At 49.3% G+C, this 57,671-nt stretch carries 56 protein-coding genes and 1 tRNA gene (1 of these 57 running past the window's edge); 46 read left to right on the top strand and 11 right to left on the bottom strand.

Translation table 11 applies throughout. The features are described from left to right. The 8 genes from M4D81_RS22070 to M4D81_RS22035 all read left to right on the top strand — a co-directional run. Positions 1-1,012, top strand: the final stretch of a protein-coding gene (locus M4D81_RS22070) for a DNA polymerase III subunit alpha (protein WP_260068063.1). The gene continues 2,717 nt to the left of window position 1, outside the view; only the last 1,012 of its 3,729 coding nucleotides appear in the window; its start codon lies beyond the left edge, outside the window; the stop codon is at positions 1,010-1,012. Between the two features lie 146 nt (positions 1,013-1,158). Next, positions 1,159-1,653 (top strand): phosphatidylglycerophosphatase A family protein, encoded by a 495-nt coding sequence (locus M4D81_RS22065; protein ID WP_260068062.1) that lies wholly within the window; start codon positions 1,159-1,161, stop codon positions 1,651-1,653. A gap of 156 nt (positions 1,654-1,809) precedes the next feature. Then, on the top strand, positions 1,810-1,998 hold the full coding sequence (locus tag M4D81_RS22060; protein ID WP_006212044.1) for a hypothetical protein: 189 nt from the start codon (positions 1,810-1,812) through the stop codon (positions 1,996-1,998). 92 nt (positions 1,999-2,090) lie between these two features. After that, a complete protein-coding gene (gene accD, locus M4D81_RS22055; protein WP_071218063.1) occupies positions 2,091-2,984 on the top strand; it encodes an acetyl-CoA carboxylase, carboxyltransferase subunit beta in 894 nt (297 codons plus the stop codon). After that, the gene (locus tag M4D81_RS22050; protein ID WP_071218064.1) at positions 2,984-3,967 is read left to right on the top strand and encodes an acetyl-CoA carboxylase carboxyltransferase subunit alpha; all 984 of its coding nucleotides are present in this window, start codon (positions 2,984-2,986) and stop codon (positions 3,965-3,967) included. Before accD ends, M4D81_RS22050 begins: the two co-directional genes overlap by 1 nt. Positions 3,968-4,087: 120 nt before the next feature. Continuing rightward, complete coding sequence (gene pyk / locus M4D81_RS22045; RefSeq protein WP_071218065.1) at positions 4,088-5,515, top strand: pyruvate kinase; 1,428 nt, start codon at positions 4,088-4,090, stop codon at positions 5,513-5,515. Between the two features lie 103 nt (positions 5,516-5,618). Next, positions 5,619-6,128 (top strand): acyl-CoA thioesterase, encoded by a 510-nt coding sequence (locus M4D81_RS22040; protein WP_260068061.1) that lies wholly within the window; start codon positions 5,619-5,621, stop codon positions 6,126-6,128. Positions 6,129-6,132: 4 nt separating this feature from the next. Next, positions 6,133-6,525 carry an FxsA family protein gene (locus M4D81_RS22035; protein WP_071218067.1) on the top strand — a complete coding sequence of 131 codons (393 nt, stop codon included), beginning with the start codon at positions 6,133-6,135 and terminating at the stop codon, positions 6,523-6,525. A gap of 166 nt (positions 6,526-6,691) precedes the next feature. On the opposite strand, the gene ytvI is transcribed toward M4D81_RS22035, so the two are convergent. Beyond that, positions 6,692-7,810, bottom strand: coding sequence for a sporulation integral membrane protein YtvI (ytvI, locus tag M4D81_RS22030; RefSeq protein WP_071218068.1), 1,119 nt, complete (start codon positions 7,808-7,810; stop codon positions 6,692-6,694). Positions 7,811-8,186: 376 nt separating this feature from the next. Here ytvI and citZ point away from each other — a divergent pair, with 376 nt between their 5' ends. The 5 genes from citZ to M4D81_RS22005 all read left to right on the top strand — a co-directional run bounded on the left by citZ (position 8,187) and on the right by M4D81_RS22005 (position 13,422). Next, on the top strand, positions 8,187-9,299 hold the full coding sequence (citZ, locus tag M4D81_RS22025) for a citrate synthase (RefSeq protein WP_260068060.1): 1,113 nt from the start codon (positions 8,187-8,189) through the stop codon (positions 9,297-9,299). 143 nt (positions 9,300-9,442) lie between these two features. Next, entirely contained in the window at positions 9,443-10,735 is a 1,293-nt protein-coding gene (gene icd, locus M4D81_RS22020; RefSeq protein ID WP_260068059.1) for an NADP-dependent isocitrate dehydrogenase, read from the top strand. Between the two features lie 14 nt (positions 10,736-10,749). Next, on the top strand, positions 10,750-11,691 hold the full coding sequence (gene mdh / locus M4D81_RS22015) for a malate dehydrogenase (RefSeq protein WP_071218071.1): 942 nt from the start codon (positions 10,750-10,752) through the stop codon (positions 11,689-11,691). Between the two features lie 152 nt (positions 11,692-11,843). Then, positions 11,844-12,269 carry a hypothetical protein gene (locus M4D81_RS22010; protein WP_009595065.1) on the top strand — a complete coding sequence of 142 codons (426 nt, stop codon included), beginning with the start codon at positions 11,844-11,846 and terminating at the stop codon, positions 12,267-12,269. A gap of 286 nt (positions 12,270-12,555) precedes the next feature. Next, positions 12,556-13,422 (top strand): SDR family oxidoreductase, encoded by an 867-nt coding sequence (locus M4D81_RS22005; RefSeq protein ID WP_113057491.1) that lies wholly within the window; start codon positions 12,556-12,558, stop codon positions 13,420-13,422. A 135-nt stretch (positions 13,423-13,557) separates the two neighbouring features. Here the strand turns inward: M4D81_RS22005 and M4D81_RS22000 are convergent, their stop codons facing one another. Beyond that, complete coding sequence (locus tag M4D81_RS22000; protein ID WP_397376770.1) at positions 13,558-13,932, bottom strand: hypothetical protein; 375 nt, start codon at positions 13,930-13,932, stop codon at positions 13,558-13,560. Between the two features lie 220 nt (positions 13,933-14,152). On the opposite strand from M4D81_RS22000, the gene M4D81_RS21995 reads away from it, so the two are divergent. The 15 genes from M4D81_RS21995 (at position 14,153) to M4D81_RS21925 (ending at position 31,187) form a co-directional block, all read left to right on the top strand. Next, positions 14,153-15,706, top strand: coding sequence for a fumarate hydratase (locus M4D81_RS21995; protein ID WP_260068058.1), 1,554 nt, complete (start codon positions 14,153-14,155; stop codon positions 15,704-15,706). 163 nt (positions 15,707-15,869) lie between these two features. Further along, positions 15,870-16,832, top strand: a complete 963-nt coding sequence (locus tag M4D81_RS21990; RefSeq protein ID WP_260068057.1) for a bile acid:sodium symporter family protein — start codon at positions 15,870-15,872, stop codon at positions 16,830-16,832. A gap of 34 nt (positions 16,833-16,866) precedes the next feature. Continuing rightward, on the top strand, positions 16,867-18,681 hold the full coding sequence (gene pnpS, locus M4D81_RS21985; protein ID WP_260068056.1) for a two-component system histidine kinase PnpS: 1,815 nt from the start codon (positions 16,867-16,869) through the stop codon (positions 18,679-18,681). A 70-nt stretch (positions 18,682-18,751) separates the two neighbouring features. Then, positions 18,752-19,483: a response regulator transcription factor gene (locus M4D81_RS21980; RefSeq protein ID WP_071218077.1), complete on the top strand. Its 732-nt coding sequence runs from the start codon at positions 18,752-18,754 to the stop codon at positions 19,481-19,483. Positions 19,484-19,658: 175 nt separating this feature from the next. Next, the gene (locus M4D81_RS21975; protein WP_260068055.1) at positions 19,659-20,849 is read left to right on the top strand and encodes a methyl-accepting chemotaxis protein; all 1,191 of its coding nucleotides are present in this window, start codon (positions 19,659-19,661) and stop codon (positions 20,847-20,849) included. A 128-nt stretch (positions 20,850-20,977) separates the two neighbouring features. After that, complete coding sequence (locus M4D81_RS21970) at positions 20,978-21,982, top strand: PstS family phosphate ABC transporter substrate-binding protein (protein ID WP_071218079.1); 1,005 nt, start codon at positions 20,978-20,980, stop codon at positions 21,980-21,982. Between the two features lie 59 nt (positions 21,983-22,041). Beyond that, positions 22,042-22,974, top strand: coding sequence for a phosphate ABC transporter permease subunit PstC (gene pstC, locus M4D81_RS21965; protein ID WP_071218080.1), 933 nt, complete (start codon positions 22,042-22,044; stop codon positions 22,972-22,974). Further along, entirely contained in the window at positions 22,975-23,850 is an 876-nt protein-coding gene (pstA, locus tag M4D81_RS21960; RefSeq protein ID WP_071218081.1) for a phosphate ABC transporter permease PstA, read from the top strand. A gap of 49 nt (positions 23,851-23,899) precedes the next feature. After that, positions 23,900-24,655, top strand: coding sequence for a phosphate ABC transporter ATP-binding protein PstB (gene pstB / locus M4D81_RS21955; RefSeq protein ID WP_009594645.1), 756 nt, complete (start codon positions 23,900-23,902; stop codon positions 24,653-24,655). 53 nt (positions 24,656-24,708) lie between these two features. After that, positions 24,709-25,368: a phosphate signaling complex protein PhoU gene (gene phoU, locus M4D81_RS21950; RefSeq protein WP_260068054.1), complete on the top strand. Its 660-nt coding sequence runs from the start codon at positions 24,709-24,711 to the stop codon at positions 25,366-25,368. Positions 25,369-25,512: 144 nt separating this feature from the next. Continuing rightward, positions 25,513-28,173, top strand: coding sequence for a DNA polymerase I (gene polA, locus M4D81_RS21945; protein ID WP_260068053.1), 2,661 nt, complete (start codon positions 25,513-25,515; stop codon positions 28,171-28,173). A gap of 145 nt (positions 28,174-28,318) precedes the next feature. Then, positions 28,319-29,152, top strand: coding sequence for a DNA-formamidopyrimidine glycosylase (gene mutM, locus M4D81_RS21940; RefSeq protein WP_216530476.1), 834 nt, complete (start codon positions 28,319-28,321; stop codon positions 29,150-29,152). Between the two features lie 122 nt (positions 29,153-29,274). After that, entirely contained in the window at positions 29,275-30,015 is a 741-nt protein-coding gene (locus M4D81_RS21935) for an MntP/YtaF family protein (RefSeq protein ID WP_260068052.1), read from the top strand. Between the two features lie 9 nt (positions 30,016-30,024). Then, on the top strand, positions 30,025-30,624 hold the full coding sequence (coaE, locus tag M4D81_RS21930; RefSeq protein WP_260068051.1) for a dephospho-CoA kinase: 600 nt from the start codon (positions 30,025-30,027) through the stop codon (positions 30,622-30,624). Beyond that, positions 30,621-31,187, top strand: coding sequence for a lytic transglycosylase domain-containing protein (locus tag M4D81_RS21925; protein WP_071218087.1), 567 nt, complete (start codon positions 30,621-30,623; stop codon positions 31,185-31,187). Before coaE ends, M4D81_RS21925 begins: the two co-directional genes overlap by 4 nt. A 68-nt stretch (positions 31,188-31,255) precedes the next feature. Here M4D81_RS21925 and M4D81_RS21920 read toward each other — a convergent pair whose 3' ends face one another. Next, entirely contained in the window at positions 31,256-31,483 is a 228-nt protein-coding gene (locus M4D81_RS21920) for an alpha/beta-type small acid-soluble spore protein (RefSeq protein ID WP_053492022.1), read from the bottom strand. 148 nt (positions 31,484-31,631) lie between these two features. On the opposite strand from M4D81_RS21920, the gene nrdR reads away from it, so the two are divergent. Both nrdR and M4D81_RS21910 read left to right on the top strand, forming a co-directional pair. Continuing rightward, a complete protein-coding gene (nrdR, locus tag M4D81_RS21915; protein ID WP_071218088.1) occupies positions 31,632-32,105 on the top strand; it encodes a transcriptional regulator NrdR in 474 nt (157 codons plus the stop codon). A 176-nt stretch (positions 32,106-32,281) separates the two neighbouring features. Beyond that, positions 32,282-32,354: transfer RNA gene (locus M4D81_RS21910), tRNA-Ala, on the top strand. Positions 32,355-32,565: 211 nt separating this feature from the next. On the opposite strand, the gene M4D81_RS21905 is transcribed toward M4D81_RS21910, so the two are convergent. Both M4D81_RS21905 and M4D81_RS21900 read right to left on the bottom strand, forming a co-directional pair. Next, positions 32,566-33,747, bottom strand: a complete 1,182-nt coding sequence (locus M4D81_RS21905; RefSeq protein WP_260068050.1) for a YhgE/Pip domain-containing protein — start codon at positions 33,745-33,747, stop codon at positions 32,566-32,568. Positions 33,748-34,005: 258 nt separating this feature from the next. Next, positions 34,006-34,785, bottom strand: a complete 780-nt coding sequence (locus M4D81_RS21900; protein WP_260068049.1) for a nuclear transport factor 2 family protein — start codon at positions 34,783-34,785, stop codon at positions 34,006-34,008. Positions 34,786-34,980: 195 nt separating this feature from the next. On the opposite strand from M4D81_RS21900, the gene M4D81_RS21895 reads away from it, so the two are divergent. The 4 genes from M4D81_RS21895 (at position 34,981) to M4D81_RS21880 (ending at position 38,509) form a co-directional block, all read left to right on the top strand. Then, positions 34,981-35,586, top strand: coding sequence for a TetR/AcrR family transcriptional regulator (locus M4D81_RS21895; protein ID WP_260068048.1), 606 nt, complete (start codon positions 34,981-34,983; stop codon positions 35,584-35,586). 117 nt (positions 35,587-35,703) lie between these two features. Further along, a complete protein-coding gene (locus tag M4D81_RS21890) occupies positions 35,704-35,985 on the top strand; it encodes an ArsR/SmtB family transcription factor (RefSeq protein WP_071218110.1) in 282 nt (93 codons plus the stop codon). 152 nt (positions 35,986-36,137) lie between these two features. Then, positions 36,138-37,205 (top strand): Atu2307/SP_0267 family LLM class monooxygenase, encoded by a 1,068-nt coding sequence (locus M4D81_RS21885; protein ID WP_260068047.1) that lies wholly within the window; start codon positions 36,138-36,140, stop codon positions 37,203-37,205. Positions 37,206-37,333: 128 nt separating this feature from the next. Beyond that, positions 37,334-38,509: an MFS transporter gene (locus tag M4D81_RS21880; protein WP_260068046.1), complete on the top strand. Its 1,176-nt coding sequence runs from the start codon at positions 37,334-37,336 to the stop codon at positions 38,507-38,509. Positions 38,510-38,721: 212 nt separating this feature from the next. On the opposite strand, the gene M4D81_RS21875 is transcribed toward M4D81_RS21880, so the two are convergent. Further along, positions 38,722-40,218, bottom strand: a complete 1,497-nt coding sequence (locus tag M4D81_RS21875; protein WP_260068045.1) for a monooxygenase — start codon at positions 40,216-40,218, stop codon at positions 38,722-38,724. Positions 40,219-40,242: 24 nt separating this feature from the next. Then, on the bottom strand, positions 40,243-40,644 hold the full coding sequence (locus M4D81_RS21870) for a RidA family protein (protein WP_260068044.1): 402 nt from the start codon (positions 40,642-40,644) through the stop codon (positions 40,243-40,245). 234 nt (positions 40,645-40,878) lie between these two features. On the opposite strand from M4D81_RS21870, the gene M4D81_RS21865 reads away from it, so the two are divergent. Next, positions 40,879-41,121 carry a MarR family transcriptional regulator gene (locus M4D81_RS21865; RefSeq protein WP_260068043.1) on the top strand — a complete coding sequence of 81 codons (243 nt, stop codon included), beginning with the start codon at positions 40,879-40,881 and terminating at the stop codon, positions 41,119-41,121. Between the two features lie 112 nt (positions 41,122-41,233). On the opposite strand, the gene M4D81_RS21860 is transcribed toward M4D81_RS21865, so the two are convergent. Together M4D81_RS21860 and M4D81_RS21855 are read right to left on the bottom strand one after the other, a co-directional pair. Then, positions 41,234-41,455: an SDR family NAD(P)-dependent oxidoreductase gene (locus M4D81_RS21860; protein ID WP_311200692.1), complete on the bottom strand. Its 222-nt coding sequence runs from the start codon at positions 41,453-41,455 to the stop codon at positions 41,234-41,236. 41 nt (positions 41,456-41,496) lie between these two features. Next, the gene (locus M4D81_RS21855) at positions 41,497-41,799 is read right to left on the bottom strand and encodes a Dabb family protein (protein ID WP_260068042.1); all 303 of its coding nucleotides are present in this window, start codon (positions 41,797-41,799) and stop codon (positions 41,497-41,499) included. Positions 41,800-42,140: 341 nt separating this feature from the next. On the opposite strand from M4D81_RS21855, the gene M4D81_RS21850 reads away from it, so the two are divergent. Further along, on the top strand, positions 42,141-43,019 hold the full coding sequence (locus M4D81_RS21850) for a helix-turn-helix transcriptional regulator (protein ID WP_260068041.1): 879 nt from the start codon (positions 42,141-42,143) through the stop codon (positions 43,017-43,019). Positions 43,020-43,803: 784 nt separating this feature from the next. Then, positions 43,804-45,534 (top strand): biosynthetic-type acetolactate synthase large subunit, encoded by a 1,731-nt coding sequence (gene ilvB / locus M4D81_RS21845; RefSeq protein ID WP_260068040.1) that lies wholly within the window; start codon positions 43,804-43,806, stop codon positions 45,532-45,534. Positions 45,535-45,779: 245 nt separating this feature from the next. On the opposite strand, the gene M4D81_RS21840 is transcribed toward ilvB, so the two are convergent. Next, positions 45,780-46,418: a TetR/AcrR family transcriptional regulator gene (locus M4D81_RS21840; protein WP_260068039.1), complete on the bottom strand. Its 639-nt coding sequence runs from the start codon at positions 46,416-46,418 to the stop codon at positions 45,780-45,782. Positions 46,419-46,600: 182 nt separating this feature from the next. On the opposite strand from M4D81_RS21840, the gene M4D81_RS21835 reads away from it, so the two are divergent. The 6 genes from M4D81_RS21835 to M4D81_RS21810 all read left to right on the top strand — a co-directional run bounded on the left by M4D81_RS21835 (position 46,601) and on the right by M4D81_RS21810 (position 54,283). Then, positions 46,601-47,359 carry an SDR family oxidoreductase gene (locus M4D81_RS21835; protein WP_260068038.1) on the top strand — a complete coding sequence of 253 codons (759 nt, stop codon included), beginning with the start codon at positions 46,601-46,603 and terminating at the stop codon, positions 47,357-47,359. 177 nt (positions 47,360-47,536) lie between these two features. After that, positions 47,537-48,487 (top strand): NADP-dependent oxidoreductase, encoded by a 951-nt coding sequence (locus tag M4D81_RS21830; RefSeq protein WP_260068037.1) that lies wholly within the window; start codon positions 47,537-47,539, stop codon positions 48,485-48,487. Between the two features lie 45 nt (positions 48,488-48,532). Further along, positions 48,533-49,411, top strand: a complete 879-nt coding sequence (locus M4D81_RS21825; RefSeq protein ID WP_260068036.1) for an SDR family NAD(P)-dependent oxidoreductase — start codon at positions 48,533-48,535, stop codon at positions 49,409-49,411. A gap of 557 nt (positions 49,412-49,968) precedes the next feature. Then, positions 49,969-51,195, top strand: coding sequence for a copper amine oxidase N-terminal domain-containing protein (locus tag M4D81_RS21820; RefSeq protein ID WP_260068035.1), 1,227 nt, complete (start codon positions 49,969-49,971; stop codon positions 51,193-51,195). 338 nt (positions 51,196-51,533) lie between these two features. Then, positions 51,534-53,795: a M20/M25/M40 family metallo-hydrolase gene (locus M4D81_RS21815; protein ID WP_260068034.1), complete on the top strand. Its 2,262-nt coding sequence runs from the start codon at positions 51,534-51,536 to the stop codon at positions 53,793-53,795. Between the two features lie 59 nt (positions 53,796-53,854). Next, positions 53,855-54,283 (top strand): protein-tyrosine phosphatase family protein, encoded by a 429-nt coding sequence (locus M4D81_RS21810; RefSeq protein ID WP_260068033.1) that lies wholly within the window; start codon positions 53,855-53,857, stop codon positions 54,281-54,283. A gap of 9 nt (positions 54,284-54,292) precedes the next feature. On the opposite strand, the gene M4D81_RS21805 is transcribed toward M4D81_RS21810, so the two are convergent. Beyond that, positions 54,293-55,153 (bottom strand): AraC family transcriptional regulator, encoded by an 861-nt coding sequence (locus tag M4D81_RS21805; RefSeq protein ID WP_260068032.1) that lies wholly within the window; start codon positions 55,151-55,153, stop codon positions 54,293-54,295. A 153-nt stretch (positions 55,154-55,306) separates the two neighbouring features. Here M4D81_RS21805 and M4D81_RS21800 point away from each other — a divergent pair, with 153 nt between their 5' ends. From M4D81_RS21800 to M4D81_RS21790, 3 genes are all read left to right on the top strand, one after another. Beyond that, a complete protein-coding gene (locus M4D81_RS21800; RefSeq protein WP_260068031.1) occupies positions 55,307-56,137 on the top strand; it encodes an amidohydrolase family protein in 831 nt (276 codons plus the stop codon). A gap of 89 nt (positions 56,138-56,226) precedes the next feature. Then, positions 56,227-57,192, top strand: coding sequence for an aldo/keto reductase (locus M4D81_RS21795; RefSeq protein WP_260068030.1), 966 nt, complete (start codon positions 56,227-56,229; stop codon positions 57,190-57,192). Beyond that, the coding region (locus M4D81_RS21790; protein WP_260068029.1) for an alcohol dehydrogenase catalytic domain-containing protein at positions 57,192-57,671 on the top strand (480 nt) is incomplete at its 3' end. The genes M4D81_RS21795 and M4D81_RS21790, both read left to right, overlap by 1 nt.

The following is a 57,671-nucleotide window of genomic DNA, read 5'->3' as shown; positions in this document are numbered from 1 at the left end:
TGCCATGCTGGACGAAACGGTCGAAGCGGCCGTGAAGTGGAGAAAGGAACGGGATGATCTCCAGATTCAGCTCTTCGACTTCGTGGAAACCACGAATTGGGACATCGAATATCCGGACATCCCGCCGTATACCGCAAGTCAGCAGCTCGAATTCGAACGCGAACTGCTGGGCATGTATTTGTCCGGCCATCCGCTGGACGGCTTCGAAGATACGCTGACGGAGTCCGGAGCTGATCGGTTAATGGATCTCCATGAAGCGGAAGATGAGTCAATGGCAACGGTTGCCGGGATGGTGGTTACACTGAAGACCATTACGACGAAACAGGGAAAGGCGATGGCCTTCATGGAGTGCGAGGATCAAATTGAGCGCTGTGAGGTCGTTCTTTTTCCTGAAGTATGGAAGCGAAGCGCGCATCTGATTGAGAAAGGCGCGCTGCTGGCGATCCGGGCGAAGGTTCAGCTGCAGGACGAAGGCTTCAAGCTGCTGGCCGAGGAAATCGCGCCGCTTGAGCCGCAAACCTTGAGTCAACTGGTTCACCGGAGCAAGGTTCGGGGAACAGCGGGCGGCAGAGGAAGATCCGGCGGAGATAATAACGGCCGTAGTGGTAAATCGGGTGCAGCCGGCATCCAGCCGGTTTTGGCCGGTAATCCATCGGCAGTCCCGACTCCGGAGCCGCCTGCCGCCCGGAGTGGACAGGATTCGACCTCTATTCGAAACGAAGCGTCGGGTGACAGCCTATCGCCCGAGAAGGAATCTCGTACCGTCGTATCGAATCATAAGGCTGAGCAGCGTGTGTTTGTGAAAATAACGGCCGATGCGGAGCAATCGGAGCTGCTGGTGAAGCTGAAAGAGCTCCTGCAGCAGCATCCGGGGCATGTGCCAACGGTGCTGTTTTATGAGCGGAGCCAGAAGGTGCTTGCGCTTAGCGAAGCCTATCGAATCAAGCCTTCCACAGAGCTTTTTGCCGAAATGGAAAGCATGCTGGGCAAGGACACCGTTAAAGTGAAGTAACATGAAAATTTAAGAACGTTTCGCATCCCTCCCGCATACAATTAGGACACTACAGGTAATGTTGGCCGAGTACTAGCATGAAGAAGGCTCTTTCATGATAGAGAAGGATTGAAAGAGCGCGGCCAAAGACGCGGGGGGGATTTGTGATGTCAATGGACTTGGCAGAAAGCATGCTCATCCGCAGAGGAGTCAGCGTAAGCTCCATCGCGGATATTGTATTGAAGCTTCAACAGCGTTATCATCCGAAGTTAACCATCGAGCAGTGTGAAGAAAGCGTACGGGCCGTGCTCGGCAAGCGCGAAGTGCAGTATACACTGTATACAGGCATTGCGCTGGATGAGCTGGCCGAGAAGAGACTGCTGCCGGAGCCGCTGCAATCGATTATGGAGCAAGACGAACCGCTTTACGGAGTGGATGAGACCATGGCGCTCGGTGTCACGAGCATTTATGGCATGATAGGACTGACCAGCTTCGGCTACCTGGATAAAGAAAAAATTGGCGTGATTGAGATATTAAATGAAAAAACGGACGGGATTCATGTGTTTCTGGATGATCTCGTTGCAGGCATCGCCGCTGCCGCTTCCTCGCGCATCGCGCATAACAATCCTGATGCGGCGCATTATGCCGCGGGTTCTGACTGATTTGCGCGAGCGGTGTCGAATCGCTGCCTGAGGGTATAGATTTGGCTTTCAGCCCCCTGCTCTCTTTGTTGAGGTAAAAACTGAAGTATGTTATCATTATCCATTATATCGGCTCAGGATATGCCTGTGGGACGAGATTAGGGGGATCTGAAAGGCATGTGGACGGTAATCTATATTGCGCCAACTGCAAAGGTGGCGGAAATGATCAAGACCAGGCTAACGGAAGAAGGTTTTTTGGTTCAAAGCCGTCCTGTGAATCTTTCCAAACAGCAGTTTGAGATTTTGGTACCCTCCGGAGAGCTTGAGGAAGTACAGGAAGTGTTGAATTCGATATTGCACCCCTAGTTTCATCTGGGTTACATAGCGAAGCTTAGCGTACGGATCGGCGATGTGCTATTGCAGCGGCCATTCAAATTTACGGCTGGAGAGGTGTAGTTGTGTTTAAAGACTTGTTTCAGAAAAAAAGAAAATACGCAACGATCCCATCGGAACGACTTGGGACGGCAGGGCAGCCTCAGGAAGGCGAACGCCCGAAACGGGAAATTCCGGAAGGTCTGATGAATAAGTGTGCTAAGTGCGGCACCATTCAATACAGCAAAGAGCTTGAGAAGAATCTGAAAGTGTGTCAGGAATGCGGACATCATATGCGCCTGAACGCGGTAGAACGGATTGCCATGACGCTGGATGAGACAGGCTTTGAAGAGTTTGATGCGGATATGATCTCGGTGGATCCGCTCAAGTTTCCGGGATATGCGGCCAAGCTCGAGCAGCAGAAGATGAAATCCGGTCTTCATGATGCGGTTATTACCGGTCAAGGGTCGATTCTCGGCCAGCCTGTTGTGGTGGCCGTGATGAGTTTTGATTTCTTCACGGGAAGCATGGGCTCCGTCGTCGGGGAAAAAATCACCCGAGCGATCGAGTTTGCGACGGACAAGCGTTTACCGCTCATTATTTTCTCTACCTCTGGCGGCGCCCGGATGCAGGAGAGCATTCTCAGTTTGATGCAGATGGCCAAAACAAGCGCAGCCCTGTCCAGGTTTAACGAGCTCGGCGGGCTCTATATTTCAGTGATAACGGATCCGACGACCGGCGGTGTATCCGCCAGCTTTGCGACGCTTGGCGATATCAATATTGCCGAGCCGGGAGCCGTATTCGGTTTTGCGGGCCGTATCGTTATTGAACAGACCATTCGCCAGAAGCTGCCGGATGATTTCCAGACAGCGGAGTTCAACTTGGCGCATGGTCAGCTTGACATGGTTATTCATCGGAAAGATATGCGCTCCATGCTTGGTAAGCTGCTGGAGATGCATACCGTGAAAGGGGGATTCTGATGTCAGGCGAATTGCCTTTTGAAATGCCACTTGCCGAAATGCGCAAGAAGATCGATGAATTGAAACAATTCGGACAGGAAAAAGGGATCGATTTCACGGATGAAATCGCCCGCCTGGAAGAACGATATAGTCGCTTGGAGGAAGAAATCTATTCTTCGATTTCGCCTTCCCAGAAAATGCATCTGGCCCGTCATCAGCAGCGACCGACGTCGCTTGATTTGATCCAGCTGATCTTTACGGATTTTATCGAGCTGCATGGAGATCGTCTCTACGGGGACGATCTTGCCGTTGTCGGCGGCTTGGCCAAACTTGACGGTGTTCCCGTCACGGTGCTCGGTCAGCAGCGCGGTAAGGATACGAAGGACAATATCGCGCGATTCTTCGGAAGTCCGCATCCGGAAGGCTTCCGTAAAGCCCTGCGGCTTATGCAGCAGGCGAACAAGTTCAAGCGTCCTATTATCACGTTTATTGATACAAAAGGCGCATATCCGGGTAATACAGCAGAAGAAAGAGGTCAGTCCGAGGCGATTGCCCGTAATCTACGGGAAATGTCGTCCCTTGGGGTGCCTATTGTTTGTGTGGTCATCGGCGAAGGTGGAAGCGGCGGTGCTCTTGCGATGGCTGTAGGCAATCGTGTCCTGATGCTTGAGCATGCGATCTACTCTGCCATTTCACCGAACGGCGCCGCATCCATTCTGTGGAAGGACGCATCCAAAGCGGATCAGGCTGCGGAAGCCATGAAGATCACCGCTAAGGACCTGCTCGAGATGGAAGTCATTGAGGAAATTATACCGGAGCCTAAGGGCGGTGCGCACCGAAACTATGAAGAGACAGCCGCCGCGATTCAAAGCGCACTGATCAGCCAGCTGAAAGAACTATCCGTTATGGATGCCTGCGAGCTGAAGGAAGACCGGTACCGCAAATTCCGCAAGATCGGCGAATTCGATTTTGCGAAGGCGGAACAGGAAGACGTGATTATGTAAAAGTTCTGATGAGTATGTGACGATATGACAAAGTTCCTATACAAATTAGACTTTTTGTAGTAGATTTAGTTGTTGGAAAAAGAGATATAGAGAACCCTTGAATAAACGGAGGAAACCCAAATGCGCAAAACAAAAATTGTATGTACCATCGGTCCTTCCAGTGAATCGTTGGAAAACACCAAGAAGCTCATTATGGCCGGCATGAACGTGGCTCGTCTGAACTTCTCTCACGGCGACTTCGAGGAGCATGGCAACCGGATCAAGAACATCCGCCAAGCTTGCGAGGAGTTGAACAAAACGGTAGCGATCCTGCTTGACACCAAAGGACCGGAAATCCGTACAGGTAAACTTGAAGTGGAACCGATTGAGCTTGTACAAGATGAATATATCACCCTTACTACCGAGGAAATCCTTGGTGATAAGAATCGTTTGTCCATTACTTATAAAGAGTTGCCGCAAGATGTTCAAGTCGGATCCACGATCTTGATCGATGACGGTCTGATCGGTCTGACCGTGGTGGAGATTCAAGGCACCGAAATCAGATGCCGCATCGTCAATGGCGGAACCATTAAGAGCAAAAAAGGTGTGAACGTACCGGGAGTCGCGATTTCTCTCCCAGGCATTACGGAAAAAGACGCCAACGATATCATTTTCGGGATCGAACAGGGCATCGATTTTATTGCCGCTTCCTTCGTTCGTAAAGCAAGTGACGTGCTGGAAATTCGCGAATTGCTGAAGAAGCATAATGGCGAGCACATCCAAATCATCTCCAAAATCGAGAACCAGCAGGGCGTTGACAACCTGGATGAAATCCTCGAAGTATCCGACGGTTTGATGGTAGCCCGTGGCGACCTGGGCGTAGAGATTCCGGCAGAGGAAGTTCCATTGGTTCAAAAACGCATGATCGAAAAATGTAACCTGGCTGGAAAACCGGTCATTACGGCTACGCAAATGCTGGATTCCATGCAGCGCAACCCACGTCCTACCCGTGCGGAAGCAAGTGACGTTGCCAATGCGATTTTTGACGGTACCGATGCCATCATGCTGTCCGGCGAAACGGCTGCAGGTAAATACCCTGTAGAATCCGTATTGACTATGTCCCGTATCGCAGAGAAAGCGGAATCCGCGCTGAACTACCGTGAAATGTTCTTGAAGCAGCGTATTGCTCAAGATACCAGCGTTACCGAAGCAATCAGCCAATCCGTTGCGATCTCGGCACTTGACCTGAATGCCAAAGCCATCATTTCGTCCACGGAATCCGGTCAAACGGCTCGCATGGTATCCAAATACCGTCCAGAGGCTCCTATCGTCGCCGTCACGACTCAAGACAGAACATTGAGACGTTTGGCACTGACTTGGGGCGTAACGCCGGTTAAAGGCGAGCAGGCTTCTTCTACGGACGAGATGTTTGATTACGCGCTGCAAGGCGGCGTGAAGTCCGGACTCGTGAAAGAAGGCGATCTTGTTGTCATTACAGCAGGCGTGCCACTGGGCCGTTCCGGTTCGACCAACCTCCTGAAAGTGGATCAAATTCCACAGGAGAAGTAATTCAACCGTCAAGAATCCGTTGGATTCTGAATATAGCAGCATATAAGCAATGGACGATGATTCTGTCGACCATTGCTTTTTGCATAGATAAGGGGTGATATTGATGCCTAAACCATCCGTACCGACACTAAGCCGCTGGTTCTGGACGTCATTTCGGGTGCGTTACCAGGAAAGCGATCAAATGGGTGTCGTATACCACGCGAATTATTTAAACTGGTTCGAGATCGGGCGTACCCAAATGATCCGTGAAATGGGATTTACGTATCGCGGAATGGAAGAAGAAGGTGTCCTCCTCCCGGTGGTTGATCTTGATATCAAGTACCGCCAGCCTGCGAGGTATGATGATCTTGTAACGGTATTTACCAGAATGACTGCTTTCTCCCCGCTTCGAATACACTATGAATATGAGGTCCGGTTGCTGAGCGAACAGGAGCAGGCAGATTTGGAGGCGATGGATCTGTCTCCCGAATCCGAGCTTCCCGGTGCCTTGTTAACGGCCGGCGCGACCCATCATGTATGGCTGAATAGAGAGTGGAAGCCCGCCCGACTGGATAAATGCGCGCCAAAGCTGTATGATGCATTGAGGGACACCCTTTGGGGGAGGAAGGAGTAGCTTCATGTTCAAATGGTTGCTGGCAGCGATGATCTTCGTGCCTGCTATTGAAATATTCGGCTTTCAGTTTGTTGCGGATCGCGTGGGCGGCATGAATACCTTGCTATTGACACTGCTGACCTCTGCGGTTGGCGTGGCCATGATGAGGTTCGAAGGTCGCAAAGCGATGGAAGATGCCAAGCAGAGAATGAACTCAGGCATGGTTCCGGGTGCTTCCATGGCCGATGGCCTATGTATATTTGCGGGTGGAGTGCTACTTATTCTGCCGGGCTTTGTAACTGACATGATCGGATTTACGCTGATATTTCCGCTGACTCGCCCGCTGTATCGGATATTGCTGTTGAAATGGATGAAGAAAAATATGAAAAACGGCAAGATTACGATCTTTCGCAGATAATACAAGCAGAATCACCCATAAGACCGGCCCATCATGGGCCGGTCTATTTATTTATGGAGCACGAGGAAATAACAGAAATCGGTAATGATCATGAAGTACCTTATCAATCCTATGATAATCCCATCACTATACCTCTATGACGAGTCAAACTTGCTTCGTCTTACTGCTATCTGAATCTGCCTCCGATAATATAATTCCTTAGGTCCTTGAATACGTGGGCCCGGTGAAAGGCATCCAGGATGACAAGCGACACTGGACCTATAATCAGTCCCAGAATGCCGAACAGCTTGAGCCCGACGAACATGCCCAGCAGGGCGGCGAGCGGGTCCAGTCCCACACTGCTGGCGAGCACCTTGGGCTCCATAATCTGTCTGACGATCAGGATGATGCTGTACAGGACGGTTAGTCCGATGCCAAGCGTCAGGTCGCCCGACATAAAGGCATACAGCGACCAGGGGATCAGGACGATGCCGACGCCCAAGTAGGGGAGAAGATCCACCAAGCCGATCAGAAGACCGATGGAGAAGGCGGAATCGACCCCGAGCGCATAAAGCGTGATCATGACGATCAGGGCCGTGATGGAGATCAGAATCAGCTGTGCCCTCGCGAATCCGAACAACGCTTTTTTTAGATCCGTGAAAATATAGATCATGGGTTTGCGAATGACGTCGGGCAGGATGCGGATAAGTGCGCGATTATGGCGCTCCCAGCTGTTGCTGAGAAAGAACGTGGACAGTAAAACAACAATGAGAATCGTGCCCAAGTTGGGCAGGTAATAAATAATTTGCAGAATTCCGTTAAAAATACCGGTAACGAGGTCGGTCACGGCCGTGCCAATCGTTTGCGTCGTGCGGGTAATGTTCTGATTGATGGTATCGTGATAATTCGGGTTGTTCTGATAGAACCGGCTAATCTCATTGATAATATTCTGGAAGCTATCATTCTGGGTCCAGGCGGTCAGCCATTCCATCCAGGCATCAATATGAAGATTGAAGGACTGCGACAGGATGATCAGCTCCTTGACCAGTCTCGTGACAGCTGCCGTGAGAATCAGCAGGGCCGCTCCGAAATACAGCAGCAGGGACAACATGACAGCGAGCCACCGCGGCAGCTTCAAACTCCGCTGAAGCAGGCGGACGCAAGGATTCATGGCATAAGCGATGATCCAGGCCAGAAGGAAGGGGTAAAGCAGCGGCAGCAGTACATATATCAAATAGGCAATCACGAAGATGGAAGACAGCACCCACACTCCCCGGCCAAAACGCTTGAGCATCAATCGTTCCAAACAATCACACTCCTTTGCAGCACTTCAGGGACGAGCAGAAACGCTCATTCCTATAAGTATGCAAGGAGATTCAATATAAGGATAAAGAGTTGGAAAACGCTTGTCTTCATGATTCGACAATGAGAATTATCACAGGTATAATGGAATTGTAAGTGATTTCAAAAAAATGTTTATGGTGTCGATAAAACAATTTGATGCGGCGAATGTCGCTGCTCATGTTCACATATCAGACAAAATCCAGTATGATATGAGAAGGTTTGTGACTAGGACCATAGCAATTTTTTTCGCGTTTTTCTTTTTTATCCGACTTCATGAAAATGTTTTCATGAATGTCAAAATAGTTCAGTTTATCCCGATCATAAAGGAGAGATGTTGCATGACAGCTACCAAGGGTTTGGAAGGCATTGTAGCTACCACCTCCGCGATTAGTTCGATCGTCGATGGCGTTCTGACTTACCGTGGATATGATATTGACGATCTCGCAGAACATGCAAGTTTTGAAGAGGTAGCCTATCTGCTCTGGTTCGGAAAGCTTCCGAATGCCGAAGAGCTTAAGTCCCTTCAACAAGATTTGAGCGACTATGCTGCCATTCCGGGTGAGCTTATCCAGCAGATCAAATTGTATCCGAAGGATACCAATACGATGGCTGCGCTTCGCTCGGCTGTATCCGCGCTTGCTCTGTATGACGCCGAAGGCGACGATATGAGCCGTGAATCGAATGAGAAGAAAGCGGTTAAACTTCAAGCTCAGCTTCCAACGATCATTGCTGCCATCGCCCGTGTTCGTCAGGGCAAAGAGCCGGTGGCTCCGAAAGCCAGCGTCTCCATCGCGGAGAATTTCCTGTATATGCTCAGAGGCGAAGATCCTGATCAGACTTCAATCAAGGCTCTGGACCAGGCACTGGTTTTGCACGCGGATCACGAGCTTAACGCATCCACGTTTGCTGCTCGTGTAACCGTAGCCACGCTGTCCGACATATATTCCGGTGTTACTTCCGCTATTGGCGCGCTTAAAGGTCCTCTGCACGGCGGCGCGAATGAAGCCGTCATGAAGATGCTGAACGAAGTCGGTTCGATTGATCGGGCCCAGGCTTACATTCAGGAGAAGCTGGACAACCGTGAAAAAATAATGGGCTTTGGACACCGCGTATACAAAAACGGCGATCCGCGCGCGAAGCATCTCCAAAAAATGTCGCGCGAGCTTGGTGAAATGAAAGGCGACACCACGCTGTACGACATGTCGGTGCTGATCGACGAAACGGTTACCAACCAAAAAGGACTGAAGCCGAACGTTGATTTCTATTCCGCATCGGTCTATACGCAGCTCGGCATCGAGCATGAACTGTTTACGCCGATTTTTGCCATCAGCCGTGTATCCGGATGGACCGCGCATATTCTTGAGCAGTATGAAGGCAACCGTATCATCCGCCCGCGCGCAGAGTATACAGGGATGACTGACCAAAAATATGTGCCGATAGAACTTCGCTAAGTGGCTGGCAATCATGTACAATAGGCTAGAGAACCGCTTAAACGTGAGTGAATCGCGGGTGGCGGGTTTCTCTGTGCCTATTCACGCGAGCATTTTGGAAATGGCAGAGACAAGAACCATATTCGAAGGAGGAACTCATACTCATGAAATTGGAAAAATTCGCATTACCAACTGAAGGCGAGAAAATCACGATTGATAACGGAACCCTGCAGGTGCCTAACAACCCTGTCATTCCTTTTATTGAAGGCGACGGCACAGGCCGTGACATCTGGAAAGCTTCCAAGCGTGTCCTGGATGCAGCAGTAGAAAAAGCATATAACGGTTCCAAGAAAATTGCCTGGTATGAAGTATTTGCCGGTGAGAAGGCATACAATACATACGGTGAATGGCTCCCGAACGATACGCTTGAAGCGATTCGCGAGTACATCGTTGCTATCAAAGGACCACTTACAACGCCAATCGGCGGCGGTATCCGTTCCCTGAACGTTGCTCTTCGCCAAGAGCTGGACCTGTACACTTGCCTGCGCCCTGTTCGTTACTTCAACGGCGTACCGTCTCCGGTAAAACGCCCTGAGTTGGTTGACATGGTTATTTTCCGTGAGAACACGGAAGACATCTACGCAGGTATTGAGTATAAAGAAGGCTCCGAAGAAGTGAAGAAAATGATCAAGTTCCTTCAAGACGAAATGGGCGCCAACAAAATCCGCTTCCCTGAAACGTCCGGTATCGGGATTAAGCCTGTATCCTCCGAAGGTTCCAAGCGTCTTGTACGTGCAGCGGTTGAGTATGCGATCAAGCATGGCCGCAAATCCGTGACACTGGTTCACAAAGGCAACATCATGAAATTTACAGAAGGTGCCTTCAAAAACTGGGGTTACGAAGTGGCTGAAGCTGAATTCGGCGATAAAGTGTTCACTTGGGCTCAATACGATATCATCAAGGAGAAAGACGGCGTAGATGCAGCTAATGCGGCTCAAAAAGCGGCTGAAGAAGCTGGCAAAATCATCGTTAAAGATGCGATTGCCGACATCGCGCTGCAGCAAGTTCTGACTCGTCCAACCGACTTTGATGTCATTGCGACGTTGAACCTGAACGGGGACTACCTGTCTGACGCGTTGGCTGCACAAGTTGGCGGTATCGGTATCGCTCCGGGTGCTAACATCAACTATGTAACAGGACATGCAATTTTCGAAGCGACTCATGGTACGGCTCCGAAATATGCAGACAAAGACGTAGTAAACCCTGGTTCCGTTATCCTCTCCGGCGTTATGCTGCTTGAGCACCTCGGATGGCAGGAAGCGGCTGACCTGATCTACAAAGGCATGGAAACATCCATCAACAACAAAACCGTAACGTATGACTTCGCCCGCCTGATGGATGGCGCTACGGAAGTGAAATGCTCCGAGTTCGCAGACGAAATCATTAAAAACCTGTAAGGAGGAGATTCATCGTGGCAATTACTCGTAAAAAGATTACGGTAGTAGGTGCTGGCTTCACAGGTGCGACTACCGCCCTGATGCTTGCTCAAAAAGAATTGGGTGATGTGGTGCTGCTGGATATCCCGCAGCTCGAGAACCCAACAAAAGGTAAAGCGCTGGATATGCTCGAAGCAAGTCCCGTTCAAGGATTTGACAGCAACATAGTCGGTACATCCAACTATGGGGATGCAGCTAATTCCGATATCGTAATCATTACAGCAGGTGTAGCCCGCAAGCCGGGCATGAGCCGCGATGACCTCGTGAATACCAATGCAGGGATCGTGAAATCCGTATGCGAGAATGTGAAGAGTCACGCACCGAACGCCACGGTCATCATTCTGAGCAACCCGGTGGATGCCATGACCTATGTGGCATACAACACACTCGGATTTCCCAAGAACCGCGTCATCGGCCAATCCGGCGTACTGGATACGGCCCGCTATTGCACCTTCATCGCGCAAGAGCTGAACGTATCCGTTGAGGATGTCCGCGGATTCGTACTTGGCGGCCATGGCGACGACATGGTTCCGCTCGTTCGCTACTCCAGCGTGGGCGGCATTCCGATCGACACGCTGATTCCGGCTGAGCGCATTGAAGCGATTGTGCAGCGTACCCGGGTTGGCGGCGGTGAAATCGTGAACCTGCTGGGTAACGGCAGCGCATACTATGCGCCGGCTGCTTCCCTCGTACAAATGACGGAAGCGATTCTGAAGGACAAAAAACGAATCATTCCGGTTATTGCTCTTCTGGAGGGCGAGTACGGTTATGACAATCTGTTCATGGGCGTACCGGCCATTCTTGGCGGAGACGGCATTGAGCGAATTTTCGAGCTGGAGCTGACGGCCGAAGAGAAAGCGGCGCTCGATAAGTCTGCGGAATCCGTACGTAATGTAACCTCGGTCGTGACCCTGTAATTGAATCAGGATTCACAAAATCGTCTAATAATGCAATCCCGTCCCGTGATTCGGGGCGGGATTGCTTTTCTTTGGATGATCTCTCCAGTATAATAAGAGACGATGAACTTAATGTAATAAAAATCACACTAACGACTTTGGAGGAATTGTTTATGTGGAACGTGACATTTTTTCTGCATATGGTCGGTACGGCGGCGCTAGGATTCTACTTGATTCTGCCGTTTGTTGTTGGCGGTATTCAGAAGCTGTCCCTCGGCGCTCAAGAAGGAGCCGTTAATACGATTCGAGTAGCGAACCGTTTTGCTCAGTACGGCTTAGTTATTCAGTTGTTGACTGGCGGATACATGATGTCCCAAGGCGAGTATTCGGTTCCTTGGATGATCATTGTAACGGTATTGCTGCTGGCGATGTTTGCTATTGGAGGCATCATGAGCAAGCCATTGAAGAATGCGCTTGCAGGGATCCGCGAGAAGCGTGAAGTGAAGGAAGAAACAAGCAAGCTGGGTACGCTTAGCGCACTTCTTGCCTTGCTGCTCTTGGTTATGATCTTCTTCATGGTATTCAACCATATCATCTAAGAATAGCTACATACGAAAGAGAAGTCGTTCCGTTTATCGGGCGGCTTTTTTTTGACATTATAGAATTGTTAAATGACCGGGGCGTGCCAAGGATCTGAACGGACTTCGGAGCAAGGCCCCGCTTTGGGGACTTTTTTGTTGGGCGAAAAGAGCTTCACTTTCGTTTGATCTCGTACAATCTGGGTAAAAACAATAGCGAAGGGCTTTTTATGAGAATAAGAAGTCGCGTCGAACGCATCCTATGAGAGGTAGTTTGAGATACTGACCTGAAAGGAGAAATGTTCATATGCCACAAGATCAACCGAAACAAACCTTGCCGCCCCAGCATCAGGATCACAGACCCGGAACCGAATCGGAGATGCACCCAAAGCCGGAGTTTGAGAGTAACGAATACAAGGCAGCCGGTAAGCTAAAAGGAAAGGTAGCGCTGATTACCGGAGGCGACAGCGGGATCGGCCGTGCGGTTGCGGTCTACTACGCCAAGGAAGGCGCGGACGTATCCATTGTGTACCTGAATGAGCATAAGGATGCGGAAGAGACCAAGCGACAGGTGGAGCAGGAAGGCCGCAAATGCCTGCTGATTGCCGGTGATGTCGGCGATGATGCTTTTTGCCGCGATGCGGTTACCGAAACCGTGGAGAAGCTCGGAAAACTCGATATTCTCGTTAACAACGCAGCTGAACAGCATCCGCAGAAGAAAATTGAGGATATTACCAAAGAACAATTGGAGCGGACCTTCCGTACGAATATTTTCGGTATGTTCTATCTGACGCAGGCGGCGATGCCGCATCTGTCCAAGGGTAGCTCGATTATTAATACGACCTCCATCACGGCTTACCGGGGAAGCCCGCAGCTGCTGGATTACGCTTCAACCAAGGGGGCCATCGTTGCCTTTACACGCTCGTTATCGATGAACGTTGTCGGTCAAGGGATCCGGGTAAATGCCGTTGCCCCGGGACCGATCTGGACGCCGCTGATTCCTTCAACGTTCCCGCCGGATCAGGTGGCCGAGTTTGGGGCGACCCAGCCGATGAAACGTCCGGGTCAACCGGAAGAGCTGGCCCCAGCCTATGTATATCTGGCTTCGACGGACTCCTCCTACGTAAGCGGTCAAGTCATTCACGTGAATGGCGGCGAAGTAATTAACGGCTAAGACGTTTCATTCGCTAACAACCGTTCGTTACAACATAATCCATGGAAAACAGAGCGGACATCCGGGGCTTCGGCCCGGATGTCCGCTATTTTATCATGGGTGAGAGGAGGGGTTATGGGGCTTGGCTTAGGTGAATCAGATGCTTCTGAAACCGGAAGGAAGCACGCCGGTTTCCCGGATCGTTCTGATCTGAGCGCGCGTCAACCGACGGTTGGAGCTGATGATGGATTCAGGTTCTTCATCGCCGCCGATGATATCGCCGAGATCAGCGATGTTGGTGTTTCCGCGGAATACTCTGAATGCGCCTCGGAAATTCGGCTCCGAGAACAGGACCAGGGTGGCATTGGAGCTGGTCGAGAAGAATCTCAAGCTTTCAATGTCGCCGAAGGTACGCTCGAGATTACGGATGCCTACATTGCCGCGCACGATAAACCGGCGTCCATTGTAGAACTCGTCTCTAAACAGGGCAAGCCTTGGAAAGACCACCTGAGAGATTGAGGCTTTCATCATAGCAATCACCTCCTTTTCTTAACCAATATATGCGAGATTTATAGAGGGGGTATGGTCGATAAAAGGGGGAGTATCAACACATTTTCTCTACTCTTTCATTTTTTGAAGTAAACCCTTTCATGTGCTAAATGATATGATATGATAACAATATTGGCAGTTTATAATGATTCTTATTTTGCTATCATGTCTGGGTTATGAAAGAGAGGAGTTTACCAACGTTATGAAATTATTTGAAGAGAGTATGTATCGACTGATTGTAGAAACCTCCACGAATTTGCCCGGAGATGTGCGAAGAGCAGTCAACCGCGGCCGAGCATCTGAGGATGCGGCAACGCGAGCGGGGCTGGCCCTGGCAACGATCGCTCAAAATATTGAGATGGCCGAGCAGGAAGTATCGCCGATCTGCCAGGATACCGGCATGCCAACATTCATCGTACATACTCCGGTGGGTGCGAACCAAATCGAGATGAAGAAGGCGATTTACTCTGCGGTGATTCGCGCCACGAAGGATGGCAAGCTGCGTCCAAACTCGGTGGATTCGTTGACTGGCGCTAACAGCGGGGATAATCTCGGCCCTGGCACGCCTGTCATCCATTTCGAGCAGTGGGAGCAGGATAAGGTGGACGTCCGTCTCATCCTGAAAGGGGGCGGCTGCGAGAACAAAAACATTCAGTACAGTCTTCCTGCAGAGCTTGAAGGGCTCGGGAAAGCGGGCCGTGATTTGGACGGGATCCGCAAATGCATCATGCATGCCGTGTACCAAGCTCAAGGCCAAGGCTGCAGCGCTGGATTTATCGGAGTAGGCATCGGCGGCGACCGGACGACAGGCTATGAGCTTGCGAAGCATCAGCTGTTCCGTCATGTCGAAGATGTGAACCCGAATGAAGATTTGGCGAAGCTCGAAGATTACATATTGGAAAATGCAAATAAGCTCGGGATCGGCACGATGGGCTTTGGCGGTGAAGTCACGCTGCTCGGCTGCAAAATCGGTGCGATGAACCGTCTGCCGGCAAGCTTTTTTGTATCGGTTGCTTATAACTGCTGGGCGTTCCGCCGTCAGGGCGTAATGGTTGAGCCGGAAACGGGGGAAATCACGGAATGGCTGTATGAAGCAGGCAGTCAGGTGCAGATGAACGCCAATTCCGAAACGGCTGTTTCCCAAGCCGAAGACTCCGGTCCAAGTGAGCCCAAGGGCCGCGAAGTGGTGCTGCAGACGCCAATCAGCGAGGAGCAAATTCGTTCCCTGCGCGTTGGGGATGTGGTGGTGATCCGAGGCGAGATGCATACCGGACGGGATGCGCTTCATAAATATCTGATGGATCACGATGCTCCTATCGACCTGAACGGGTCCGTCATTTACCACTGCGGTCCGGTTATGATGCAGGATGAAGAGGGATGGCATGTCAAGGCGGCAGGTCCGACAACGAGCATTCGAGAAGAACCTTACCAGGGCGATATTTTGAAAAAATTCGGCATTCGCGCGGTCATCGGAAAGGGCGGCATGGGTCCCAAGACGCTTCAAGCCCTGCAGGAGCATGGCGGCGTATATCTGAATGCGATTGGCGGGGCCGCCCAGTATTATGCGAGATGCATCAAAAAAGTAAACGGCGTGGATTTCATGGAGTTTGGCATTCCGGAAGCGATGTGGCATTTGGAGGTTGACGGCTTTGCCGCGATCGTCACGATGGATTCGCACGGAAACAGCCTGCATGCCGACGTGAGCAAGGATTCGGCAGAGAAGCTGGCCATGTTTAAAGAGCCGGTGTTCTCCTAATCCGGAGCATCTGAAGAAGCATCGATTGGCCACCATGTGCCGGTCGATGCTTTTTTGTTGAATACGGGAATGGAGCCCTTATTTCGAATTTTCGTTGCGGTTTTCGGACACTCCGGTTTATGATGAAAGTTAAATACGTCAATTCAGTCATTGGAGGAAACAGGTGAGAAGTTTTGGACTAGCCTTTGCATCTTGGTTTGAAAAGTACACCTTTCTCTTGATTCCAGGCTCGCTGGTGCTAGGCTGGCTGCTCTCGGATGTTTTGGTGGACTTTGTTCACTGGATTCCTTATCTATTCGGTTATATTACACTGGTGATGGCACTTGGCTGTGGGATCCGTCATCTGCAAGGGGTTCTGAAGCGCCCCTTTGCTGTTATATTAACGCTCTTTCTAGCCCATGCGGCTGCTCCGGTGCTTGCCTATGGACTGGGCTCGGCCGTGTTTGGTACGCATTCGGATTATACGATTGGCTTGCTGCTGTTCGCGATCATTCCGCTGGGGATATCCTCGGTGATGTGGGTCGGAAGCTCAGGCGGCAGCGTTCCGTTCATCCTGGCGGTAGTTGTGCTGGATACCATACTCAGTCCCTTAGTCGTACCGGCTCTGATGGAGATGTTTATCGGGGATGCACTGGTTACATGGGATGCGTCTGAACTGATTCTCGATTTGCTGACCATGGTGGTATTACCCACTCTGATCGGGGTGATGCTGTATGAAGGTTCCAAAGGACGGGTCAAGGACTGGTCGGCTCCTGTAGCTCAGCCCATATCGAAGCTGTTTTTTATGCTCGTGGTGATGCTGAACGCGGCAGCCATCGCTCCCCATGCAGCAGGCATGAAGGAGGAGATGCTGGTAGTGATCCCGGTTGTCGTTACGCTGATTGTGATCTGCTATTTGCTTGGCTATTTTGGCTCCTATGCGATGCTCGGACCGACACAGGAAATGCAAATTACATTTACATACGCGTCCGGAATGCGTAATATATCACTCGGGATGGTGTTGGCTACAACGTATTTCTCACCCCAGGCTTCCATCCCGGTGGTGCTTGGCATTATGTTCCAGCAGCCGGCGGCAACCATCATTCATGCGTTATTCCAACGAAGACGCACACGGGCGGTAAGTTAACCAAAATGATCACGCGGCAGAAAGAGGAGAGACCATGAGGCAGTATCGCAATCGTTTGACTCTGATTATGCTTACTTTAATTGGGTTATCTATGCTCGCGGCAGGACTGGCTATGGTGACGGTGTTCAAGCAGTCCCACATTCAGCTGCTGGAGGACAATATGGTCCGGGAGATTCGGCTTCTGCAGACCATGATGGAGTTTCCGGATACGGACAGCGCGGATGCTCTTTCGTATTATACCGAAAGATCCTTGCAGCTTGAAGAACTGTCTGATGCGAGAGTGACCTTTATATTGAAGGATGGTAAGGTTATCGGGGATTCGGAGAGTGATCCGTTAACCATGGATAACCACGCTTATCGTGAAGAGATGCTTCAAGCGGTAAAAGCGGGGCGCGGGAGTACCATTCGTCGGAGCGATACGCTTGAGCAGGACATGCTGTACGTTGCACTTCCGGTCAAGGCCGGAGAGAATTTCGACGGATTCGTCCGATTGTCCGTCAGTCTCAAGGAAGTGGACCAGGGAGTCAAACAAGGCTGGACCGTGATGGGGATCGGCCTGCTGGTGCTATTCCTGATAGCTGCCTTGGTGAGTTATCGTGTCGCCAAGGGCTTGACCTCGCCGCTTGAGAAAATCACGCGCGTAGCCAGACGGATATCGCGTCTTGAATATGATGCGAGGGTAAAGATTCACCGTAAAGACGAGATCGGTCAATTGGCGCACGCCATTAACGGAATGGCCGACAGCCTGCAAACCCAGCTGCGGACGATACGGGACAATGAAGATTTGCTGCAAAGCGTTCTAAACAATATGACAGGCGGTATTGTCATGGTGAGCGGGGCAGGCCAGATCATTCTTGTGAACCGTGCTGCCGAGAGAATGCTCGGCATTAATGCCGAAGTGATAACAGGCAAATCGTACCGTGAGCTTAAGCAGCATTATGAATTGACCAAACTGATGGAGGAAGGCCTTGAGAGCAAGGAGGACTTCCATGAGGAGCGCAACATTTATTATCCGGTGGAATCGATCATCCGCCTGGATGGGGTTGCGATGATGCAGGAGGAAGAGCAGGAGTCTTATCGCGGGATGCTGTTCCTGCTGCAGGATGTAAGTGATATCCGCAGACTTGAACGCATGCGGAGCGAATTCGTGGCCAACGTATCTCACGAGCTGAAGACTCCGCTCGCTGCGGTGAAAGGGTTTGCTGAAACGCTGCTTGGCGGCGGGGTGACCGATGAGAAGACATCGCGCTCCTTCCTCCAGATTATCTATGACGAATCCGAACGGCTAAACCGGCTAATCGGTGACATTTTGGAGCTGTCCAAGATCGAATCCAAGCGGATTCAGATGGATTACTCGCCGATTCATTTGTCGGCATTCTTTGATACAATATCCGAAATGATGCGCACCGTGGCGGAGAAGAAGCGAATCAGCCTGGAGCTTGACATCCCGGAAGAGCTGTTTATGGAGGGGGACGAGGACAAGCTCCGCCAGATTTTTATGAATCTGCTCTCGAATGCGATCAATTACACGCAAGAAGGCGGACGAGTAAAATTAACGGCTCGTGAAAAGCATAGTAACAGGAACGCCGAGGATATTGTGGAGTTCGTTGTTAAGGATTCCGGGATTGGCATTCCGAAGAAAGATCTTCCCCGTATATTTGAACGTTTCTATCGGGTGGATAAAGCGCGTTCACGCGGATCAGGCGGAACGGGGCTTGGACTGTCGATCGTGAAGCATCTGGTGGATCTTCATCACGGTACCATCAAGGTGGAGAGCGAGCTGGGAATCGGGAGCTCCTTCATTATTGAGCTTCCGATCCTGCAGGAAACGCACGATACAGGAAGTTAACACTCCGTTAACATTCTGTTGATATACTTGCATAAGCAGTCCAATTATCAAGATAAGGGCGGGGGTAACATTGACGCAACGCATGCTTGTTATTGAAGATGAGCCGACATTATCGCGGCTGTTGTCCTACAATCTGACGCAGGAAGGTTTTCAAGTCGAGGTAGAGGAACACGGTACCGCAGGTTACGAGAAAGCGTCGAATCATGAATATGATCTGATCCTGCTGGATGTCATGCTGCCTGGCATGAACGGCTTTCAGATTTTAGAGAAGCTCCGAAGTAACGGAATTACCACGCCGATCATTATTCTGACCGCGAAGAACGCCGAAGAGGAAGTTGTTCAAGGTTTGAAGATGGGGGCGGATGACTATATTACCAAGCCATTTGGCGTATCTGAGCTGCTGGCCCGTGTATCAGCCGTCATGCGCCGGGTTTCCGGTCATGCCGATGAAGCAAAGACGACAGACCACCAGGGAAACGTCATTTCGCTTGGAGAATTGGAAATCTATCCTGAGAAATACGAGGTCCGGCTTGGCGGTCAGAGCATTAATCTCCGGCCGAAAGAATTTGAGGTGCTGCTCTACCTGGCCAAAAAACCGGGCGTTGTGTTAACGAGGGATGATCTGATGAACGTGGTCTGGGGCTTCGATTATATCGGCGGTCAGCGAACCGTGGACGTTCATGTGAGTTCCCTGCGCAAGAAGCTTGAGCTCGATCCTGAATCTGTACACATTGACTCCATTCGCGGGGTTGGTTATAAACTTGTAGTGAATCCGAAAAAAGGCTCCCATCATTCCGTTTGAAATGATGAGGAGTCTTTTTTTTGGGTCTTTGGTCAGATCCTGACATGTCTAATGTCTCATTTCCGCGCAATAATCCTTCCGCAGTTTACACTCCCTTAATCATTCGAGTATATTCCCATAATACTTGTCCGGTAAGATGCGTCTAAAGGACCAGATGAAGAAGGGGTGAAGGCGCATGACACTGCTTCAAACCAAACCAAATCAGACAGAGAGAATGAAGATGGAGGTAGAGCCGGTACTTGATGGACATGCAGCAAACGAGCCTGAAGCAGGCGCATTATATCGGCAATACATAAGAAGGGTCCCTGTTATAACAAAATCTGAATCCTGCCTCGATGTGCTGAATGTGTTTGCGAAGGATCAGCGTATCCCGTGTGTTATTTATTGCGATGAGGCAGATACACCAGCAGGACTGATTATGCGGGATGTGTTTTACCAGCGAATGATGGGCAGGTTTGCCGTGGACCTGTATTATTCCAAGCCCGCCTACCAGTTTGCGGACCATCAACCGACGCGTGTCGATATATTCGAGAAGGTCGGAACGCTGCTGGAATTGTCCCTGCAGCGCCCGGATTCCAAATTTTATGATTGTGTCCTGATCACGGATGAAGGACGACTGCTAGGCGTGCTTACCGTCAGGGATCTGATGAGTCTGTCCAGTATGCTCCAAGCGGAAGCGGAAGAGAAGCGGGAACTGATCCTGCAGGAAAGCTACCGGCATACCCGGAACATTCAATCCTCTTTAACCGAGGTCCGAACGGCAGCAGCGAGAACAAACTCGGAATGTATACGGATGAGGGAGTGGTCACAAACCGGGAAGGAGAAACTGGATCTTGTCCGAACCTCGTACCTTGGTCTTGTAGAGGATATGACGAAGCGTGAAGGCCAGGCCTCCGAGCTCGCAGCCGATGCCAGCCGCATATTTTCCATCACCGGCATGATTACCGAGCTTGCGAACCAAAGCAGTCTGCTGGCCATGAATGCCTCGATTGAAGCAGCGCATGCCGGAGAGCATGGGCGTGGATTTCAAGTGGTTGCGGCAGAGGTACAATCGCTAGCAAAACAAACGCGTAAGCTGTCAGGGGATATATCGCAGCTGCTCGAGCAAATCCAGCGGCTGGCAGCAGATACAGCCAAGGGGGCTGTATCGTCGCTGAAGGAAATCCAATCCTGCGAGGGATATGTAACGGAAGGTGCCCAAATGTTTAATGAAATGGACAATGCCGTTCAAGAGGTTCAGAAGTCCGGTAATCAGGTTTATCAACTGGCCGAGGAAACCGTGAAGCGTGTGAAGCGGGTGAAGGATGAGCTTGCCGGAATGAACACCGGTGAAGCTTCGATCATGGAAGATAGGTCGAATCTATAACTCTACTATGATTAAAATATTTTACACTGCGTTTACATTTCTCAGAAACTGCTATTACATTCCGGGATTAATATCAATATTGTAAGTAGGAAGTAGAGACAACAACCATTTTGAAGGAGTGGATTCGTTTGTTTAAAAGAAGGGGTCGTAAACCAGCAGGTATTCTCGTACTGGTATTGATGCTGAGCACGCTTTTGGCGGCATGCGGCGGAGGAACAACTTCCGGCGGTGCTTCAGGAGAAAATACAGACAACGGTTCAGCACAGCAAAATGAAGGAAGCACCACAACAGCTTTGTCGGGAACGATTGAAATTGACGGTTCCAGTACATTGCATCCGTTAACTGAAGCCATTGCTGAAGAGTTCGGCGCAGCAAACCCGGATGTCCGCATTCCGATTGGAACAGGCGGAACAGGTGGCGGTTTCAAACGCTTCAATAATGGAGAGATTCCAATTTCCAATGCATCCCGTCCAATTAAAGACAGTGAAGCTGAAGAAGCAAAATCCAAGGGCATTACCTATCATGAGGTTCTGGTAGCTTATGACGGACTATCCGTTGTTGTTAACCCGAGCAATGAATTCGTAGATAAATTAACGGTAGATGAGCTGAAGAAAATTTACGAGCCGAACAGCACTGTAAAAACATGGGCTGACGTTCGCGAAGGATGGCCGGCAGAGGAAATCAAAATTTACTCTCCTGGTACAGACCACGGAACATTCGACTACTTCACAGAAGCGATTAACGGTGAAGCGCAAGCAAGCAGAAACGATAGCCAAATCACGTTCAGTGCCGATACAAACGCAGTCGTACAAGGGGTTGCTGGCGACAAGAACTCCATCGGATACTTCGGATTCTCCTTCTATGAAGAGAACCAAGACAAATTGAAGCTGGTTCCGATCGATAACGGTACGGCTACAGTAGCTCCAAGCATGGAAACGATCAAGGATAACAGTTATGCTCCATTGTCCCGTCCGCTGCTGCTCTATGTAAACGATAAGGAGCTTGAGCGTCCGGAAGTGAATGCGTTCATGAACTTCTACCTTGATAATGCCGCTAGTCTTGCTGGCGAAGTTGGTTTCGTACCGCTTCAAGATGAACAGTATCAAGAAGAAAAAGACAAGTTGGCAAAATAATTAAAGACTTCATGCCCGAAGGGAATCCTTCGGGCAACCCATAGAAAGGGAAGAGGAGAATGAACAAAACTTCACCCGTGGCGGCAAACACTAAAAGCATGACATTCCGTCGAAGCAAAACACGCCTCTCAGACAAAATCGTTCCAATCCTGCTCGGCTTGTGTGCCATGCTTTCGGTGTTTACCACCATCGGTATTGTATATACGCTTCTACAGGAATCCGTGATCTTCTTCAAAGAAGTGCCGGTATGGTCCTTCTTGACTGGAACGACATGGAGTCCAATTCTCCCTCCAAAAGAATTCGGCGTGCTGCCCTTGCTGGGCGGCACATTGCTGATTACAGGCATTGCGATCATTTTCGCAGTGCCTATCGGCTTGGCATGCGCTATTTATCTCAATGAATACGCTCCTGCCCGGGTTCGGGGGGTTGTAAAGCCAGTGCTTGAAGTGTTGGCTGGTGTACCAACGATTGTTTACGGATATTTTGCGCTTGAAACGGTAACACCATTCCTTCAAAAGATTTTTCCCGACATGGGGATATTCAATGCGCTTAGTGCGGGTCTCGTGGTCGGCATCATGGTCCTGCCGATGATTTCGTCTTTAAGTGAAGACGCGATGCGTGCGGTGCCTAAGAGCCTTCGTCACGGGGCATACGCGCTGGGTGCTACCCGATTTGAGGTTGCACTGAAAATTGTACTGCCTGCCGCTTTATCGGGGGTTGTATCGTCCTTCGTATTGGCATTCTCGCGCGCGATTGGCGAGACGATGATCGTTACGGTGGCTGCAGGTGCTACGCCGCAGCTGACACTGAATCCGCTGGAAAGCATTCAGACGATGACTTCTTATATTGTTCAGGTAAGCATGGGAGACGTTCCGCGAGGAACGATTGAATACGGCACGATTTTTGCGGTAGGTCTGACCTTGTTTGTCATCACCTTCTTGCTTAATATATTGGCGCAGTGGGTCGCTCGCCGCTTCAGGGAGGAATACTAGATGAAACAATTGAATCTGGGGGATAGCAAAGGAATCAACCGGAGACGTCTGGGTGACCAAACGCTGCATATGATATTCCTGGCTTGTACCAGTATCGGTATTCTAGCCTTGATGGCTTTGATTGTTACGATCGTGATGGATGGCGTTCACAGACTTTCACCCGATCTGTTCACGAACTTTCCGTCACGTATCGCGGATAAAGCAGGCCTGAAATCGCCGATTGTCGGCACGATTTATTTGCTCCTGCTCATGGCCCCGCTGTCTTTTGTATTAGGCGTGGGCGCGGCAATCTTTCTTGAAGAGTATGCGGGCCGCAGCCGCTGGGTTCGGCTGATCCAGCTGAATATCAGTACGCTTGCAGGGGTTCCTTCTATTATATATGGTATCCTGGGACTGGCGATTTTCGTGCGCGGCATGAATCTTGGCCGCAGCCTGTTGTCCGGGGTATTAACGATGACGCTGCTGGTGCTGCCAATTATTATCGTTGCCGCTCAGGAGGCGCTTCGCGCCGTGCCTAAGAACCGGCGCGATGCTTCTTATGCGCTGGGCGCAACGAAATGGCAAACAGTATCCAGCGCCGTGCTGCCATCAGCGATTCCTGGAATTATGACCGGGGTTATCCTGGCCTTGTCTCGTGCGATCGGCGAAACCGCACCGCTGATCATGATTGGTGCTTTAACGTACGTGGCCTTCTTGCCGGAAAATCTGCTCGATTCGTTTACTGTCATGCCGATCCAGATCTTTAACTGGGTATCAAGACCAAGTGAGGCTTTCCATGAGCTGGCGGCTTCGGGTATTATTCTGTTGCTCATCATGCTGTTCATCATGAACATTGCAGCCGTGTGGATCCGGAACAAGTATTCGAAGAACATCTAAGAGACGCATAAAGCAGATCTAATCGTGAAAAAGGAGACATGAATAAGATATGGAATCCATCATACAGATTAAGAAATTAAACCTTTACTACGACACGTACCATGCGCTTAAAAACGTGGATCTGGACATTCCGGAGAAAACGGTGACGGCGTTCATCGGACCGTCGGGCTGCGGTAAGTCTACGCTGTTGCGCACGCTGAATCGCATGAATGACATGATTCCTTCCACTCGGATTGAAGGCAGCGTGCAAATCGGAGGAACCGAAATCTACAGCGAGGAAGTCCACGTTGAAGCCTTGCGCAAACAGGTAGGGATGGTATTCCAGCAGCCGAATCCGTTTCCTAAATCCATTTATGACAACATCGCCTACGGGCCGCGACTCCACGGTATCCGCAATAAAGCGGAGCTGGACCAAATCGTGGAACAGAGCTTGAAACAAGCCGTGCTGTGGGATGAAGTCAAGGATTATCTCAAGCGGTCCGCGCTGAGCTTGTCCGGCGGCCAACAGCAGCGTCTATGCATTGCCCGGGCACTTGCCGTACAACCGGATATCCTGCTGATGGACGAAGCAACTTCCGCGCTGGATCCGATCTCGACCCTGAAAATCGAAGAGCTGGTGCAGGAGCTGAAGAGCAAATACACCATCGTCATGGTTACGCACAACATGCATCAGGCAGCACGCGTATCCGGGCAGACGGTATTTTTCCTGAATGGCGAAGTGGTTGAATCCGCAAACACCGATACGCTGTTCTCGACGCCGTCGGACGCACGTACCGAGGATTATATCTCGGGCCGTTTCGGTTAAGCCATTATCACGACAATGATCTTTCTTAAAAGTAGATAGGAGGAGCATCACACATGATCCGGAGAATTGAGTTTGATCAGCAGCTTGATGAGCTGAGAAGTTTGCTGCAGGATATGGGCAAGCATATGGAGGAGGCACTGGCAAACAGCGTGGAGTCCCTGCAGACCTTGGATGCGGAGAAAGCGCAGGCGGTTATCAAGAACGATGTGCAGTTAAACAACATGGAAGAGCAAATCATGGACATCGGCTCCCGCCTAATCGTGACCCAGCAGCCTGTGGCAAAAGATTTGCGCCGGATTTTAGTGGCTTTCCGGATTGCAAGCGATTTGGAGCGTATGGGTGACTTGGCGCGGGATGTCGCTAAAGTGACGATCCGTCTGCAAGGCCAGAAGCTGATCAAGCCACTGGTGGATCTTCCGCGGATGTCGGATTTGGTGCGCGCGATGGTTTCGGAATCCATCGAATCCTATCTGACGGAAAATACGGATCTGGCTTATAAAATGGCCCAGGACGATGATCAGGTCGATCATTTGTACAGCGTGATTTTGCAGGACCTGTATGCGCATCTGACCTCCGATCCGGATTCGGCCAATCAGGCGATGCTGCTGATCATGGTGGGACGTTACATCGAACGGATCGCCGACCATGCAACCAACATTGGCGAGAGCACGGTGTACCTCGTAACGGGTCATCGTCCCGACCTCAACCAATAGCATAATGATAAGTCAAACGCTGGCGAAAGCTGGCGTTTTTTTGCGTATTCTTAGGAATTCACCGTTAATCGAACGGATTGTTCGGAATTGGCGGTAACCTATGTTATCATGTGGAAAGGAAGTAATATTGGTGCGAGGTGTTCTATGGACAAGCTGATTTTAATTGATGGAAATAATATCATTTACCGGGCATTCTTCGCGATGCCGCCGCTGACCAATGCCAGCGGACAGCAGACGAATGCGGTTTACGGCTTTACGACGATGCTGCTTCGCTTGATTGAGGAACACAAACCGACCCATATGATGGTCGCATTCGATGCAGGCAAGGAAACGTTCCGGCATGCGGATTTTCAGGATTACAAGGGTGGCCGCCAGAAAACGCCTCCCGAGCTCTCCGGACAATTCCCGCTTCTGAAAGAGCTGTTGAAAGGCCTTGGCGTCTCCCAATTTGAAATCGGTGGTTATGAGGCCGATGACATTATCGGGACCATTACCCGTCAGGCTGACGAAGCTGGTCGGAAGGTGATGGTTGTATCCGGGGATAAGGATATGCTGCAGCTGGCTTCGGAGCATACCACGATCGCCATGGTCCGCAAGGGCGTTACCGACATCGAGTATTACGGACCGGAACAGATTAAGGAGCGATATGACCTGACGCCTGATCAGATTATCGACCTTAAGGGACTGATGGGCGATGCTTCTGATAACATCCCCGGCGTTCCAGGAGTGGGTGAGAAGACGGCTCTGAAGCTGCTTCATGAATTTGGATCCGTTGAAGCCGTGGTGTCACGAACCGACGAGCTGAAAGGCAAGATGAAAGAGAAAATCGAAGAGCATGCAGATTCCGCCATACTCAGCAAGAAGCTGGCTACGATCTTCCGCGAAGTTCCGCTGGAGCAGTCGCTGGATGACATGGCGTTTACAGGCTTGAATGAAGAGACGGCAGGACCCGCACTGGCGAAGCTGGAGTTTAAATCGCTCATTGAACGGTTAAACCTGAGCACAAGCGGAGTGGGCGGGGATGCGGCTGAGTCGAAGCCCGAAGCGAAGATTGAAGTGACCCTTGTAGACACGAAGGGGCTTAAGGAGGTTGCGGATAACCTGGCCCAGGTCACCCTACTCCACGTAGAGACGCATGGGGACAATCCCCATCATGCCGAGGTGATCGGGCTCGCACTCGCTTCGGAGGAACGGCAGTACTTCATTCCGTTTGAGGTTCTGAAGTCGGAAGAGGCCGAGCCTGTTCGTGCTTGGCTTGCCGATAGCGGGATCCCTAAACGCGGATATGATCTGCACCGCATTGATCTGGCCCTCCACTGGCAGGGCATCGCTTTTGCCGGTGCGGCATTTGACGTTCATCTGGCTGCCTACCTGCTGGACCCAACCGAATCGAATCAAAGTCTTAGCGGTCTGGCCTCCAAATACGGGCTTGCGTATCTTCAAGCCGATGAGGATGTGTTCGGTAAAGGGGCAAAGTACAAGGTTCCCGATATGGAGAAGCTCAGCGAGCACATGGCCAGAAAATGCCTGGCTGTATCCGAACTGGTTCCCGTTCAGGAGAAGGAGCTGGCTGCCAATGAAATGCTGCCGCTGTTCCACGAGCTGGAGATGCCGCTGTCCCGCATTCTGGCCGATATGGAGAAGCAGGGAATTGCTGTGAATGCGGAGGATTTGAAGGAGCTGGGTCGCGAGTTTGAAGGACAGATCGAGAAGCTGGTTCATGAGATATATGAGATCGCCGGAACGGAATTCAATCTTAATTCGCCTAAACAGCTGGGCGAGATTCTGTTTGTGAAGCTGGAGCTTCCGGTCATCAAGAAGACCAAAACCGGTTATTCCACCGATGCCGAGGTGCTCGAGAAGCTGGCGCCTTATCACGATATTGTCCGCTTGATTCTGAAGTATCGTACCTTGGCCAAGCTGCAATCCACATATGTGGAAGGTCTGCTGAAGGAGATTTCGTCACAAACTGGCAAAGTGCACACGTACTATCGTCAGACGATTGCCGCGACGGGTCGTCTGAGCAGCCAATATCCGAATTTGCAGAACATTCCGATCCGTCTGGAGGAGGGCCGCAAGCTGCGCAAGGTCTTCGTTCCGTCCGAGCCGGGCTGGAGCATTTTAGCGGCGGACTACTCTCAGATCGAGCTGCGCGTGCTTGCACATATCTCGGATGATGAACGTCTGAAGGAAGCCTTCGTCCACGATATGGATATCCACACGAAGACCGCGATGGACGTGTTCGGAGTCGACGTGGATGAGGTGGACTCCAATATGCGCCGATCCGCCAAGGCGGTTAACTTCGGCATTGTGTATGGAATCAGCGACTATGGCTTGTCCCAGAACCTGAATATTACCCGGAAGGAAGCCGCTGCCTTCATTGACCAGTATTTCGAGGTGTTCCAGGGCGTCCGGCGTTATATGGACGTGATCGTCAAGCAGGCGAAGCAAGACGGCTATGTGAAGACATTGCTTGAACGCAGACGCTACCTGCCGGAGATTAACGCCAGCAACTTCAACCTGCGGTCTTTTGCCGAGCGGACAGCAATGAATACGCCGATTCAGGGAACCGCGGCGGACATTATCAAGCTGGCCATGGTCCATATGGACAAGGCGCTGCATGATCGTCAATTGAAGAGCCGCATGCTGCTTCAGGTGCACGATGAATTGGTGTTCGAGGTGCCGGAGGATGAGCTGGAGATCATGAAGGAATTGGTACCGGAAGTGATGAGTCAGGCACTGAAGCTGTCGGTACCGCTGAAATCGGAAGTCAGCTATGGCGAGAACTGGTACGAAGCGAAGTAAAGTTATACAATATGTTAGCCGATAGAGAATCGTTTATAGGGATCATGGCGTGAAGAGGGGCGCATTATGCACCATACCTTTCCACAAAACCATGGTCCCGCTCTGTCCTAACTTCCGGTATAATGGGAGATGAGGTGAAGACATTATGCCGGAATTGCCGGAAGTAGAAACGGTGAAACGAACACTTAACCAATTGATTAAAGGTAAGCATATAGATCATGTATCCGTACATCTGCCGCGGATTATTCAGCGTCCCGATGATATTGAGGCATTTGCGTTTATGTTGAAGGATCATACCGTGGAAGGTGTGGAGCGCCGCGGGAAATTTTTAAGGATATTGCTGGACGGTCTGGTGCTCGTCTCGCATCTTCGGATGGAAGGGCGTTACGGGTTGTACTCTGCCGAGGAGCCGGTGGAGAAGCACACCCATGTTATTTTCCATTTCTCGGACGGGACGGAGCTGCGTTATAAGGATGTACGCCAATTCGGAACGATGCATCTCTTTGCAACGGGGGAAGAGTTTCAGCATGCTCCTCTTGCCAAGCTGGGGTATGAGCCGCTGGATGACACGTTTACGTTCGGAACCTTCAAGGAAGTTGTCGGCAGCAAAAAAACGAAGATTAAAGCGGTGCTGCTGAATCAGGCATATGTGGTCGGCATCGGCAATATATATGTCGATGAGGCATTGTTTCGAGCCAAGATTCATCCGGAGCGTAACGCCAACAGCCTGAAGGATGCCGAGCTCAAGCGATTGTATCATGCCATTGTGGATACACTGTCCGAAGCCGTAGAAGCGGGTGGTTCCTCCATTAAATCCTATGTCAATGGACAGGGTGAAATGGGGATGTTCCAGCATAGTCATCAGATTTACGGACGGAAGGACAAGCCGTGTCATACATGCGGTGGACCGATTCATAAGATCGTGGTTGGCGGACGGGGGACCCACTTCTGCCCGAAGTGTCAGCCGGTTAAGAAGTAATCCAATAGGCGTGCACCCATTCCTATCCCTACACATATAATGTGGAACATATGTGGAGCGCATGGAGCTGCTCTTCTTCATGAATGAGCCGCTTGATGTGGAGCTTACGAGGAGGGAAAAGGGTGCTCAGTCATATTTTCTCGTCTGCGCTGCTGGCCATGGCATTAAGCCTGGACGGATTCGGTGCGGGGGTTACATACGGTCTGCGCAAAACAAGGATACCGCTGCTGTCTGTATTAATCATCTCGCTATGTTCCGGCTTGGTGCTTGGCGCCTCCATGCAGGCGGGCGCGCTGTTACAGCGGTTCTTATCCCCATCCGTGGCGTCCGTGATCGGAGCCGCCATTTTGATTCTGCTGGGCTTATGGTCTCTATATCAGCAAGTTCGCAGAAAAAGCGAGTCAGATGTGCAGCCGGTTTCCAGTAAGGATATTTCGAAGTCTCTTATGGAAACGAAGACATCTGACCATCAAGTGAAATCAAGACGTGAGGTTAACACGGCAGGTCAAGTGCATCTTCAGCGGGCGGTATTCTCTCTTGAGATTCCGAAGGCCGGGGTTGTCATTCAAATTCTCCGCAGTCCCTCGAAGGCGGATCTGGACGACTCCGGCAGCATCTCCCCGTGGGAGGCGATGTGGCTCGGGATCGCGTTATCGCTCGATGCGTTCGGCGCAGGGCTTGGCGCTGCCATGCTGGGCTTCTCACCGTTAGGTACCGCGGCTGTTGTTTCTTTGTTTAGCGGGATATTTCTGGTGCTGGGCATGAGGGTTGGATTACGCTTTGCATCCAAGGGCGGGATGCGTTTTATCTCTTATTTGCCTGCTTTTTTGTTAATCGTCATGGGTATAATGAAGCTGTTATGAGGTGAAGTCATGAATATCGGTTTAACCGGAGGAATTGCAACTGGCAAGAGCACCGTGTCCTCCATGTTGACCATGAAGGGAGCACTTCTCGTCGATGCGGATCTCATCGCCCGGGAAGTCATGCTCCCGGGTCATCCGGTGCTAGGTAAAGTGACCGAACATTTTGGACAAGCGATCCTGTTTGAGGACGGTACGTTGAATCGAAAAAAACTCGGGGAAGTGATTTTCCATCATCCCGAGCAGAGAACGGTATTGAATGAGATCACGCATCCGGCGATACGGCAGGAAATCCGGGAACGGACGGAAGCGTATGAGCGGCAGTATCCCGACCGGCTGGTCGTAGCGGATATCCCGCTGCTGCTTGAGGCCAAGGAGCATTATTCTTATCTTGACCAGATCGCTGTTGTTTATGTACCGCGAGAGCTGCAGCTTGAGCGTCTGATGGTACGCGATGATCTTAACAGGGAAGCGGCAGAAGCGCGTTTAAACAGTCAGATGGATATCGAGGAGAAGAAGCGTCTGGCGGATATCCTCATCGATAACAGCGGAACATTGGCCGAGACACAGCAGCAGGTGGACAACCTGTGGGGCAGGTTGGTTAGTCTATGAAGTGGCTCCGTAAAAAAAGAGTGCTGCTTCTGCTGTTTGTCTCTTTTGTAGCGCTTCTGTATCTGAGCTCGAACTGGATGACCTTGCTGTATCCGATTCATTATAAGGATGAAATTCGGAAGCATGCCGCTTACTATGAGGTCGATCCGTTCCTGGTGGCATCCATCATTCGTGTCGAGACGAACTTCAAGCCGGGTAAGGAGTCCAAGAAAGGCGCCCTGGGCATTATGCAGCTGATGCCGGATACGGCCAATTGGGCGATGGAAATGGCCAAGCTGCCATCGGTAAACCTGCTGAACGTAAAGAATGAAGTGGATGCGAATATCCAGCTGGGCACCTGGTATATTCAGAACCTGCACAAGGAAATGGACGGCAACCCGATTGCCGCCATCGCCGCCTATAATGCAGGCCCCGGGAACGTCAAGAATTGGATCAACAAGGGCATGTGGGATGGAACCTATGAGAATGTGAAGAGTATTCCCATCGGGGAAACCCGCCACTATGTACAGCGCGTGATTTATTATTATAATCAATATACGGATGTGTATAAGGACGGCTTTTAACGAAAAAAGAGCGCTGGACAGGCTCTTACATCGAGCCGTCCAACACTCCTTTTTTAAGGAAGAATCAATTATTGACCGGAGAATTGACCAGCCAATTGTTGCTCGGCCAGGGTTACAAGACGCTTTGTGATGTATCCCCCGATCGAACCGTTCTCGTAGGAAGTCATGTTACCTTGGTATCCGTCTTGTGGAATGGAGATACCAAGTTCTTGAGCTACCTCGTACTTCAATTGCTCAAGAGCAGCGTTTGCGCGAGGAACAACCAGGTTGTTGGAGTTGTTGTTGCTTTGTGCCATGTTAAGTTCACCTCCTTGGGTTGGTAAAAGTATTATGTCTCGGGTTTCGCATTTTCATAACATAAAAGAAAAAAGTTTTGCTGGTAAATTTTTCATTAGCGCCATTAAGGCTAAAATACGCTGAAACAAAGGAAGTGAAGATGACTTTATGAAGTGTCCATATTGCAGTTATGCCGGAACGAAAGTGCTGGATTCCAGGCCTGCCAACGAGAATAAATCCATCCGCCGCCGCAGGGAATGCGAACAGTGCAGCAAGAGATTCACAACCTTTGAGATGGTGGAGGAAACGCCGCTGATTGTTGTGAAGAAGGATGGAAGCCGCGAAGAATTCAGCCGGGAGAAGGTACTCCGCGGTTTGATCCGAGCATGCGAGAAGCGCCCGGTATCCGTGGACCAGCTGGATATGATCGTATCGGATGTCGAGAAGGCACTGCGCAATACCGCAGCAGCAGAGGTGGAGAGCCGCCAGATCGGGGAGCTTCTGATGGAACGGCTGTATCCGGTCGATGAGGTAGCGTACGTCCGGTTTGCGTCCGTGTATCGGCAGTTCAAGGATATCAATATGTTTATGAAGGAACTGAAAAGCCTGCTGTCCAAGGATACGGACGGTCAGGAGCTGTAAGAGCGCCAGGGTTCTGCGTGATCCAGGTGCTCTTCCGGTGCTCTCAAGGAGCCCATCCTCATCATCGATAAGTGACATTATATAGAGAAGTAAAAGGGATACAGCACGTCATCAAAAAATGTGAAAAACCTGTTGACATGCCTGCTGATTTTTTATATGATATAGAAGTCGCTTACGGGGCCTTAGCTCAGCTGGGAGAGCGCATCGCTGGCAGCGATGAGGTCAGGGGTTCGATCCCCCTAGGCTCCATACAAAGAAAACCCTTGATGGTATATCATCAAGGGTTTTTGCTTTTTTTATAACTTTTTAATACTTCCCAGAAATGGTCTTGGGCACGAATATTGAGAATAATAAAGATGGGTAAAAAGGGATTACATTAAACGCACATTTAACGCAATTTAATAATTACATGAGCGTAAAAAAGGAAGTACAACGCATCGTTGATTGTTCTTACTTTATTTTAATCGCTTGTAACAGAAGTAGGAGCGGCATCTGTCGCTCGACCGAACCTAAATCCGGAAGAGAGCAGCAAGACCAAAAATCCAACGGCGACGCCCCACAAAATCAAGGCGTTTGAGTGAGCTGCGTCCAGTCCGCCGAAGTACATTACTTCGCGTAGCCCTCCTGCCGCGAACCGCAGTGGCGTCCACGAATAGATCCAATCTCGCGTCGTCTGCGACAAGAACTCCGGAGCCATGTTCAGGAGCGGCACGGAGAAGAACATCAGCAGTACGAGCAGCGGCATTGCCCGGAATCCGATCCAATTCAGCAAGGAAGATTGCAACAAGAAGAACGCCGATCCAGCCAACCATAAGAACAACCACGTCTCCCCCGCGTTCGCCAGTTCCATGCCGTACCACGACGAAGCCATCCATATGGTGTAGCACGAGGCTATGCCGACGATCGCAAGCCCCCCGATAGCTTGCAGCGCGCTGACTGTCCATCTCCTTGAACCCGCGGCGACCGCCTTCTGGCTAGCCAGGAACAGGACGACTCCGGTCACCATGCTGCTGATCCATATAATCTGGGTCAACAAACCCGGCGCATTCCCCGCCACATTATTCACTCCCGGTGGATGCACGACTTCCTCCTGAACGTTTACCGGTGTCATTAAAGCTTTAGCCGTTTCAACCGGAATTTGCTCCGTTTGCTGTCCGATCTGCCCAAGCAGCTGCTGCAACAGTTCTCCGTTGATCATTTTCATCGCTTGTCCCATTGCCTGTCCTACGACCATCGAAGCTTGGGTGTTCATACCCTCGTTGGAGATGATCTTTACATTTGGCTGAATCGGCGAGTGAGTTGCTAACGAGAGTAAACCGCTGCTCAGATCCGCCGGAATCACCATCGCTCCGTAATATTCGCGTTTATCCAGTCCTTCCCGAGCCTTTTCCTCGGAATCCACGACATGCCAGACGAGCGGCATTGCCGGGCTCGACAGCAACTTTTCCCGGATCACTTCCCCTACCGCAAACGTTCCTCCAGTCGGCAGCTCCGCCGGCTGGTCAAGGATAACGAGGGCCACCGGGACCTCCTTTGGCTTCGATCCAAGCACCGATCCCATCATCGCTACCCCGAATATGGTCAACACGATCAGGACGAGCACCATTCCCAGCCACATCATTTTTTGTGTCAGCATTTTCACGATCCACTACTCCTCGTCTCTTTATAACGAACATATGGTTGACTATCAACCGCGATGTTCATATGTGAAAGGTCCACCATATAATATGGCTGCATTACACGGTCACTTCATGGCAATGAACAAAAATAGCGTTGCTGCAGCAACGCTTCTGTTTCCATTTGATTACAAAAATGATCACTCAAGTACATTCGTGAATCGAAAGACATCACCGCACTTAAATTTCGGCGATGTCTTTCTAGAGATTCAGCTACACAAACTTCAAAATCTACTGTTCGAATTTTTTCGTTTTTCTGCCGGCAAGATGGCCTCGATTACGTCCCAATGCTCAGCGATCTTTTCATCCTCTACGCGGAACAAATCGTAGAAAGCGGTATGCTGACCATCAAACAGACCTTCACTCATTGTAAGAACAAAATCGCCTTGACCGATAACTTGATGGACATGAGTATATTGAAACTCAACATTTTTCTCCTTCAGAGCCTGCAAAGCAGTGTGAAGACCTGAAAGGCCATCTGCAATATGCGGACTATGCTGAATGTAGTGATCTCCATCAAAGTAAGAGGCAAGCAGGTCAGGGTTCTTCCCGAGCAAGATGTTCTCAACATAGCTTCTGACAAATGCCTTGTTGGCATCCGTCTTGTCGATATCCTTAATCGTAACCGGTCCGTCAATCATTGTATGATTGCTTGGTGTCTTCTCCACCATCTCTTGCAAATTATCCCAGTGCTCAATGATTAGTCCATTCTCAAAACGGAAGATATCAAATACGATTTTAGGGCCGTGAAAATGATATACAGAATGAAGTGCCACATAATTTCCGTCAACTAAAGCCCGCTTAATGCTTACCTTTGTACCAATTTCCTTTAAATGATCTAGAGCACCAAGCATGGTTTCACGACCATCGAGTAAGGCCTGGTTATGCTGAATATATTGATCTGGATGAACGTAAGCCGTAATCGCTTCGGGATTGCCGCTCTCAAAACTTTCCAGTACGGCGACTGCCTTGCGAACAAGCTCATGTTGATGATTGGATGTCATTGGAATATCCTCCTTGGAATTTTTTTTGGTCATTAGATAAATAATGAACATTACGTTGTTTATTTATCTCTTGCTCATTATAATAGAGGCTAATATAACGCTCAATATTCAATATTTTTAGTTATGATGGATAACAGACAACTCATAAAAATTTGTCGCTTAACGACCTAAATAAATGTAGGGGGAACGAAAACAATGAACAAGAAAACCGACCTAAGAATACTGCGCACGAAACAATCAATTCGAAAGGCGTTTTATGAGCTTATTCAGGAAAAGGGATATGAATCCATAACGATCCAGGATATTGCCGATCGGGCTATGATCAATCGAAACACATTTTATCTCCACTACCAAAACAAGCCTGATTTATTAGATACATGTATGAATGAATTGTTGAGCGAACTAAAGGATGCGGTCGTTCTTAGTCCCATCAGCATGAATCCTTTCAGTATTTCTCTACTCGAGACAGTCATGCAAACTGTACTGGAGCATATTTCTCTAAATTTGACCTTTTATCATTCCATGTTAATAGATGAGAATAGAATCTATCAGTTTCAAGCGAAAATGGAAAATATCATTAAAGATAAATTAATTGAGGGGTGGAAACCTGCTCAGGGAAACTCCCCATTAGCGATATCCAAGGAATTGCTGATCGAATACCTCGGTTCGTCTTTCATGGGGATTGTAATTTGGTGGATTAAAAACGATAAACCCCTTCCTGCAGATGAAGTTTCATCTCAGTTTAGCAGAATCGTTGCCTACGGGCATTTAAGAGCTGCCGGCATCGCCGTCGAGGAATAAAATTAGCGAAGTAGAAGGAGCAGGGTTCAGATCTGCCCTTTACATTTGAATGACATGGTGCTAAACTTGATTTCGATAGTTATAGAACTGCAGAAGATATGCGGGGAGGTGGATACAGTGGGAGAAAATCAAGAAGATATCGGGCAAGCGGTTAAAGTGTATAAAGCTTTGGGGGAACCAACCCGGTTGAAAATCGCTTTACTGCTCGCGAAAGAGAGCGATTTATGCTTCACCGCCGTCGGTGAAAGGCTTGAATCGGTTGCAGGCTCGACGCTATCGCATCATTTAAAGCAATTGACGGACTCTGGCTTGATTGATTCTCGCAAGAATGGATCGTTTATTCACTATAACGTCAATCGAGAAATAGCGGAAAAATTTGCGCCCTTTTTGTTGGCGTAATTTTTTCGGAAATCAATTCTATAAGTTTAGAACTATAGAATTGATTGAGGCTTATACTTAAATGGATTTTAGCGAACGAGTCGATTTGGAATGATTATTCAACAGTTTTTTACTAATCCCCCCTATTCCATATTAAGAAGGAGAGAATTACTATGAGCGGTCAAACGAATACGATGGAGATTGGAATGAGCACCTTCCTTCATGCAAATCCCGGAAATGGCGGTGTCTCGCATGCCCAGAGGCTGCGCCAGGCGATCGAAGAAATCCAATTGGCAGATCAGGTCGGCCTTGACGTCTATGCCATCGGCGAGCATCATCGCATCGAATACACAAGCTCGTCGCCAGCTGTCATTCTGGCCGCAGCTGCAGCTACAACGAAGCGGATCCGGCTCTCGAGCGCAGTGACGGTGCTATCTTCGGACGATCCGGTGCGGATATATCAGGACTTTGCAACGTTGGACGGTCTGTCGAACGGGCGAGCGGAAATCATGGCCGGACGGGGTTCGTTCATCGAGTCGTTCCCGCTATTCGGCTATGACCTGAAGCATTACGAGGAATTGTATGAAGAGAAACTGGAACTGCTGTTGAAGATTCGCGCTTCCGAAAAAGTGACCTGGCGTGGCGGTCATCGCCCGGCGATTGACAACATGGGCGTCTATCCTCGTGCACAGCAGGAGCCTTTGCCTGTCTGGATCGGTACGGGCGGCAATCCGGAATCAGCTGTTCGGGCCGGCTTGCTGGGACTTCCTATTGCCTTCTCAATCCTGGGAGGGGAGCCGCAAAGATTCGCACCCTTAGTGGAGCTTTATAAAGAAGCCGCCGTGAAAGCTGGTCACGATCCGAATAAGCTGCAAATTGCTACACATTCGCATGGCTTTATTTCGAATACGGCACAAGAGGCTGCTAAGCGGTATTACCCTGTCATGGCTGGCCAAATGAACCACATTGGACGGGAACGAGGCTGGTCTACCTATACACGTGACTCGTACGATTCAGCCCGCAACCTTCATGGCGCTCTATACGTCGGTGATCCCGAATACATCGCAGAAAAAATCGTGCTGCTGCATAAGAATCTTGGCTTGACTCGCTTCATGATGTACAACGATTTCAGTTCGCTGCCGCATCGCGATTTACTGCAAACGATTGAGCTTCTAGGGACCAAAGTAGCGCCGATTGTCCGTAAGGAGCTGGCACGTCAGACATCTGGCCATAACGCTTAAAGCAGACCACGAACGCTTGGAACGAGGAGGCTTGATTGGGCCGAGAAGTGAAGTCGGCGAATTGAGCATTTTTTTTAAATATGATTTCTATAGATTTAGATCTGTTGAAATGAAAAGAGGAGAAATAGATGAGAAATTCATGGAAAATTTATATTTTAGCCATTGTCAGCTTTTTAGTTGGAACTTCAGAGTTCGTGATTGCCGGCATCTTGGATATGCTTGCAAGTGATATTGGAGTGTCGGTAGCGGCGGCCGGACAGTTGATTACGGTCTACTCGCTTGCTTATGCCATCGGCACCCCGATCCTAATTGCGCTCACGGCAAAAATGGATCGAAGAAAGCTTATGCTGTCGGCTTTGGGATTATTTTTCGTAGGGAACTTGATCACGGTCACAACTACAGGCTACGGCATGCTGCTTGGAGCAAGAATTATCTTGGCGATCAGCACGGGGGTATTTATGGTCGTCGCCCTGACGGTTGCCGCTAAAATATCTCATCCAGGAAAACAGGGCAGCGCAATCGCCACGGTTCTAGTGGGCTTTAATCTCGCACTTATTTTAGGGGTACCGCTTGGGAGAATCATTGCGGGCTCACATGATTGGAAAATCATCTTCACAGGAGTCGGAGCCCTGAGCTTGATCGCGATGCTGGTCCTTTTGCTGGCGATTCCGAGATCGGAAGGAGAGGCTCCCGTTCCTATTCGGGAACAGCTTGCCTTATTAAAAAGCCCCCGAATCACTGTCGCGCTTTCCATCAGTTTTTTCTGGATACTAGGCTATACGATGCTGTACACCTATATAACGCCGTTTCTCCTGGACATTACGGGGATGAGTGAAGGGATGGTAAACATCGGGTTGTTTGCGTTTGGGCTGGCCAGTCTCATAGGGTCCCAAGTTGGCGGTTACGGTGCAGATAAATGGGGTATCCCCCGTACGATGATTGGAGGCTTGCTCTTTCACTCGGGAATATTATTATTACTGACGGCGTTCTCCCACTCGCCCATGATCGTGTTGCCTTTGCTAATGTTATGGTCCTTTTTCGCTTGGTCGACGGGGCCAGTTCAACAAGTTTATTTAATCGGCATGGCCCCTCAGGCTTCGGGGATCATCCTGAGTTTGAATAATTCTATTGTGCAGTTGGGCATGGCTGTAGGGGCTGTAATCGGAGGCATTGTTGTAGAAAGCATCTCGCTAGCATCCGTTGGTTTGCTTGGCGGAGCTTTCGTTGCCATTGGACTCATCCCGGCTATAATTTCATTATCCATGCGTCGCCGATCTGCAGTTGCGGAACGAAATGGAGCGTAACCGGCAATGCGGAAGTTTGAAAACCAGGCTTCTATATAAGTTGAACAAATAATATCAGATCAGGTCACCGATTTCTTCGGTGGCCTGCTGTGCATGTTTGCTTGATTATAGCTTCTGGACCGGGTGCGTTAAGTTGAACCAATACCACAAATAGTGGTAAAGCGCCAGGATCATGGGTAAGGGGGAGGCGGTTACACACCTCAAACGAATTACTAATCTGTAATGTCTCCGCACCAGCGAGTGATTCCTTCATTTATGGTTTGCATGGGATTCGGATCGGATAGAGGAATCGCCCAGGCAATATGTCCATCCGGCCGAATAAGCGCCGTGTGGACGTCGTTCCAATCCGCGTCAGCCTCAGCCAAAGAGGCATGAACAACTTGAAGATTGCTACACGTTTCCCATTGGCCGCTATTCTGTTCATTAGAATGAAAATGCAACAGAAGAAAAGTACCTTTGTGCAGGAGCGGATAGGCGTTAATCAATTGCCCGTCTTTCAGCGTTAAGCTGAGATCCTTGAACCGTTTCCCATTTAAAGGATGGGAAGGCGCTTCGGCGTCGGGTGCATAATGTACATCCATTGCGGAAATTTGTGCAGCGATTTGATAATTAGCCTCCGGTATTTGAATCAGATTAGCCAACATGCTTCGCAGTTCCGTGATGGGAGGAGTCACGTCTAAAAGCAGGGTTTGGACCTCGGTATTCCGGAGTAAGGCCGTATTCCATGGGAAACGTTCGGTATGATAACTGTCCAATAGCCAGTCCGGAGCCCAGCCTTTAATTGCTCCTGCAAGCTTCCAGCCTAAGTTCATCGCTTCTTGTAAGCCGACGTTCATTCCCTGTCCACCAGCCGGAAAATGAATGTGCGCCGAATCTCCGGCCAAAAACAATCGACCATTCCGATAGCGTCCCGCTTGCCGCGTCGCATTTCCAAAACGGGACATCCATTTCACATCGTTCAATCCCAAGTCGCTTCCGGTCGTACGGATGAGCGATGAACGAAACTCTTCCAATGTAACGGTCTCATCCTTAGAGATGTTACGTCTCTCCATATCGATAATCAAGACTCGGTAGATATGATCATTGATTGGCATGATGCTGACCAATCCTTTTTCTGTAATCCGGGATATGACACTCATAGGAGCCAATTCAGATAGAACGGCATCCCCCAGAATAGCCGTGAAGGTCGCATCTGTACCTTCAAATGATATGTTTGCATGCTTGCGAACCAAACTTCTAGCTCCATCCGTACCTACCACATAAGCTGATCTTAACGTTGTTTCTCCATGAGGTCCCGCGATCTTAACGTCAACCCCATCCTCATCCTGGTGCACAGATAGAGCCTCAACCTCTCTCCAGACCTCTGCGCCAAGGTTAAGCGCCCATTCCTCCAGCACCTTCTCCGTCTCACTCTGCGGTAAAAAGAGGGTGTGATTGGAAGAAGAATCCAACACCGAGAAATCCAAGGGGGTTTCTAATCCGGCAAAATGTCCTCTCGAAAGTAAGCGGCCTTGACTGATTAATTGTGATTTCACTCCACGCATATCTAATATTTCAAGGGTTCGTGGATGGACGGTAAGCGCACGTGAATATGGAGTTGTCTCTTTTAATCGTTCAATGACGCAGACCTTTACACCGGCTAATGCCAATTCCCCAGCCAACATCATGCCGACAGGTCCGCCACCGATAAGGATGACTTCATATTTCATATAAATAACCTCTTTTCTTAAACATTATGGGAAGATCACGATAGCGTCTATTTCGATAAGCCATTCAGGATCGGCTAGTGCTTGAACGCCTATATAGGTACTTGCTGTCTTCGGCCAGTTAGGGCCAAACACATAAAATCCTCCGTCAAAAATAATCGAAATCAATTCCGGGTTGTGGTTTACCACAAAAATATTCATTTTTGCAATATACAGTGGATCTGCTTGCACGGCTTCCAATGCATACTTAAGATTGGTGAACACTTGAATCGCTTGCGCGTAATAGTCCCCTGAACCGCCCAAGACTCCTGTTTCATCTACAGAAACCTGACCTGAGATGAAGGCCAGTTTGGAGGCAGTAGTTACCACGACATGAGAAATTACAGATGTAACCTTATCCGTCAATGTCTTCGGATTCACGATTGCCATTGGCAGGTATGCACATTCCTTCATTAATTATTGTTTCGTTAGAATCTTTTTTATTGCTTGTTAAAAAGGGTATGATAAAAATTATATATAAAATTGTTTCATATGAAACAATTTTACTGTACTTAGTCACTCTTTATCCTGTCAACCCCAATCTTAATATGAGCATGCCTGTTTGTTTCTTAGGAAACAATATATGATATAATAAACAATTAAGTCGAGGGAGTCAGCATAATCATGGATACTGCCAGTAAGAACAAAACCGCCATTCATGGATTTTTCGTTAAGTTTCTTGAGCAAAAAGAGCAATATGAAGTCCGAATAACTGCCACATACCTGGAGGATATCCGGAAGCATATTGAATCGGAATTCAGCTTGAATATGACGGAACTGCACATCATTGCGTGCATCGGAGAGCAGGAGCCGATCAATGTCACTTCCATCGCGGAAAGGATAAATTTGGAGGTGCAGTTCAAGTGAGTGTAAATACGCCGCGTTTTTTAATCCAAGAAGCAATCCGGCCAAAGGTACCTTCAAGGTCAAGAAAAAGCCGCTCGTTTCCCGACAGGGGAACTGAGCAACATGATGCAGGTCAGGGAACGACCGCGGTTCGGCTGATATCGGCCTGAATTGCTGCGGCTTCTCCGCCATTCCTTTGAATATTCTGTACAACTTCTGCCGCCTGATCTGCACGATTCGCAAAATTGATAACCACCTTGGCGCCATGATTCGCTAAATACTCGGCAATGGTTCTGCCGATTCCTCTGGATGCTCCAGTGACCAAGGCAACTTTGCCGGCAAGCTTCTTATCCATTTCAGCAATCTCTCCTTTCTAATGTGTTTTAAAGGGGGACATTAAGCAAACGGGTAATCCATAACGACGATTCCTTCAACAAACGGGCCGATGGATTGCAATAAACTTTGATGCAGGGGATGCTGAATATAATCCCGGCAAGCCTGTTGATCCTCAAAAGTGACACGGATCCCCAGCGTAAACCCCTGCATATGCTCTATTTCCTCCGTAACATTAATCCCGGCGCTAAGTTCCACGATCCCCGGAATGTTCCTTTTAAAGTCATGCGCGCGTTTTATTGCACTTTCTTTTGCTTCAATAGAAACATCGGGCTTGAATTTCAATAGCACGATATGCTCAAACATTTTATTCCCTCCAAGGTTTCTGTTTATTTTTGACTTTGGAGCTGCTTCAATTGGGAGAGCTCCTTCATCCATTTCATTGAATATAACGGGCTAACTTCAGATTGTATGAATCTTTGCGAATGCTTCCGACTATGGCGGCTACTTTCATTTTCATCACCTCAATGATAGGGTTTGAATGGAGTTGAACATGTGGGGCCGATCATCACTGTCTATCCATTCTTGCTATTCCTCCTAAGGAGGACATAAACTAGTCTAAATGGACCCGAAGCGGCTAGGAAGAGATCTAGTTATCGTAGGATTGGGAATCCTACGTTCATGAATGGGTAGGAGGCATGGAGATCATGGCAAACAGATTGGACCGTTATGAGGAATTGTCCCGTTTTTTGCGTTCACGCCGTGAACGAATAACCCCAGAGCAAGCAGGTTTACCGGATTCCGGACGCAGACGAACACCCGGACTTCGCCGCAGTGAGGCAGCTCTTCTGGCAGACGTGGGATTGGATTGGTACACCTATTTGGAACAAGGGCGTCATATCAACGTATCCGCTGAGGTCCTTGATCGAATAGCGAAAGTGCTTCGGTTAGATGAATCGGAACGCAGGCATCTCTACCATCTTGCCCGTAAGCAATTTCCCTTGGCCGGTACGGAGCAACCCTCTAGGGTAACACCGGAACTTCAACGTTTTTTGGATAGCCAGAACCCTTCCCCTGCGAATGTCATGGATGCGCGCATGAACATCATTGCCTGGAATGAGGCCTACTGCGCATTAAATGGGAATCTCACGGTTATGCCGGATAGGGAGCGGAATTTGGTCTGGATGACGTTTACTTCTCCCCGTTTCCGCTATGCAAAGGGAGACCAATGGGAACTGCATGCTCGGCGAATCGTTGCCAATTTCCATGCCGGGTATGCACGTCACGTCGACGATCCTTGGTGGTCCGAGCAGTTCGAGGCGCTTTCACAGGCTAGCAGGGAGTTTCGAGAATTTTGGGATTCTCACGAGGTTCTCGATGCGATTGATGCTCCTAAGACGCTGCATTGTCCGAATCTCGGGATCTTGAATTTTGATCTTGTTTCGTTTCATTACTTGAACGATTCTAATTTGACCGTTTCCATTCACGTTCCTCATCCAGATGGCACGGTGGATAAGATGCAGCAACTGTTAATTGATTATCAGAGCCAGCATTCAGAGCAGCTTGAATCTTCTCCAAGAGTTTAGTATAGGAGGGCAATCATGAATGGGTTAAACTTAACGGGTACAAGAGCTCAATAATCATAAAGCAGCTTAGTATCAATTCGGTTTGAAAAAAAATCGAGTCTGTGCTATTATCAGAAAAATTCAAATAAAGCGAAGAAGAGAAGGCTATGCAATAGCGTTTATGTCCAGAGAGCAGAGGGATTGCTGAAACCTCCGTCGTAATGCATGTATAGTGTCGTCTCGGAGCTGTTGACTGAACGTAGAAGGCGTGATTTCACGCCCGCAAGTAGGATCAACCGGCTTGGCATCCGTTAACATGCTGCAGGTAAAGCATCGGCTTTACCTCATGAGACTGCAATTGCGAAATTGCAGTAAACCTGGGTGGTACCGCGAACATTCCCCTTTCGTCCCAAGGCTTCAAGCAGCTGCTTCGAGCCTTGGGAAGGAAGGGGTTATTTGTTTCATACCAGCAGGCGATGAAGAGAAAGCCGACAATGGCGCTTATGCCCAGAGAGCAGAGGAAACGCTGAAACCTTTGCCTTAACCCTTTGTATGGTGTCGTCTCGGAGCTGTTAACCGAAAGCGGCTGGTCTCATTCCATGCCCGAAAGTAGGCTTAACCGAAATGGTGCTCGTTAACGCGCCGCAGGTAAGGCATCGGCCTTACCTCATGAGGCTGCATTCGTGAGAAGGCAGCAAACTTGGGTGGTACCGCGAAAAAATCCCCTTTCGTCCCTGTATGAGCTGACTGCTGTCAGCTTGCTTAGGAGGAGAGGGGATTTTATTTTAACTAAGGAGGCTGCCCAATGGAACAGCAATTAGGAATGACGAATGAAACAACGACGCCATCAGAGGAATATATCACCGGTTCGGAGGTGCTTTTGCGAGGCTTGCTGCAGGAAGGCGTAGAGTGCGTATTCGGCTATCCGGGAGGAAATGTGCTCTATATTTACGACGCGATGGTACATCAGCCTGACTTCAAGCATATCTTGACCCGGCACGAACAAGGCGCGATTCACGCGGCGGACGGCTATGCTAGGTCGACGGGGAAGGTTGGGGTATGTATCGCGACATCCGGTCCAGGAGCAACAAATCTGGTGACCGGCATCGCAACCGCCTATATGGATTCGGTGCCGCTGGTGGTCATAACGGGGAACGTATCTACAACTGTCATGGGCACGGATGCTTTTCAGGAAGCGGACATTATTAGTATCACGATGCCGATTACGAAGCACAGCTACATGGTTCGCGATGTACTCGACCTTCCTCGCATCATTCATGAAGCGTTCTACATTGCAAATACGGGCCGCAAAGGTCCTGTCTTGATCGATATTCCAAAAGACGTGACCAACCAGCGGATGGCATATTGTCCAGCGGACACGGTTCAGTTGCGCGGATACCATGGAGCCCCGGAGCCGAATCCGGCAGAAATAGATGCGCTGCTTCAGGCGATTGCAGAAGCGCGCAAGCCGGTTATTATCGCAGGCGGCGGCGTTGTCTATTCGAACTCCTCCCAGGAGCTGATCAAATTCGTCCACACTACCCGGATTCCGGTCGCGACGACCCTGCTCGGGCTCGGCGGGTTTCCGAGCGATGACGAGATGTGGCTGGGCATGCTCGGACATCATGGCGTATATGCGGCGAATATGGCAGTGCAGAATGCGGATCTCATTATTTCGATCGGCTCGCGTTTCGATGACCGGGTTACGATGAAACTGGACGGATTTGCGCCTCAGGCCAAACGAATCGCCCATATCGATATTGATCCGGCGGAAATCGGCAAGAACGTCAAGACAGATCTCGCGTGCATCGGCGATATTAAAAACGTGCTGGCTTATGCGAACACGAAAGCGCAAGCAGCCCAGACGGGCGCCTGGATCGAGCAGCTTCAAGAGTATAAGGTGCAGCATCCGCTTCGGTATACCGATTCGGATACTGTCATTAAACCGCAATATGTGCTCGAGATGATTAGCGAGACGACGAAAGGAGATGCGATCATCACCACCGATGTAGGCCAGCACCAAATGTGGACCGCGCAGTTTTACCGCTTTAAGCATCCTCGCTCACTCATCACGTCGGGCGGTCTTGGCACGATGGGCTTTGGCTTCCCGGCTGCGATCGGTGCTAAAGTCGGCAATCCAGATCGCCTCGTCGTCTCGATCAACGGCGACGGGGGCATGCAGATGTGCGCGCAGGAGATGGCGATCTGCGCGATTCATCAGATTCCGGTCAAGATCGTGGTCCTGAACAACCAGGTGCTCGGCATGGTTAAGCAGCAGCAGGAATTGATGTACGAACGACGCTACAGCCAGATTGATCTGTCCGGCAGTCCGGACTTCGTCAAGCTTGCGGAAGCATACGGAATCAAGGGATTAAGGGCAACGAACAAGGCTGAAGCCTCCAAGGTCTGGCTTGAGGCGCTGCAGACGACAGGACCTGTGCTCGTCGAGTTCGTCATCCCGACCAATGAGAACGTGTACCCAATGGTGCTTGCCGGTACGCCGCTGGACCAAATGATTCTAGGGTACGACGAATAATTACGCTGAAGAGAGTCGTACGCTTCAAATCCCGCTCCCGCGGTGCTGAGGCATGGAACGCGGCGGGGATTTGGCCGGTCCAGCTCCGAAAGTACGAAGTACAAATTCTGTTGAAGATATGTGCTATTCATTAAGTTAACGGGGATGATAGTTCGGAAACAAACTACGGCAGCCGGCAAGACGATCGGCTGCCGTTTCCGTTGAAGTAATGTAGTCCACAACGGAATCGGATATGGACGCTTTACTTATGAAATGCCTTGCAAAATATGAACGATCTTCATTTCAATATTGGAATTGTCTATGATTTTCAGATATTCAGGTTTTAACAATTGATACTGCTTCATGTAGTAGAAATCCATTATCGCTTGTTTCAAGGTGATATCATACTGAATCGTAAATGACGGCTCGATAAAGCGTCGCAGCACAGCGTCATCTTGAACCATAAACATCACGGCATTCAATCTGTTGAAAATCTGTTGCTCCATACCGGATTCAAAAAAAGTTTGTAAGCTTTTATTCCGATTTTGTAGGGCAACGGACAGATTCTCAAAATGGTGCGGATAAAATTCCTTCAGGTCTTGCAAGAACAAATCAGAGATATACACGGCACACATCAAAGATTGTAAAAATGTTAATTGAAAACGATCCAAAAAAGAGACGGAATCGTCTTTGACAACGGTGTCGGCCTTCTTCGAATAATCAATGTAATAATCCACGACTTGTTCGATGATGTCTTCTTTGGAGGAAAAATGCTTATAGAGTGTCACTTTGCTGATATCCATATATTTTGCGAGATCGTCGACTTTCAGTTGGCTGAATTTTGTTTTTCTTATAACGGGTTTTATTTTTTCTACATATGTCTCTACACTCACGGCTTTTCTCACAGATAAGTGCCTCCCTTTAATGCCTCTCGAACTTATTATAACAAATTTACTGCTTTTTATGTATTAAATTAATTAAATGAACAAAATTAATAAAATAAGTTTACTTATTAAATCTATTGCTATATAATCGGTCCTGTACCTAATCATCCGAATACGGATTATACAAAGGGAGGACGATTCTAATGGAACCATTCAGTAAAGGCAAATTCTCTGACAAAAAGGTCGTGATCACGGGAGGTAGTAGCGGAATCGGCCTTGCGACGGCGAAGTTGCTAGTGGATGAAGGAGCACACGTTCTGATTACTGGACGTACTCAGGCGACGCTGGATGCGGCTCGTGAACAACTCGGCAGCAACGCAATCGCGGTCTTAAGCGATGCCGCCTCATTGAAGGATATCGCCGCATTAGCCGATCGAGTGGAGGCTGAATTTGGAACAGTTGATGCCCTGTTCGTTAACGCTGGTGTTACGGGGTTTGTCCCTTTCGAGGCAATGACCGAAGAAAAATACGACGAGATACTTACAATCAATGCCAAAGGACCGTATTTTACCGTGCAGAAACTCGCTCCGTTGCTAGGCTCAGGTAGCGGGGTAGTCCTTACCACCTCAATCGTGAACGTAGTGGGTCTTCCCATGCTCAGTGCTTACGCAGCTAGTAAGGCGGCGCTGCGCTCCATGACTCGAGGTCTGGCGCGCGAGTTATTACCTCGAAAAATTCGCGTCAACGCAGTCAGCCCCGGCGTCATTGACACAGGTATCATGGAAAAGTCAATGCCGGAAGAAGCTGCCGAGCAGACAAAGGCACAGATGAGACAGCAGATCCCAATGCTGCGTTTAGGCGATCCAGTTGAGGTAGCCAAAGCTGTTGCATTCCTAGCATTTGAGGCCACCTATACCACCGGGGCTGAGTTTCCTGTCGATGGAGGCGGCTCCCAGATCTAAGCTCCTCCGTTCGCACACCTGACTATTAAAGCGAGGGCAGGGGGGCATAGCTTCAGTTCATGACACCCTGCCTTCTAGTGAACTTTATCGTATAGGATTTCGTTGCTTTTCCTTGGAAGACCGTTCGAAATTACAGAGAACATGATTTTATCAGAGCAAAATGGAGGGGACATCACAATGGAGAATACCATGCGGACAATCCGGTTCCACGAATACGGGGAACCAACTGATGTCTTGTGCTTGGAGGAGGTGGCGATCCCAGAGCCAGGGCCGGGACGCATTCGCGTGAGAGTACGCGCTTGCGGCTTAAATCCGGTTGACTGGGTGACGTGCCAAGGCCACTTTGCCGGTCAACTACCCTTGCCTCGCGGAATCGGGTTGGACGTGGCAGGTATTGTAGACGCAATCGGAGAGGGCGTAACCGATGTTGCCATCGGCGATTCCGTTCTGGGTGCGGCAGATTTCATGAATGGATCGAGCGCCGGTGCGTCCGACCGAGCGATTATGTACTACTGGTTCCGCATGCCGGCCGGACTCGACTTTGTTCAAGCTGCAGCGTTGCCAATGGCAGTCGAAACCGCTTACCGAGGCATTGATACTCTTGGGGTGAAATCGGGTCAGATCGTACTCGTGCACGGAGCCGGCACCACGGTAGGGTTCGCCGCCGTTCAAATTGCCCTCATGCGCGGTGCCCGCGTGATCGCAACCGCTGGTCCCACCTACGCCGACAAGCTCCGCTCAATGGGGGCGTTGGTGACCTCGTACGGTGTTGGAATGGTCGAACGAGTGACCGAACTGGCAAAGCAGCCGGTTGATCTCGCCCTGGATACCGCGCCAATCAGCGGTTCATTGAAAGATCTGGTCCAAATCGTCAACGGGCATCCCCGGCATGTCCTAACCGTCAGCGATTTCGCCGCAGCCGCTGAGCTTGGCGTTCGCACCAGCTATGGAGAACTGCATACCGCACGTTATGACGTTGTCGGCGACTTTGCTGGGTACGCAGCGGACGGCAAGTTCACTATTCCGGTCGCGAAGACTTTTGAACTCGACGAATGGCGTTCAGCTGTCGAAATCAGCCAGAGCGGGGGTGCCCATGGCAAACTGATCCTCCTGCCCGACTCCGACTGATGAGCACATGTAACCGATAAAATTTTAAATGAAGGAGGATATGCATTGAGTAAGAACCAACGAGAACATATTGCAGTGATTACAGGCGCAAGTAACGGGATCGGGTTGGCATTGACCCGGAAAATGCTGTCGGAGAACTGGCAGGTGGTTACTTTGAACCGGTCGGATTTTCCGGCGGACGATAGATTCCTCCAAAATCATCTCAAGGACGGACGGCTCCGCACCTATAAAGTGAAGGATCTCACTGATTATGGCAGCTTAAGACACGCTTTGGAAGAAATAAAAAGCAAGGAACAGCGGATCGATATTTTGTTTAACAACGCCGGAGGAGGCTTAAGTGAGCTGCGCTATTCGAAACAAGGCCGCGAATTGCATTATGAATTGTTGACGGTCGTTCCTTTTATTATTCTGATGGAATTGAAGGGGCTGTTGAAGAACGGCAGCTTAAAAACGGTGATAAACACTTCGTCGCAGGTGTTTAGATTTACGAAGGAGTTTACGATCGAAAAATTGGAGCATCCCAAAACCTTCCGCAAAATGTATGGACCCTATGCGACTTCAAAGCTGGCTCTTTCGTTGTGGACCCAAGCCGTCGCACCGCAGCTTGCAAAGGAAGGCATCAAGATCCGCAGCGTTGACCCGGGCATTAACAACACGCTAAGAAAAGGAAAAGATTCCGGACTAACCGCAGGGTTTGAACTGTTTATGAAGTTTTTTTCCTCTCCGCCTACTCATGGAGCCAATCTATTATATGAGGGAGCTCTGGGCAAAAACAGCAATGAGACCGGCGTGTTTCTGTTCAAAGATCGGATTGCGGACTTGAAATTTACAGAACATGCGCAGCGTGTGCTGGAAAAAATCTCCGATATATATAGCCATGAATTTCTTGGAGGGAATGTTCAAGTTAATGGCCGAGTTCCATAAGATTGTTGCTTACAAGGCCATCTTCTGAAGTTCGTTCTCACATTAGGCTGGTACGAGTCTATCCAGCTGTTTTTATGGACTACTGGATCGTATGGTGGAAAGTTCTTTAGTTCGCGTAAGCGCCGACAGCGAGGTTGTTCCATCAATGAAATGGTGCTATGTGACATAGTGAATCAAATACTTCATAGTCATATCGTGGAAGAAGGCATTGAATCGATCGAGATTGCGTTCACGTTTTGGGTGTCATACGGGGGCAGTCTTTTTGTTTATGAGCTCAGTCAGTTTTTACTGGTTGAGCTTTTCGTTATTTGCCCAACATGAGCCCTATCGCTAGGGTTCAAGTCCCGATTAAACAAGACTAAACCTAAAGATATCTTTTCCTTGCTGACTATGCGTATGATTTTTCCCCACTAGCATCCGCCTCAGCAATTAAATCTGCATATCTTTTCCCCTGTTGATCTCTTGTTACCAATTATTACATCCCGTATAATCTCATTATGTGACAACGCGTGCACAGTAAGGAGAAGAACAATATCAAAAAGATGAGGAAATCACCCATGAGAAAATTGCTAGTATGCACGTTAGCTATCATGCTAAGTTTAGCTGCGTTCACCCCCGCTATTTACGCTTCTGAAGTCCGAATATCTGTGGATGGGCGTGATGTACAATTCCCGGATGAGCACCCCTACGTCGATCGGAGATCCAACCTTACGATGGTTCCACTTGCTTTTGTATCCGACAAGCTCGGAGCTGCTACGAAATGGGACGGAAGTTCAAAACAAATTACGATCTCACTTAACCGTGACACGATTATTTTGGTAATTGGCGATAATCATGCACTGGTGAATGGAAAAAGAGTAGATTTCGAGGGGGCGGCGGCGCTCAAAAACGGCCGCACGATGGTTCCGGTGCGTTTTATTAGTGAAGTATTGCATGCAAATGTGGAGTGGCAGCCCGCGCGCAATCTGGTGAGCATTATGACCTCCGTGGCCAATGTTCCGAAAGGAACATGGATATGGGACAGTCACATCATCAAACAGGATCAAGAGAAAATGATAAGCTTCGCCAAAATGAAGGGTGTGACATCCATTTACCTGCAGGTGGATAGAGATATCGACCCAACGATATATGAGGGCTTTATTCGAAAAGCCAAAAACGAAGGAATTCAAGTGGAAGCACTTGAGGGGCGACCCGAATGGGTCTATGAGTCTAAGCAGGAGGATATTCGGAATTTCATCGCGTGGGTTAAAACCTATAATTTCGCTGTTGGCCCGGAAGGAAGCTTTACGGGACTGCATTTCGATATTGAACCTTATGCGCTAAGCGAATGGACAAAGCACAACAAAGCGATTCTTGAAAGCTGGATGGACAATATGAGACTGATCGAAAAAGAAACGAAAGGCAGCGGCTTGAAAATTTCGATGGACGTTCCGTATTGGCTTAATACGATTCATGTACCCGGGAAGAATTACAGTATGAGTGCATGGATGCTGGAGAAGTTCGATTGCCTCGTCATCATGAATTATCGGAATCATGCGTTAGGCAATAATGGAATCGTGGAAAATGCGCAGGTCATGCTGAGAGAAGCCTCCACGCTCAAGAAGAAAATTGTTGTTGCTGTTGAAACGGTCAAAAGCACAGAGGGTCCTCGGGTCTCATTCTATTCCATAAGTAATAAAGTGATGGAAAAGGAGCTTCAGTCCGCCCATAATCAATTGGCGCACTACGCAAGCTATGCCGGCTTTGCCATTCACGATTTCAAAAGCTGGCAGGACATGAAATAAGAAGCTGCTTCTGTTCATAAGGGACATATTTCCGCTTAGCTACGGGTAATTACCAGATCATCATCTCATCATACCGAACAACCTAGGCCCAAGGTGCAAACGCGGCCATTGAAGCCAAATAGCGATTGAATGAAGGCAGCCCATTAGGGTTGTCTTTTTTTTTCGGATCTCGTTCGGAATTAGAACCTTCCTTATTGTCAAGGGGAGGACAGTGCGTAATTTTTTCTAAATAACCTACCTTACCGCAAAGTAAGGTAACTGTAAGATAAACCATTGGTTTGTCTTTTTCTTTTTCATTATGATACTTACAACCATGTAACCATAAGGAGGGATTAATCATGACTAATAATCAAAATTTTAAAGCCATTACGATCATATCATTTATATTTTTGTTTGCCTTTATCAGCCTGTATACCATTGTTCCACCCAGTCCAGATAAGAAGGCGGACATCTCGAAAAATTTCTCAGCAGATCGTGCTGTCCAACATTTAAACAACATAGCAAAGACAGCTCATCCAAGCGGATCAGCAGAAAATGAAAAAGTAAGAAATTATCTTGTTGAACAACTAGAATTAATGGGATTGAGACCAGAAATCGAACACTCCAATCATGCTTCTCTATACCCCAAAATGTTGACTGGCGGAGATATGTACAAAGTGATTGGTAAACTTGAAGGTACCAGCAGTGATCATGCAATGATGATGTCTGCACACTATGACTCTGTTCAACAAGGACCAGGAGCTAGTGATGATGGAAGCGGAGTAGCTGCTCTATTAGAAACCATACGTGTATTAAAATCAGGTCCTCCTTTGAAAAATGATATCTATTTTGTGTTTACAGATGGCGAAGAGCAAGGATTAATGGGAGCAAAGGAATTTTGGACGAAATCAAATCATAAACAAAAAATGGATCTCATCATTAATTTCGAGGCAAGAGGAACAAGTGGTCCGTCTATCATGTTCCAAACCAGCGATCAAAACGGTTGGATGGTAAAAGAATTTGCCAAAGCAGCCCCCAATCCCGTTACTTCATCCTTACTAGGAAATCTGTTTGAAATCATGCCAAACGACTCGGATTTAACGGTTTCCAATGAAAATAAAATACCCGGATTGAATTTTGCTTATGGTGATGGATGGACCGGATACCATACACCACATGATGATGTCAAACACCTAGATATACGTTCGTTAGAACACCAAGGGCAAAATGCCTTAGCCATGGCTAGGCACTTCGGTCAATTGGATTTACATGATATTAAGAAAGAGAATGCCGTTTATTTCAACTTTTTTGGGGTAGTCATTTCCTACTCTTACTACTGGGTCTATCCCCTTACAGGGCTGATTGTACTTTTATTTGCAATGGTTATGATCTTTGCAGTAAAGAAAAAGTGCGCCACTTTCAAAGGGTTAGGAATCAGTTTGCTAGCTATCCTGTTAACTGTCATTTCTTCGATCATCGCAACGGTACTGATTTGGATGGGGGTAAACGCACTTTGGGCTGAAAAAATGACTTTATTTAGTGGTGCAGTATATGACAGTCTTTATTATCAGTGGGCATTTCTGTTAATCACGGCATCTATCTGTTTCCTTATCTGGAGGAAATTACGCACCGTAAATGAATGGGAAATGACATTGTCGGCGATCTTTCTTGGTGTCATATTTCTCATTTTGTTAACACAATTTCTGCCTGGTGCCAGCTATCTGTTTGCTTGGCCATTGCTTGTATCACTACTGATACTTGGGTGGGTGGTATGGAAGAATAAAATGGATAAAATAAATACCAATACATGGGTGTTATCCCTTATATCCTTCTTACCCATAGTACTGTTCGTCCCACTGCTCAAGTTGCTTTTCACCTTTTTTCCGGTCAGTCTTGCACCTTATCTCATGTTGCTTTTTGTTTGGCTCTTAGCTTTGTTATTCATGCAATGTAAACAGCTATTCCAACTAGGACGATGGGTACCTTATACCTTGATAGGAATCGCGGCAGTAATATTATCGATTAGTTTTTTCAGAGCTAATCCAAGTGCAGATCGACCTATAGATAGTAACCTATTCTATGTCGTGGACCAGGATAAAAAACAAGCACAGTGGGTTACAACCCAACCACCAGATGATTGGACGAAGAAATATATAGCTACAACGAATATATCCAATATAAAATCTATTTTACCGTTTAACTATGATAAAAAAGCATGGGTAGGAAATGCACCCGTACGAAACTATCAAATGGCACCAATAAAGCTAGTAAAGACAGAGGAAAAACAAGGGAATAAGATGATTCATTTTCGATTTTCAGGTGGAACAGATGTGCAAAACATGTATCTGTCTATTCCTGGTGGTCGCGTTCAAAAAATAAAAGTTGGTGAAGAATCCTTTACCATACCTAAATCAATGGACACTTTTTATTACAAACAAGCAGGTATTCCAAAACAAGGTTTGGATGTCATTGTAGAGGTTAAAGGGAATCAACCCGTAGCGTTTACTTTTGGTTCTGAACAACATCCTGATCCAGAAATTCGCTCCAAACGTCCACCTCATCTAATGACAAGTGGACTGTTTGATGAAAGTATTTTGGTGATCAAACGGGTCACTTATTGATCCTTAAGAAGAAGTTATCCTGATTCTTGAGATAAATGATACCTAAGGAGAGTGACATTATGAATGATACATGGAACCCCGAATCGCAAGGTGTGCTGCGCCTTCCTTCAGGTCGACTCGTCCGCGGCAGGGCACTAAGACGTCCACTTCCCCCAGGGCTTCAACCCACTTTTGCACTCTACCTGCTCGGGCGAGAACCAGCGCCGGTTACCTGGGAAAGCCACTGGATTCTTTGGCCGGACTTCTGGCTGCCCAAACACAAGGCTGCAGCCGCTGACGCGCTTCGCGAAGCATGGACTCGCGCTGAAGTTGAACGGGTCGAAATCGCCTGTGGGGGAGGGATTGGACGAACGGGGACTGCACTAGCCTGTCTCGCTGTGATTGATGGAGTACCCCATCATAAAGCTGTCGACTATGTCCGGGAGCACTACACTCCACGTGCTGTTGAGACGCCTTGGCAGCGCCGCTTCGTCTCTCGTTTCAAATAGGGAGTTATTTTAGCTTCGTTTTCTGTACTGGCCGGGCGTCTCTCCTGTTAACGATTTGAATACTCTGTAAAAATGAGCAGGTGTTTCATATCCGCATTTCTCTGCGATCACATTCACATTCTCGTCGGAAAACAAGAGAAGTTCCTTGGCTTTAATGATACGTTTGGTGTTGACGTAGCCTATAACGTTCAATGAAGTTAACTGCCGGAATACTCTGGAGAAATGAGAAGGCGACACGCAGGCTTCCCTTGCAAGGTCAGTCAGATGAATCTCTCGCTCGGGATGCTCGTCAATCCGCTTTAGAGCCCGCAATATCCAGGAGGGGCCAATCCGCGGGCTTTCGTGCTGGGTTATTTCATCGGTCAGGAGATGACGATTAATTTGCAGAAGTAACTGGCCGATCGTCAGCAGCACGGCTTCACGGTATCCCGTTTCCTGGTTCGCGAACTCGTCCGCGATTTGCTTGATTGCCATTTCGGCGGCAATTCGCAGTGATCCCGCCAGTCCAATCTTGAACTGCTTTTTTTTGCGGGCGATTTCATAGCATTGAAGCGGAAAGTATCCATCGCCGAGCGAAGGCCCGGCAATGAGAGTCGGTGCAAAGAAAATCGCCGATGAGACGATTGGGTCTTCTAGGTCCGGCAGGGCATGATGGATCGTGTTGCCGGGGATAACGAACAGATCGCCGGCGCTTTTTTGGTACCAGCAATTGTCGATGAAAAATATCCCTTGGCCGCTGTGCACATAAACGAGTTCATAATGATCATGCAGATGATTGGGGAGTTCATTGTCCGGGTACTTTATGGTCTTATACACAATTTCAAACGGAAACAGCGGATCTCCGGCAAATGATTTACGGTAGGGCTGCATGGGTGGAGACCTCCTTTTCGGCGCTTGGTCATATCAAAAAAGGATATAAAAATGCCTGTTCTAGACATTACAATATCATAAAACGGAATATACAATAAGGGTATTCAAACTAAGGATACCAAAGATATTTAGATAACGAGGTGCTTGTTTAAGATGAGAATCGATGCCCATCAGCATTACTGGTCTATCGCACGCGGGGATTACGGATGGATTACGCCGGAGATCCCGAAGCTTTACCGCGATTTTTTGCCAGCCGATCTGGAGCCGCAATTACGCGTTCATGGGCTGGATGGTACGATCCTGGTTCAAGCCGCCCCGACTGTCTCGGAAACAGACTTTATGCTGAGGCTGGCTGAACAGACGCCTTCCATACTTGGCGTCGTAGGCTGGCTCGATCTGTTCGACCCGAACCACCGACTGCATTACGAGAGATTCAGCCGCCACCCGAAATTTGCAGGCTTTCGTATCATGATCCAGGACATGCCCGACGCAGCGCGAATTTTGGAGCCAGCATTTGTGAAAGCGCTTAAAGGCTACTCCCAGGATGATGTTTCGATCGATCTGTTGATCGTATCCGGGCAACTCCCCCCAGTACTGGAGCTGCTGAGGCAGGTTCCAAACCTGAGGGGCGTCATTGATCATATCGGAAAGCCGTCGATCCGAAGCGATGAATGGGAGTCATGGGCAGAGGCAATGAGCCAGGCTGCTGCGTTTCCAGGCATCCACTGCAAAATCTCGGGGATGGTGACGGAAGCCGATCATGAAAGCTGGGATTACGTAGAGTTCGCTCCTTATGTCCAGCACATTCTGGAGATATTTGGCCCAGACAGAGTCATGTTTGGCAGCGATTGGCCAGTCTGCCTGCTTGCTGCCGGGTACGACGAGGTTATAGAGATTGTTCGGCGGGCTCTACCGAAGTCTTGGGGAGAAGAGGAACAGTCGCGGTTGTTCGGAGTCAATGCGAAAGAGTTCTACAAGCTTTGAGCGTTTAGAACCTGAGCTCACAGTGCTGGTAATCGGCCAAAAAGTCTGGAAAAAGAATCGCCAATATGCATGGATGGAGGGAAACCAAAATGAAGTTTCGAAAATTGGGTCGCACGGGACTCGAGGTGTCGGTCCTCAGCTTCGGCGCCTCTTCGCTCGGATCGGTCTTCCGCGAAACGTCAGACCGCGAGAGCATTAAAACAGTGCATGCTGCCCTTGACGCAGGCATCAACTATATTGATGTTTCGCCTTACTATGGATTGACCAAGGCGGAGTCCGTACTCGGCCAGGCGATCAAGGAGCTTCCGCGGGATCGTTTCCTGCTATCGAGCAAAGCAGGACGATATGGTGAGAATACATTTGATTTTTCTGCGAAACGAATTTTTGACAGCGTTGAAGAAAGCCTGAGGCGGCTGAACACGGATTATCTCGATATTCTTTTTTTGCATGATATTGAATTCGTGCCGTCCGGCATCATTCTAGAGGAAGCTGTGCCTGCACTGCTCAAGCTGAAGGAGCAGGGGAAGATACGTTTTACAGGCGTTAGCGGACTTCCGCTGAAACTATTCGAGCAGATCCTTCCGCAGATTGAAGTGGACGCGATCCTGTCTTATTGCCACTATTCTCTCAACGATACCACATTGCTTGATCTGATTCCGCTGCTAGAGGAACGCAGCATCGGCCTGGTCAATGCTTCACCGCTTTCTATGGGGCTGCTGAGCACCCGAGAAACCGCTGACTGGCACCCGGCTGATCCCGAGCTTAAAGCTGCCTGCAGGAAGGCGGCCGAACACTGTGCCTCCCGCGGATACGATATCGCCCAGTTGGCCGTGCAATTCTCGACCGCTAACGAACGTATTCCGACGACGCTGGTGAGCACGGCTAATCCGGAAAACATCGTCAAGAACGCAAGGTGGGTCGAAGAGCCGATGGACCAGGAGCTGCTGGGTGAAGTGTCGGACATTCTCGCTTCGGTCCATAATCGGACCTGGGCGAGCGGACTACCTGAGTATAATGGCAGTCCACGGACGGAAGCGAAAGAGGGGCGGGCGTAGTGAAAGGGATTGTCTGCGAAGAAGCCGGAAGGCTGGTTTATCGAGAGGATTTACCCGAGCCAGTTAGGGGCGAAGGAGAGGCGATTGTTGCGATTCGACGCATCGGCATCTGTGGCACGGACCTGCACGCATACCAGGGAAACCAGCCTTATTTTACTTACCCTCGCATCCTCGGGCATGAGCTCTCCGGGGTGATCGAAGAGATTGGCGATAATCCGGAAGGGCTAAGAGTGGGCGATCAGGTCAGTATGATTCCGTACCTGCACTGCGGCCATTGCGGCGCCTGCCTAAGCGGCAAAACGAACTGCTGCCGCAGCATGCGCGTGCTGGGCGTGCACCTGGATGGCGGCATGCGCGAGCGGATTTCTGTTCCCGTCTCCCATCTATTCCGGATGGAAGGGCTGTCACTGGATCAGGCGGCTCTACTCGAGCCTCTGGCGATCGGCGCGCATGCCCTCCGCCGATCGGGTCTACATCCC

This window comes from Paenibacillus sp. p3-SID867, assembly GCF_025142895.1.
GTDB lineage: Bacteria > Bacillota > Bacilli > Paenibacillales > Paenibacillaceae > Paenibacillus_AQ.
Note: the sequence above shows the minus strand (reverse complement) of the source record. Positions and strands in the feature narration are given on the sequence as shown.

What these genes read in the sequence shown, in the direction of transcription:
- M4D81_RS22065 (WP_260068062.1), top strand. Translation starts at nt 1,159, where the DNA reads ATGTCAATGGACTTGGCAGAAAGCATGCTCATCCGCAGAGGAGTCAGC.
- M4D81_RS22060 (WP_006212044.1), top strand. Translation starts at nt 1,810, where the DNA reads ATGTGGACGGTAATCTATATTGCGCCAACTGCAAAGGTGGCGGAAATG.
- M4D81_RS22050 (WP_071218064.1), top strand. Translation starts at nt 2,984, where the DNA reads ATGTCAGGCGAATTGCCTTTTGAAATGCCACTTGCCGAAATGCGCAAG.
- pyk (WP_071218065.1), top strand. Translation starts at nt 4,088, where the DNA reads ATGCGCAAAACAAAAATTGTATGTACCATCGGTCCTTCCAGTGAATCG.
- M4D81_RS22040 (WP_260068061.1), top strand. Translation starts at nt 5,619, where the DNA reads ATGCCTAAACCATCCGTACCGACACTAAGCCGCTGGTTCTGGACGTCA.
- M4D81_RS22035 (WP_071218067.1), top strand. Translation starts at nt 6,133, where the DNA reads ATGTTCAAATGGTTGCTGGCAGCGATGATCTTCGTGCCTGCTATTGAA.
- citZ (WP_260068060.1), top strand. Translation starts at nt 8,187, where the DNA reads ATGACAGCTACCAAGGGTTTGGAAGGCATTGTAGCTACCACCTCCGCG.
- icd (WP_260068059.1), top strand. Translation starts at nt 9,443, where the DNA reads ATGAAATTGGAAAAATTCGCATTACCAACTGAAGGCGAGAAAATCACG.
- M4D81_RS22010 (WP_009595065.1), top strand. Translation starts at nt 11,844, where the DNA reads ATGTGGAACGTGACATTTTTTCTGCATATGGTCGGTACGGCGGCGCTA.
- M4D81_RS22005 (WP_113057491.1), top strand. Translation starts at nt 12,556, where the DNA reads ATGCCACAAGATCAACCGAAACAAACCTTGCCGCCCCAGCATCAGGAT.
- M4D81_RS22000 (WP_397376770.1), bottom strand. Translation starts at nt 13,932, where the DNA reads ATGATGAAAGCCTCAATCTCTCAGGTGGTCTTTCCAAGGCTTGCCCTG.
- M4D81_RS21995 (WP_260068058.1), top strand. Translation starts at nt 14,153, where the DNA reads ATGAAATTATTTGAAGAGAGTATGTATCGACTGATTGTAGAAACCTCC.
- pnpS (WP_260068056.1), top strand. Translation starts at nt 16,867, where the DNA reads ATGAGGCAGTATCGCAATCGTTTGACTCTGATTATGCTTACTTTAATT.
- M4D81_RS21975 (WP_260068055.1), top strand. Translation starts at nt 19,659, where the DNA reads ATGACACTGCTTCAAACCAAACCAAATCAGACAGAGAGAATGAAGATG.
- pstC (WP_071218080.1), top strand. Translation starts at nt 22,042, where the DNA reads ATGAACAAAACTTCACCCGTGGCGGCAAACACTAAAAGCATGACATTC.
- pstA (WP_071218081.1), top strand. Translation starts at nt 22,975, where the DNA reads ATGAAACAATTGAATCTGGGGGATAGCAAAGGAATCAACCGGAGACGT.
- pstB (WP_009594645.1), top strand. Translation starts at nt 23,900, where the DNA reads ATGGAATCCATCATACAGATTAAGAAATTAAACCTTTACTACGACACG.
- phoU (WP_260068054.1), top strand. Translation starts at nt 24,709, where the DNA reads ATGATCCGGAGAATTGAGTTTGATCAGCAGCTTGATGAGCTGAGAAGT.
- polA (WP_260068053.1), top strand. Translation starts at nt 25,513, where the DNA reads ATGGACAAGCTGATTTTAATTGATGGAAATAATATCATTTACCGGGCA.
- mutM (WP_216530476.1), top strand. Translation starts at nt 28,319, where the DNA reads ATGCCGGAATTGCCGGAAGTAGAAACGGTGAAACGAACACTTAACCAA.
- coaE (WP_260068051.1), top strand. Translation starts at nt 30,025, where the DNA reads ATGAATATCGGTTTAACCGGAGGAATTGCAACTGGCAAGAGCACCGTG.
- M4D81_RS21925 (WP_071218087.1), top strand. Translation starts at nt 30,621, where the DNA reads ATGAAGTGGCTCCGTAAAAAAAGAGTGCTGCTTCTGCTGTTTGTCTCT.
- M4D81_RS21920 (WP_053492022.1), bottom strand. Translation starts at nt 31,483, where the DNA reads ATGGCACAAAGCAACAACAACTCCAACAACCTGGTTGTTCCTCGCGCA.
- nrdR (WP_071218088.1), top strand. Translation starts at nt 31,632, where the DNA reads ATGAAGTGTCCATATTGCAGTTATGCCGGAACGAAAGTGCTGGATTCC.
- M4D81_RS21900 (WP_260068049.1), bottom strand. Translation starts at nt 34,785, where the DNA reads ATGACATCCAATCATCAACATGAGCTTGTTCGCAAGGCAGTCGCCGTA.
- M4D81_RS21895 (WP_260068048.1), top strand. Translation starts at nt 34,981, where the DNA reads ATGAACAAGAAAACCGACCTAAGAATACTGCGCACGAAACAATCAATT.
- M4D81_RS21885 (WP_260068047.1), top strand. Translation starts at nt 36,138, where the DNA reads ATGAGCGGTCAAACGAATACGATGGAGATTGGAATGAGCACCTTCCTT.
- M4D81_RS21880 (WP_260068046.1), top strand. Translation starts at nt 37,334, where the DNA reads ATGAGAAATTCATGGAAAATTTATATTTTAGCCATTGTCAGCTTTTTA.
- M4D81_RS21875 (WP_260068045.1), bottom strand. Translation starts at nt 40,218, where the DNA reads ATGAAATATGAAGTCATCCTTATCGGTGGCGGACCTGTCGGCATGATG.
- M4D81_RS21870 (WP_260068044.1), bottom strand. Translation starts at nt 40,644, where the DNA reads ATGGCAATCGTGAATCCGAAGACATTGACGGATAAGGTTACATCTGTA.
- M4D81_RS21865 (WP_260068043.1), top strand. Translation starts at nt 40,879, where the DNA reads ATGGATACTGCCAGTAAGAACAAAACCGCCATTCATGGATTTTTCGTT.
- M4D81_RS21860 (WP_311200692.1), bottom strand. Translation starts at nt 41,455, where the DNA reads ATGGATAAGAAGCTTGCCGGCAAAGTTGCCTTGGTCACTGGAGCATCC.
- M4D81_RS21855 (WP_260068042.1), bottom strand. Translation starts at nt 41,799, where the DNA reads ATGTTTGAGCATATCGTGCTATTGAAATTCAAGCCCGATGTTTCTATT.
- M4D81_RS21850 (WP_260068041.1), top strand. Translation starts at nt 42,141, where the DNA reads ATGGCAAACAGATTGGACCGTTATGAGGAATTGTCCCGTTTTTTGCGT.
- ilvB (WP_260068040.1), top strand. Translation starts at nt 43,804, where the DNA reads ATGGAACAGCAATTAGGAATGACGAATGAAACAACGACGCCATCAGAG.
- M4D81_RS21835 (WP_260068038.1), top strand. Translation starts at nt 46,601, where the DNA reads ATGGAACCATTCAGTAAAGGCAAATTCTCTGACAAAAAGGTCGTGATC.
- M4D81_RS21830 (WP_260068037.1), top strand. Translation starts at nt 47,537, where the DNA reads ATGGAGAATACCATGCGGACAATCCGGTTCCACGAATACGGGGAACCA.
- M4D81_RS21820 (WP_260068035.1), top strand. Translation starts at nt 49,969, where the DNA reads ATGAGAAAATTGCTAGTATGCACGTTAGCTATCATGCTAAGTTTAGCT.
- M4D81_RS21815 (WP_260068034.1), top strand. Translation starts at nt 51,534, where the DNA reads ATGACTAATAATCAAAATTTTAAAGCCATTACGATCATATCATTTATA.
- M4D81_RS21810 (WP_260068033.1), top strand. Translation starts at nt 53,855, where the DNA reads ATGAATGATACATGGAACCCCGAATCGCAAGGTGTGCTGCGCCTTCCT.
- M4D81_RS21805 (WP_260068032.1), bottom strand. Translation starts at nt 55,153, where the DNA reads ATGCAGCCCTACCGTAAATCATTTGCCGGAGATCCGCTGTTTCCGTTT.
- M4D81_RS21800 (WP_260068031.1), top strand. Translation starts at nt 55,307, where the DNA reads ATGAGAATCGATGCCCATCAGCATTACTGGTCTATCGCACGCGGGGAT.
- M4D81_RS21795 (WP_260068030.1), top strand. Translation starts at nt 56,227, where the DNA reads ATGAAGTTTCGAAAATTGGGTCGCACGGGACTCGAGGTGTCGGTCCTC.